The following is a 57,671-nucleotide window of genomic DNA, read 5'->3' on the forward strand; positions in this document are numbered from 1 at the left end:
AGTATTTGATGCCAGCCCTACTGCCCAGGATACAGCCCGGGTACGGGAAACGATAACAGAATTAAAAGCCCAGCTGGCGGAATCGACTACCGATTCCCTGTTTGCTGCGGTGAATTCGGACACCAAATATCCATTTGCCTACCGCAAACGGGGTGAAATGGGTTCCGCGTTGGACTCGCTCATTTTCAGCGCATCACCCGGATCAACGGTCGGTCCGATCGTTTCGAATGGAACTTTCGAGATTGCAAAAGTAGTGGACGCGAAGGTGTGGCCGGATTCTGTAAAAGCCAGCCATATCCTGCTTAATCCAGCTGCTGAGGGCGGACTTGAGCGCGCACAGGCAAAAGCGGATTCCATCCGGAGCCTGGTACTCCAGGGTGAAAACTTTGCCTCGCTGGCTATCCAGTTCAGTGTGGATGAGGGCAGTAAAATCAATGGCGGCGAACTGGGTACTTTTGCACCGGGCATGATGGTACCCGTATTTGAAAACGCCGTATTCAATGGCAAAACAGGCGATGTACTCGTCGTCAATAGCCAGTTCGGCATCCACATCATCAAAATTATAAACCAGATCGGTTCATCACGCGTGGTCAAGGCCGCCATTGTGGATAAACAGGTAACCAGTGGTAGAGAAACCATGGATGCCGCATACAATAAGGCAACGCAGTTTTTTGGTGCGATCAACGGTAATAACTTCAGTGAGGTAGCTTCGGAGCAGCAACTTAATCCCTCAAAAGCAGAAAATATTACGGCAATGGAAACCATGCTGATGGGTACGGATGTGCCCCGGGAGCTTATCCGATGGGCTTTTGAAGCCGATCAGGGGGATGTTACTAACCAGGTGTACGAAGCGACAAATAAATATATTGTCGCCCGTGTGACCGATATTCAGGAAAAGGGCCAGCTTCCTTTGGAAGCCGTGAAAAAAGATATAGAAGCGGTAGTCCGAAACAGGGTAAAAGCTAAGCAGCTAATTGCTCAGGCAACTGAGGCATCACAGGGCGCAGCCAGCCTGGCCCAGATCGCAGGAAAACTGGGAAAAACACCGGTGGCCGCTGAAAATATTGTATTGGCTAATCCGGTAATACCGGGAGTAGCCCGGGAAAATACCGTAGTGGGCACTGTTTTTGGGCTGCAGCCTAAACAGCCTTCCAATCCGATACGGGGCGCACAGGGCGTGTACGTTGTGGAGGTATCGGGTTTTGTAAATCCAGCCGTACCCGAGGATTTGACAGCCTTGAAAAAACAACTGATGCAAGCCACTACCCAACGGGCGGGAGCATTGACGTTCCGCGCACTGCAGGATAAGGCAGATATTGTAGACAATCGGGCGAGGTTCTTTTAACCCGTTATTTTACGTAATTTTGTATCCGGGCAGTGGTTATACTGTCCGGATTTTTTATTTACTATGGAAATACAGGAGCACATTGTCAATAAAGTGGCACAAAGCGGATTGATTACCGTGGACCTTGCTGACTTCGGACCCCGGGGCGAACGGGTAATCTATGACATTAAAGATAATCTATTCCATGGTCTTATCCTCAGGGAAAAAGATTTCAGGGAGTTTGTCAAATCTCACGACTGGCAGCAATATAAAGGAAAATACGTAGGCATCACTTGTTCCGCTGATGCAATCATACCTACCTGGGCTTACATGTTGCTGGCCAACAGCCTGGAACCCTATGCCCAGGATGTCGCCTTTGGTGATGCGGACACACTGGAAACACTGTTATACGAACGGGCACTGGACGGAGTAGACATGGAGCGTTACCGCGACCAGCGCGTAGTAGTTAAAGGCTGCGGGGATATTCCGATTCCGGAGTCTGCATTTATTAAATTCACGGCAAAATTAACCAAAGTGGCCAAAAGCATCATGTATGGCGAACCGTGTTCAACTGTGCCGGTGTTTAAACGCAAAAGCTAAAACGGCATTTTATTTGCATATTGTTCTGTTGATGAAAAAAACAACTGCCTTTATATTCTGCTTCATCGGTGTGACCCTGCTGGCCCACGGCCAGCTTCCCTTCCGTAAAGAATCAGCGTTCCAGGCAGGAGAAGAATTGACCTACCGTTTGCGATATGGCATTATATCGGCTGCTGTGGGCGTGCTCAAGGTAGAAGACTCCAGTATTAAATTCAGCAGTCCCCATTCGTTTCATCTTTCCGCGAGGGGGCGTACCTCTTCGGCATTCAGTGTGTTCTATACGGTTGATAATCGTTATGACTCATACATTGACTCACGGACGTATTTACCCCATTATTATACGGAAAATATACGCGAAGGAAATTACAGGCGGACGGATATTGTACGGTTTGACCATCGGCGCCGCACGGTTGTCGGCAACAAGGGAACCTTCCAAAGCAATTCCGACCAGACCTTTGATTTACTTTCTGCCTATTACTTTGCGCGGAACCTGGATTTATCCAAGGTTAAGGTGGGTGATTCCTTTAAGCTCACCTATTTCCTGAACGACGAGATCGCCACGCTGGGCATCGAATATATCGGAATTGAAACCATAAAAACGGCCCTGGGCACACTGGAATGTCTTAAATTCAGTCCGGAGATCAAACCCGGCCGTATATTTAAAAAGGACAGTAGGTTATACCTGTGGGTAACCAACGACGGCAACCGGATTCCGGTAAAAGCCCAGGTCGAGATCCTGGTCGGATCGGTAACGCTGGAGCTGACCGATGCCAGCGGACTGAAGTATCCGCTTGGCGAAAAACAATAAAAAAACAATCAACCATGATGATCGAGGTAGGAGCGGTATTGGTAAGTGAAGACCTAATTAAAGAAGAATTTGTCTGCAACCTGCATAAATGCCGTGGTGCGTGCTGTATTGAAGGTGATGCGGGTGCCCCGCTGCATCAGACTGAACTGGCCGTTCTTAAGGAAATATACCCGCATGTAAAGCCTTATATGACGGAAAAAGGCATAGCCGCTGTGGAAGAATACGGCACACATGTTACCGACATGGATGGCGACCTTACAACGCCATGCGTGGGTGGGAATAAGGAATGTGCTTACGTTACCTGGGAAAACGGCATCACCAAGTGTGCTATTGAAAAGGCATATGAAAGTGGTGCGATCACCTGGAAAAAACCCATTTCCTGCCACTTATACCCGATACGAACCACCGTTTACCCCGAGTTTGAAGTATTGCACTACGACCGCTGGCACATCTGCCATTCGGCTTGTTCGCTGGGTAGGGAGCTGCATGTACCGGTATATGCGTTCCTGAAAGAGCCCCTTACCCGTAAATACGGTGCCGAATGGTACAGTGAGCTGGAAGCGGCCGCTGCCGAAAACGATTCAAACAAGTAAAAATATCTTAGTATCTTACGGCCGTTTTTACACCATCAGACAATATTCGTGTTTGCCGGACTTTTACATGATCAAACTAAGCGAAATACAGAAACCGATTGCTAAGGAACTTGAAATTTTCGAGGATAAATTCAAGGAATCGATGCGGAGCTCTGTTCCGCTGCTTGATCGCATCACCCATTACATCGTAAAACGAAAGGGCAAACAAATGCGGCCGATGTTTGTCTTTTTCTCGGCAGGGTTATGCGGCGGCATTAGCGAAGCGACCTATCGGGGAGCAGCACTGGTTGAATTGTTGCATACCGCCACCCTGGTGCATGACGATGTGGTAGACAACGCAAATGTACGACGGGGATTCTTTTCTGTTAATGCCCTTTGGAAAAATAAAATTGCAGTATTGGTCGGAGATTTTCTGCTGGCCAAGGGATTATCGCTTTCCATCCGCAACGATGATTTCGGCCTGTTGAAGATTGTCACCGAAGCAGTGGAACAGATGAGTGAAGGTGAACTGCTCCAGATTGAAAAGGCGCGTCGACTTGATATTGAGGAATCCATTTATTTTGAGGTCATCAGGCAAAAAACAGCCTCGCTCATCGCTTCCTGCTGTGCGTGTGGGGCGGCCTCGGCCGGTGCAGACCGCCACATTGTGGAGCAGATGCGTAATTTCGGTGAAAAAGTAGGCATTGCCTTTCAAATTAAGGACGATCTGTTTGACTTCGGTGTCGACGATGTGGGTAAGCCCCTCGGTAACGACATCAAGGAAAAGAAAATTACACTGCCGCTCATTTACGCATTGCAACAGACCGGCCGATCACAAAAAAGGCACATCATTAATCTGGTGAAGAACCATAATGAAAACGACCAAAAAGTAAAAGAAGTGATCGAGTTCGTTAAAACCAGCGGTGGTATGGAATATGCGACCACCAAAATGCAGGCCTACCAGCAGGAAGCATTTGATATCCTTGCCGACTTTCCGGAAAGCGCCTATCGGAATGGGTTGGAACAACTTGTAAAATATACTACAGAACGTAATAAATAGCATGAGCCACGAACTTATATTTTTTGGAGGATTTATCATTTTTATTGTCCTGATGCTGGCCATCGATCTCGGCCTGTTCAGCAAAAGCAATCAGGCAGTAAGTCTTAAACAGGCAGCGATCATGAGCGCGGTGTGGGTCAGCTTTGCCCTTGGCTTTTATGTATTGCTACGCATCTGGGGTGACGAATTGCACAATATTGAAAATTTTGCACAGCTTGCAGAAATCACGAAAAAACACCTGCACAACATCAGGCTGATCCCGGATGATTTTGCAGCAAGCCTAACCGCTTATAAAAACAACTTAGCACTGGAATACATCACAGGCTATGTGGTAGAATATGCGCTTTCCGTTGACAATATCTTCGTTATGGTACTGGTGTTTGGCTCCTTCGGTGTACGGCCGGAGTACTATCACAAGGTATTGGTATGGGGCATCATCGGCGCTATTTTACTCCGTTTTATATTTATCTTTCTCGGGGCGGCACTGATCAGCCAGTTTGGCTGGATACTGTATCTTTTTGGTTTCTTCCTGGTATATACCGGCGTCGTAATGTTCATCAACCGCAACACAGATGATGAGATAGACCCGAAGAATCACAAAGTAGTTAAGTTTGCTTCTAAATATTTCTCAGTATACCCCGATTTTGTCAATGGGCATTTCTTTCATCGGGAAAATGGAAAAAAATACATTACACCGCTTTTTCTGGTCCTGTTAGTCATTGAATTTACAGACCTTATTTTCGCGGTTGATTCCATTCCAGCCATATTTGCCGTTACCAAAGATCCGTACATTGTTTTCTTTTCCAATATTTTTGCCATTCTTGGTCTGCGGTCTATGTTTTTCTTGCTGGTCAACATTATCCACAAATTCCATTACCTGAAAACGGGATTATCCTTTTTACTGGTCTTTATCGGCGCCAAAATGTTGCTGCACCATTGGCTCAGTGAATGGGGATTTACGACCGCACATTCGCTCATCGTGATTGTAGGTATCCTAGCCATCAGTGTAATTGCCTCTTTGATGTTCCCGAAAAAGGCGGAAACCCCGGCATAGCATGCTGACATGGCGCTTCATCCCGACTTATTTCGGGTTGTAAGTGACCCCCGTATTTTGGAACAGGAAAGCCCATTTGTCCGCTTGCTCCGCAATAATCATTGCAGTGGGCTTACCTGCGCCATGCCCCGCTTTCGTTTCAATACGGATGAGCACCGGCGCCTCTCCCCTATGGTATTGCTGTAAACGTGCGGCAAATTTAAACGAATGCGCGGGTACTACCCGGTCATCGTGGTCGGCCGTCATTACCAACGTAGCCGGGTACACCGTACCGGATTTCAGCGCATGGTAGGGAGAATAAGTATAAAGGTAAGCAAACATCGCTTCATCATCGTCCGCGGTACCGTAATCATAAGCCCAGCCCGCCCCCGCGGTAAATTTGTGATAACGAAGCATATCCAACACCCCTACTGCCGGAAGCGCCACACGGAACAATTCCGGCCGTTGTGTCATTGCCGCCCCTACCAGCAGGCCACCATTGGAGCCACCGGCAATTCCCAGTTTCCCGGGGGTGGTATATTGTTCGCGAATCAAGTACTCCGCTGCGGCAATGAAATCATCAAACACATTTTGTTTTTGGCGTTTTGTTCCCGATAGGTGCCATTGCTCGCCGTATTCACCACCGCCCCGCAGGTTGGCCACAGCATATACCCCGCCCTGCTCAAGCAGAATAATCGTTGATATGCTGAACGAGGGAGTAAGGCTGATGTTAAATCCACCGTAACCGTACAGCAATGCCGGATTGTTTCCATCCAGCTTGAGGCCTTTCTTATGCGTAATAATCATCGGTATTTCCGTACCGTCTTTCGAGCGATAAAACACCTGTCTGGACTCATACAGCGAAGGGTCAAAATCCACACGCGAAGCGTTGTACAGCTCCGATTTCCCGGTTCCGATATCGTATTTGAAAATCGTTGGCGGATAGATATAGGAAGTAAAAGAATAATAGAGCATCTTATCGCCGGGTTTTGCGCTGAACCCACTGGCTGAACCCACATCCGGCAGCTCGATTACCCGTTCTAATTCTCCCTTTCGGTTATACTGATGCACCAATGAAGTAGCATCTTTAAGGTAATTGGCAAAAATTTTGCCTCCGCCGGTACTGGGACTCAATACGTTCGCTGTTTCCGGAATGAAATCCCGCCAGTTTTCGACAGCCGGGTTACGTGCATCCACAGCAACGATCCGCCCATTCGGAGCGTCCAGATTGGTGTAAATAAATAGTGTATCACCAGCATGGTCGATAATGCCGTGATTTTTTTCAAAATTATCGACGACTTGAACAATAGCATTATCCGGTTTCGACAGGTCCCGGATATACAGCTCATTTCCTGTAGTGGTATTAGCCGCGGAGATGACCAAAAACCGTTCATCATCCGTCAGGTAAGCGTCTATATAACGCCGCGGCGTGTGCGAACCGCCAAAGATCAGCACATCTTCGTCCTGGGGGGTATCCAGCCGGTGAAAATACAGTTTATGCTGGTCGGTAATACCCGCCAGCGTACTGCCCTCCCGGGGTTTGTCATAACTGCTGTAGTAAAAGCCGGTATTGCCGTGCCAGGCCAATCCGCTAAATTTCACATCAACCAATGTATCCCCTACAATGGATTTATCCTCGGCACGGATGACGATTACCTTGCGCCAGTCTGAGCCTCCTTCTGAAATCTGATAAGCCACCAGACTCCCGTCTTTGCTGAATGCGATTCCGGCAAGAGACGTCGTTCCGTCTTCGGAAAATTTATTCGGATCGAGGAAAACTTCTGCCTCACCGTCCTCTCCATGCCGGCGATACAGCACATGCTGGTTCTGCAAGCCGTCGTTCTTATAAAAATAGGTATAGCTACCCTCCTTAAACGGTGCAGTGTACTTTTCATAATTCCATAGTTCCTCCAACCGGTCGTATATAGCCTTTCTGAACGGAATCTGTTCGAGGTACCCATTAGTTACTTCATTCTGGGCGTCTACCCAGGCTTTTGTGTCGCGCGCCGTATCATTTTCCAGCCATCGGTAAGGATCAGGCACCTTATTTCCGAAATACGTATCGACCACACCCCCTTCAGGCGTTTCCGGGTAAGGCAATAAGGCAATATCCGAAGCCGGTGCGATGCCATTTTGATGATGACATGCGGTTGTTGCCAGTGCGGCAAGTACGATAACCCCAATTGGCTTGCTCATTTAAATACGGATTAGTATCAGACAAAACTAACAAGATCGGTATAAAAACCAATCTTTTCTGTATTTTTGGCCGCTATGGCCACACGCAAAAATATCTATTTTGCTTCCGATTTTCACCTTGGTGTACCGCTCAACGATACCGCCTACACCCGGGAAAAGCGGCTGGTCCGGTGGCTGGACAGCATTAAATCCGATGCCGCCGAACTCTACCTGATAGGCGACATATTTGATTTCTGGTTCGAATATGCCACGGTCGTTCCCAAGGGCTTTATCCGCTTTTTGGGTAAACTGGCCGAACTGACCGATGCGGGCATCAAAATCACCCTATTCAAGGGCAATCACGATATGTGGATGTTCGGCTATCTTAAAGATCAGCTGGGTGCAACCATCATTGAAAACGAACTGGTTATCACCCGTGGCGAAAAGACGTTCTACCTGCATCACGGCGACGGGCTCGGTCCGGGTGACCGCAAATACAAAGTGCTCAAAAAAATATTCAGAAGCCGCTTTTGCCAATGGCTTTTTGCCCGGCTGCATCCCAACCTCGGAATTGGGATTGCCCAACGCTGGTCGGCACACAGCCGCATCGCATCGGGAGGCAAGGAAACCTTCCAGGGTGAAGACCGTGAATGGCTGGTATTGTATGCCAAAGAATTAATTAAAAAACAACACTACGATTATTTCATCTTCGGGCATCGCCACCTGCCATTGGATATTACCCTACCCAATGGCAGCAGGTACCTCAACCTCGGCGAATGGATGAATTACTATACATACGCGGTATTCGATGGTGAAAAGCTGGAATTAAAGACGTGGGATGAGTAGTCCTGATATTAGGTTGGCTAATATGCATATTGATGCCCTCTTCACCAATGTATTGGATATTCCCGCTGAATCGCTGCAAAAAATCCGGGGCATTGCCACCCTGGTTAAGTTCCCGAAGGGGCACCTGCTGTTCCGGGCAGGGAAACTGGAGCGCGATCTCTATTTCGTTGTCAAAGGTATTGCCCGTGTATATTACCACCATCATGCCAACGAGGTTACATTATGTTTTGGGGCTGAAGGTGAAGCATTAATTTCACTGAAGAGTTACATTACCGACCAACCCGGATATGAAAATATCGAACTGCTGGAACCCTGTGAACTTGTTCACTTAAGGACCGCCGATTTACAGCACTTATATGCCACCGATATCCACCTCGCCAACTGGGGCAGAAAATTGGCCGAACAAGAACTGATCAAAACCGAAGAGCGGCTCATGTCGAGGCAATTCAAAACGGCAACAGCGCGTTATAGTGAACTGATGACTCATCACCCCCACCTCCTGCTCCGGGTTCAGTTGGGACATATCGCTTCTTACCTGGGCGTTAACCAGGTTACCCTCAGCCGCATCCGGGCAGATATCCGTTAGTTTTTTTCCATTTGTAAAAATTAGTCCGGCCGCATTGCGGATATTTGCAGGGCAATGATGCAATACAATATATTGATAACAAGTAACTATGAATTGGATTATTCTCATTATCGCCGGATTATTTGAAGTTGGATTTACCACAAGCCTGGGAAAAGCAAAAAGTACAACCGGTACGGAATCGCTCTGGTGGTATGGCAGTTTTGCCGTGTGTCTCACCGCCAGTATGGCGCTCTTGATCAAGGCCACCCAGTCGCTGCCCATGGGTACCGCCTATGCGGTGTGGACCGGTATTGGCGCTGTTGGAACCGTACTGATGGGCATCATTTTCTTCAAGGAACCTGCTACATTATGGCGGCTGGTCTTTATCACCACGCTCATCGGCTCAATCATCGGGTTGAAAGCCGTTTCAGCGCACTAGGGTCAATGTCACTATTTCCACGTCCGGAAAAACCATAAAAAAACGTATTTTTGTGCCTGTTTGGCTTAACGCCGAAACGAATTACGAAAAATAATATGTTAGAAAAGCTAAAAGCGATAAAAGACCGGTGGGATGAGGTGGAACGCGAATTAAGCAACCCCGAAACCATCAATGACATGAAGCGGTTTGCCAAACTCAACAAGGAATACAAAGAGCTTGGAAAGATCGTCGATCAATACCATATCTATAAAAATATGGTAAGTAATATTGACACCAACAAGGACATTCTGGCCAATGAGAAAGATCAGGAGTTGCGTGAAATGGCGAAGGAAGATCTGGACCTGCTGCTGGAGCAGAAAGCGGAAAAGGAAGAAGAAATCCGTCTGATGCTGATTCCCAAGGATCCTGAAGATGCAAAAAATGCCATCATTGAAATCCGGGGCGGTACAGGGGGCGATGAAGCGGCGTTGTTTGCCGGTGACCTGTATCGGATGTATACCCGCTTTTTTGAGCAAAAAGGTTGGCGTAACGAAGTGCTGGATGTTACTGAGGGTACAGCCGGCGGCTATAAGGAAGTGATCCTGAAAGTCATTGGCGAAGATGTATATGGACAGCTCAAATACGAATCGGGTGTCCACCGGGTGCAGCGTGTACCCGATACCGAGACCCAGGGCCGTGTACATACGTCGGCAGCTTCAGTTGCCGTATTACCCGAAGCAGAGGAGGTAGATGTGGAAATCAACCCCGCGGATATCGAAATGCAGACGTCACGTTCGGGCGGTGCCGGCGGACAAAACGTAAATAAAGTAGAAACCAAGGTGCAGCTTACACATAAACCGACGGGTATTGTGGTCGTATGCCAGGTGGAACGCTCCCAGCTAGCCAACCGGGAGCTGGCGATGGAGATGCTGCGATCGAAACTTTACGAGCTCGAGGTACAGAAAAAACACGGTGATATTGCTGCCAAACGGAAAACAATGGTGTCAACCGGCGACCGGTCGGCCAAGGTACGCACCTATAATTACCCACAGGGACGCGTCACGGAACACCGCATCGGGCTGACCCTTTATAACCTCCCCGCCATTATGGATGGTGATATCCAGGAGATTATCGACGCCCTCCAATTTGCGGAGAATGCAGAGAAAATGAAGGAAGGTGCTACCGGTTAAATATTTTCAAAAAAATGTTTGCAAATAGATAAAACAAGCTATATTTGCAGACCCGAAAGGGAAGCAGGTTCGGTAGTTCAGCTGGTTAGAATACATGCCTGTCACGCATGGGGTCGCGGGTTCGAGTCCCGTCCGGACCGCCAGTTTAAAAACCCTCTCTAAGATAATTAGAGAGGGTTTTTCTTTTGCAGGAAACGAACTCCCACCTCGTTCTCGGAGGCTCGGGAAAATCATACGCACCCGCGATTTTGCCAAATGGATAAAGCGGTAACCCCTTAACCCGTAGCACGGTCTATATTGGTAAAAGTGATAATAAAAAAAACCGGTGCCCCACCTGTTCTCAAAAGAGTTTTTACATTTGTTTCAGACGGTCCGGTTGTAGGACTGTCCGCAGGAACTCCCGCGAAATTTGCGGTCAGGCACCTAGGATAGATACGAAGGCTAGGTATACGCGTAAACAATGACATTGAAAACACATCCATGAAAGAGAATATTTTATTGATGCTTATTATGATAGCTACCAAATGCTTCGGGCAGGGAGAGATCACGATATCCCATGCTATCCAAACGGAAGATTTTATAGAGATTGCCCTGTCAATGGATAAACAGACCAGTAAGTTCGAGCTGATCAACATAGATACCATGACAGTTACGGATAACAGGGGAAACGTGCTGGAAGTAAACCGTACTTATCCGTTGAATTATAACTACAATAATGGCAGAGGTAAAACATTACGGTATAATCTCCCCAAAAGGAAGGTCCGGGATCTGCATATCAGGGGCATCATGAAATATTTTACTCCCGCTGAAGAAAGCAGCTCATACTTCAACCTGGGGAAAAACGGGGATATTGCCCGCAATGTTAATCTCGTAGACAAGGCAATATTGGCGGAGAACCCCGACCTCTATTTCAGCATTGTTGATTCGACGGTGATAAATAACGTCTTCCCGGACTTTACATACAGAACAAGAGACAGCGAACCTTACCGTAAAATTGACTTCAGCTCCTTTGATATCATATACGCATACCGGTACACGGATGAACAGAAGATCGTTTATTTCATCAATGATGATCCGATGCCCGGATATACTAACATGACACTTAGAGATAAGAAAACGGGTATCATATATGCATTAACTAAAATAAAAAGGGGCATTTCTCAAGCCGAGAGAGATGATATTTCAGTGGAAATCATGATCGAAAATGAGGTGTCCGTCAAGAGGATCCCTTTTGAAATCGGAGAAGTAAAAGTAGAACAGTTATGACGGCTAAAAGGAGTATGCTGGTATCAGCGACTTTCCCAGTTTTGAAAACTGAAAGATTAACGCTCAGACGATTATCAATTGATGACCGACAAGCTATTTTTGCTTTGCGCGCAGACCCAAAAATTAACGAGTTCCTTGACAGACCAATCTGTAAGACAGACGAAGATGCAATAGATTTCATCAACAAGGTTAATGACAATGTTGCAAAAGGCAACACGCGTTATTGGGCGGTTACGTTGACAGAGACAAAGACACTTGTAGGCACAATTTGCCTGTTTGACTTTTCAAGCGAAAGTAGTAGTTGTGAAATCGGATATGAATTAATGCCTGAATTTCAAGGACAGGGAATAATGAGAGAGGCGGCTCAAGCAGTAATTGATTATGTGTTTCAGACTTTAAAGTTTAAAAAAATACTTGCTTTTACACATTACGGGAACCAGAATTCAACCAATCTTCTGTTAAAATTAAATTTTGTAAAATCAATAGAAACGGACAAAGAAAATGCTAATTTAAATATTTTCACGTTACATAATAATAGCGCATCTACAGAAGGATGATGCTTAAACCACCGTTTTTTAAGATGTGGTTATTGATGCAACGTACAATTCTGAACCTCCTATTTTCAACAATGTCATACGGCCTGTATTTCTTTTGCGACAGTTATTGCGTTTCCCTGGCAGCTATTTACTGATCAACGTGATGCTGGAAGGCTGGCCTTTATTCCCAAGCACGTCCACACTACAGATCTCAAGGTTGTTGCTGCCCGGTACCAGCTTCCACTCGTATGTATGCTCGGACACCTGCATTTGCTTTCCATTTACGGTTACTTCAAAGTAACTGAATCCGGGCGTGTCGGTAAGCATGTTGATGATAAGCTTATCCTTTGCGATCACTGACGCGCTGAAATTCACCTGGAACAACGGACCGTACATGTCAGCAGCACGCCTAACAAAAATCCGATGCTCCGGCGTCGGGGGAGTCTGCTCGTCCGTCCAGGCATAATAGCCGTCCCATCCCCAATGTGTCCTGCCGTGTGTAATAGGTATCGGCAACGGTTGGCTGAGCCAGTTGCTGCGCGGCAACCAGCGTACTTCAGCCGCATTAAAAAACCCATAACCACCCGAATAACCTGCATTAAGCGAGTTAGGGGCTACCTTCCACCACACATAATCATCATCGATCTTTCCCGAAAACGCATGCCCACCCACCTCAATAGCGATGGGCAGTTGTTCCGGATGGATATTGGCTGTCCGCAAATTCCGATCGTCAACAGACCACTGGTCCCGGTTAACTGATTCGCCTTCCGGGTAATAGGTCGACAAAAAAATGCGATGCAGTTCAAGGACATTCAAGGGAATGCCCGTCTTACGATCGTAAAATGACGTATCAAAATTAGGGTCAATCATTACCCACTTATTAAATTCATTCGACCACACTTCCACCACCTCATGGCCTCCCCATATTGAAAAATTGGTGTTAACAATGCGCGCCGGAATTCCAAAACTTTGACAGGCCTGGGCAAATACCACAGCATAATGCAGGCAATTGCCCCCACGCTTACCTCCAGTGCCGGCCAGTATTTCCGTGGCGTCCCACGTGATCAGATCGGGTGATTCCGGATCAGGAAGGAACCAGTCCCATTGACCTGCAACCCACCCTCTTAAACGTATAATTTTTTTCCATTCTGTTTTTGCTCCTTCGACGACGCTATCCAGGGTAAACGTCTTACGGAATTTCTGTAACTTGTTATTTGCCGGATCTTCGTGCCGGAATGCAAAAGCGCTTGGGGTAAAAGCCCCGTTGTGTGAACGGACCACCGTCAGGTTATCTGTTACTAATCCCACCGTCCATCTGCTGTCCACAGTGAGTCCGTTTAATTTCGGTGTTTCCGCTCCCGAGTTCCCCTCAAAGCTAAACTCCAGTTGAATAAAACGTTTTTTGTGTTCGGCCGGCAATTTCTCCGTTGCCAGTTCTTCCCAATCCGTCCAGCCACCGAGCGCCGGCTGGTGCGTATCCCCACTGCGGATCCGCGTAAGCCAGCGACTGCCTTTTGTTTCGGCTGTGTCTATCCGGATAATGGCATCATGGATAGTCGCCGGGGAAAAAACCACTTCCCCCAGCAGTTTATCCGCCAGATTGATGACCGGCGTATACAGCTGGGCCCTGTCCTGATAAGACTGTAATTTAAGCCTGATGGGATATTCCCCCGTCTTGCCTGCGGCTGTCACGTGGTTATTCCAGGTATTGCCGCTGTCTACACTCCGGGCACTTCGGAAGGGAAAGCTGACGTTGGCTGCTGGTCCATATTTGAACTTTTCATAAAGTGCAACCGGTACGCGGTATCGATCCCCGGTTTCCTGCACAGCAACTTCAATCCGGTTTTCGCCCTTTTTCAAATAGGCTACCGGCACCGGTACGGAAGTCCAGAAATGGTGGAATTCGTAAACAATCGGCTCATTGCCGTTTACAGTAAATACCAGTTTTCCCCCGGAAAGCGGTGTATTGCCAACCGGATATAGCAGCATACTGATGATCGCATTTCGCACTGGGGAATCGGGCAGGATCAGGTGTTTACGTAACGTTATTCCATCACCGATCGTATCCCAGGCTTCGCCCCTTATTGATCCGATCCCTGCCGCATCGTCTTCGATCAGCACTTCCCCCGTTAACTCGATCGCATCGTCAGTAAGCATCAGCTGCCGCGACTGGGATTGGAAAAACAATTCAGAAGCGTTCCACGACTGCTTTGCATGGCCAACGCTATCAGCAAGGTAATTTTGCCGGGAAAAGACAACATCCTGACGGTGGACAGCAGACACAGGCCTTTGAAAAAGCAGCATAAACAATACAGGGAAGAATAAACGTGGCAGGCGATTCAAATCCATAAGGATAACAAATAAAGCAGGCGGTTCATCCGCGGATGAACCGCTGAATGAACCGCCTCCAATTATTAGTTTATTTTTAATGTTACGGTACCCGCGGGCAGCTTAGCCGTTAATCGGTTGGCTGCACTGTCGTACTGCCAATCCTTAAACGTTTTTCCGTCCAGCTGCACAGCTGCCGGTTTACCGGATAACAGGACCTGTATACTGCAACCCGATTCCGATTTAATTTCGAGCTCAGAGGCGGCATCGTGCTTGGCCAGCGTACCAATAACCGGTTGATCAGCAGTCAACCCAATACCGTTCCCGGTGATCGACGAACCTTCAAAATAAACCATGCGCAGTGCACCGACCTTGTCATAAGACACCGTGAATTTTCCTGCATCAGTGGTAAAATCTCCTGCAGTTTCCGTGTTCCCGGTCTTAAAGAAACCAATATCGGACCCTGCGGCATGTGCTATTTTCACGGCAGCCCAGCCCGGAATAGTCAACGGCGTAGTTACCGGGCTTTCGCCAAAAGTGCCGTTCTCCGGCTTACCTTCCGGAAGCATGACGGCCAGGAAATTAACTTCCTGCAATGCGGGTTTACTGGCAAGCGCGAGGAACGATTCATAAAATACTTTTCCAACACCTTTATCGTAGCTTTTAGCGGATACAATCTCCGGCGAAACCACATCCATGGTCAGCCTTGATTTCGGCCGGACGACCGTCATATGTCCTGCTTCGTAGTTAACCGTTGCCTGTTCACCGTCGTTGGGCGGCGTGTGGAACATCCAGCTGTATACATGTCCTTCGGGTGATTTGCTCTTCACTTCGTCAAAAAGAAATAAGGGTCCGGTTTTCGTGTATAGCAGTGTACGGTTATATTTTTCCAGTTTACCCTTATATACCGAACTGAGGTCGCTTGTTATACCATCGGCGTATTTGCCATTGAAGAACCGTTGAGCACGCGGCCAGTCCCGTAGCGCCTTGATCCCATTGTCATAATGTGCCGGCTCCTGGCTTTCTGGGTCATGATCCACGAGCATCACGTTATGCGCGATCGCCTGAACGTGATAACTCAGGTATTCGAGGTTAGCGTAATACCCAAGTGGCCCGTATGCCGGGTCTGTTAACAGCGGCTCGCCATTTTTCATGATCTGGAAACTGCCCTGGTCATAGTGATAATGATTGGAGTTCGGGCCTACCCGTGTAGAGATAATCGTTGAACCGTCGTCCCACCCGGAACGCATGACCATCCCCTGTGCAGAGAAAAATTTAGAACTTGGCAGCGTCTCGCGGGCGATGGGCGTAATATCATCGCGATACCAAAGGTAACTCAGGTACCCTCCTTTACCGGCTTCCCAAAATGGTTTGACGTAACTATAGATGTACGGGTTTTTGGTCCGGTTAACGAGCCACCAGGCATGATCCTGCGCCCCCAGATCAACGCGGGAACCATTTGTTCCGCCCCCATCTCCGTAATCCTGCATCAGCCCGTCGGAAAAACTTGCCTGCATCGGATATTTATAGAAGTTTTCAAAATTAGTCGTGGTCGTCAAATCCACCCCGAAATTACGCTCAAGTGCAGGCAGCAGTTCAGCCAGGTCGCGGCTTGCCATATGCATATACCCTGTTTTGGGCTCCCCGTAACTACCGTCCTGGTAATACGTCCGGTCCATAAACGTTCTTGTCTTCGTGATAATACCGGAGAGGATGGGTTCCAGGTAGGGGTTAGCCGGGTCATCGCCATATATAGCCGTGGCAGCAAGCCCAAAACCGGCAACCAGCACGGCAATGTGATTGGTTTGATTGGAAGGCATGCGGTTCATTTCAACCATGTCCCTGTAGAACAGATTCAAGCCTTTATCCATAATTGCCTTCCTTACCAGCGCCCGTTCCGATTCGTCAAGCAAATCATAAAGCATATCGTATCCATAGGCGACCGGTTTAATGGTATAGCCAACCGGATAATAGGTCCAGAACTTTCTGACCAGCATCCAATCCGCATTCCATTTAGAAAAAGAACAAAGTTTCAGCAGCGCTTTCTTCGCCTGCTCCCCTGCCGCTTTATCGCCCGTAAATGCATAATAGAAGCTCCCCTCCTCAATAACCCTTGCTAACCTGCTGTTTGGTCCGTTCCAGGTGGCATAGGCATCAAATCCAACCGAATTCTTGGCATGGGGTCCACCCACCAGGTTCTCTTCCGTATAGTCTTTCCCTTCCTGTATGGCATCCACATCAACATTCATGAAATCTTTATGGGCCAGCGCCTGATCGAGAATTTTCTTAGCAACAGGAGATTGTTGGCTTGCCAGTTTCTGGGCCAGCTCTTCGGCAGAAAAATAGAGGCGCGGATGTTGGTTAACCCGGTTTCCGGGCATAAGAAAGTGCATGACATCAGTCAATTCCCCGCCCTGGGCATCGGTCCCCCGTAATCGGATTGCCCATTGTCCCGGCGCATCGTTGTTACGCAGTTTATAGATCGCGTTATTCGTCCACTGATCACCCGTTTTAGTAAACCGGATATGGTCTTTTATTACCTGTCCGCGACTGTCGAGCAGGGTACCTGTTACTTCTTTCAGGCTGGCATTTCCTTCGGGGGATACGCTAAGTCCGATGTTTTCCCCATAAAAAAAATGTTTGTCGAGTATGGTCTCATCAAACATTTCAAGGTTTGTCGAGGCCGGATTTTCCGCAACGAACCGCCGATCACGCATGCCGTTGATCTTGAAATCATCCATTAGGATGGTATACGTAAAAAGGTAGTTTACCACAGGATAAGTGCCTTTTAACGTAATCACCTGGATGTGTTCACCTGCTTTGAGCGACGCGTTGTCCAGTTTAAAGTCTGCAATGGGAATATCAAGCTCGAGCCAGGTATTGGCCTTGGGATTGGCAATGTTATAGCGGTACCGCTTGCCGTCAAATGTACCGATCGAGAGCTCCAGGGATCCCGCATCACGGTCGCTCTGAAAATAAACCGCCGCCCGTACCCGGGTATCGGATGTGGTATACATGTTTAACCGGCGCGTAAAGCCCTGGTATAGTTCATTCGTATCGTGTGCCTTAAAAGGCCTTGCGAGTGCGTATTTGCTATCATTGTGTGTAGGCGACTTTGCTGCCGCATACAGCGCGTCAAAGGCAATATCCTGCGCATAGGGATACGTTTCCCACCCGAAAAGCTCTCCGGTTTCAAAATCGTTGAACAATTCATAGGGTACCCGGTCGATGCGTTCCTGGCCCAGTACACCCAGCCAGCAAAGGCTGGAAAAAAAGTAAAGTGCTATGTGTTTTTTCATATTTATGAGGCTTATATTTTTCAAAAATCAAGATACTAGCTGTAAACCAAATTAAACCGTGCGTGCTGCTGTCAGATCTTAAGCATACGGCGGGCATTACCCGACCACACCAATTCTTTTTCCGTTTCGTTGAGTTCCTCAAATACGCCCAGTCTGAAAAAGGGCGAACAATAATCCACAAACGGGGTTTCCGTTCCAAAGGCGATCCGTTCCGCACCGAAGCTGCTTACCAGGTAGCGGAGGCTTTCGCTGTTGGGTCCTTTTACAGGAACACCGCTGCCCCTGGAAGTATCAAACAAGACATCAGCCTGCTGTAAAACAGCCAGCGCATCGGCGGTAGTAGCCTCCTGATCGTCGGTAATCCGTGCATCCAGCACCATAAACTGGGCATCCGGAACCTGGCTGATCACCTCAGCAATATCATTATAACTCAACGCCTTGTCGACATCCAGCCACGACCGCTCCCGCAGGTCAGTCATTCGCAATGCGATCGATACGGGCATTCCGCGGTCGCGCGCCGCCGCTATCATGGCAATGCACCGGCTGTCCGTCAGTTTATAATCGTGGTAAATGGGGTAAATCCGGATACCTTTCATGCCATATTCCTCGTGGCATATTTTCAGGGAATCCTGCCACCAAGGCAACACCGGATTCATTGTCGCAAAAGGGATAAAGCGATCCTTAAAAATGGCATCCGACTGAAGTTCATTGTGAAGCTCTTCATTGCCGATCTGGGAATCAACATAAAAGATACCATTGAGATTCGAAACAATGGTCTTATCCACACCAAACCGGTTCATCCGGGCAAGCAGACCGGCAATCGTATTTCCCCTGAGGTTCCGGAAAGGCCAGTGGCCCGTATAGCCGCTTATATCAATTAACATGGTTACCAGCCTTTCTTAATAAGTTATTGAAGTTTTCGAAAAACACTTTTTTACGGTCGGATTCGGTTAGGTTCGCCCACATGATCTTCCCCACCCCGGTTTCGTAATTCATATCCGTGGCAAAGAGCAGCCGGTCTACCCCCAGGTACTGTACAGCCATGTCGATCATGCCTTCATCACTGACGCTGCCACTGGTATCCAAAAAGACAGAAGGCGCATGCTGTAGTACCCTGCACATGTATTCCCAGTTCCCACCTCCGCCGATATGGCCGCAGATAATCATCGCCTCCGGATACCGGTTACCGATTTCCACAAAATCATCCGGCAGGGAGGAGTTCGGCGGATTGGTTGGCAGGTAACCCGGACGCCAGTTTCCCAGTGTGGTTACCCCATGCAGCATCATCGGAATCCGATGCTTGATGCACCGCTCCACAATCGGGTAGTACAGTGGGTCGCTGATCCGGACGCTGTCATACAGCTCGCCGAGCATCACCATACCCTGGTCTACGCAACGGTCAATTTCCTCAAGCGCTTCTTTTTTGAAACGGGGATCAATATAGCACTGGCCCATAATCCGCTGAGGGTAGGCCTTCATGCCTTTGATAATGGCGTCATTATTGGCCCGGATTGCTTCCGGCGTTTTACCGCCGGGAATGGAACATGCCGCCCGGGTAATCCCAAGCAGCTCGCAGCTTTCATTAATCTGGTCTGCATTGCTCCCTTCCCAGATGTGGTTATGGGCATCCAGTTTGGGATACTTGTTGGCCTCCTGTAATAGTTTTTTCCAGCCTTCCGGCTGAAAGGTGCCGGCAGCATTGCCCGCCGACGCGCCGGACGGTTCACTGCAGCTAACTCCTGAAAGGGAAGCCCCAAGCAAAGCCAGGCCACCCGTACCCAGAAAATTTCTTCGGTTTAACTTCATGCTGATTCCTTTGATTTTAGATTTACTGTCTTGATCACCAGTCCACGCTATTGATATGACCGGATATGGGGTAAAAGTCCCCCTCTAAACTGAAATTTAACTGAAAACGCCGCCCGATAAGCGTCTCCTTGTCGTGAATCGCCTCCCATGTTGACATATTTCCCCATTTCGATACGCGGCGATACCGCTTATATTTGTATAGGCATGGTGCCCATTAACTCTTAAATGCAATGGAAAAAATCCAGACAAACAAGGCCAGCAATGTGGCGGAATATATCGCTTCCGTTCCCGATAGTGGCCACCGGGCCACACTCGAGCAGGTCAGGGCCATTATTAAAAATGCAGCCCCGGGGGTTGAGGAATCCATCAGCTACCAGATTCCGGCATACCGTTACCACGGTGTGCTGATTTATTTTGGCGCATGGAAAAACCACTGGGCGCTCTATCCGGTCAGTCAGGCCATGAAAGAAACGTTCAACGATCAGTTAGCTGCGTACAAGCTCACCAAAGGAGGAATCCAATTCCCTTGGGACGAACCGTTTCCACGGGAACTCATTACCCGGCTGGTCGCGGAGCGGATAGCCGAAAACCTGGCCACTGAAAAACAAAAAGCGACGAAAAGCAACAAAAAATAACGGCGTGCGTGCAGTATGCCCCTAAAGAAAACGCCGGTATATGGAAATCATATACCGGCGTTTTCTTTAGGGATGCAGCGCCTAATTCACTGCCGGCAAAAGCGAATAATTTTTACCGTATTCCAGCATCTGGTCAACGAACGAAGTAACGTATTCCAGCCGTACATCCACGATTTCCCCGTTTTCTTCCACGGCTACGAGCCGCGGCTGAACAAAGCCCTTATAGGGTCGCAGATTCAGCTTGGCGTAACGGCCAAGTACTTCCTCGTGCAGTTCCCGGTTAACCTTTACACCATACGTTTCCACCAGGTTTTTCCCCGCCTCATAATCACCTTCCGATTTGATCCGTTGGATCTCCCGCAGCAACTCGCCAAACAGCACGCGCAGTTTATCATAGTCGTTCACCTGCACATACGTTTTCCCGTCCTTCTTTTCAAACGAAACCACGTTGTCGGCTTTACCCTTCTCATACACCCAGTACGCATTCAGTGCCCGGTTACGCATGTGTGCCTCTTCGATATCATCACCGAGTTTCAGGCGCGACAGCTGTGTCATCAGGCCATTCATCATGTAGCTGTCGTACTCGGCCTTGCCCACTTCAAGGGTCGGCATCACACCGATTTCAACAAGCTTGGGATCCAGGATGTAGTACAGCGCAACCAGGTCGGCACGCGCTTCCTCCAGGCAGGAGGCATAGCTCTTCAGTGTCTTATCCGGCGTACCCACGCCGGGGTTGATCTGGCCTGAAGCATGTCCGATACATTCGTGCATGTCGGTATGCAGGTCGCTGGACAGCGTCCCGTATTGCTTCATGCGTTCCAGTTTTGCCTGGTCGCCCACAAATTCCTCGAGAAATCCGCTGTTCGCACTGCTTTCGTTATACGCATGCACAATATTACTTAAGGACACGGATTTGGAACCATATTCTTTTCGCAGCCAGTCCGAATTGGGCAAGTTAATGCCAATGGGCGTACTTGGTGCCGCATCGCCTGCCTCGGCAATTACCGTAATTGCTTTCGCGCTGATGCCCTTCACTTCCTTTTTCTTGTGTTCGGGCTGCAACGGAGAATGATCTTCAAACCACTGGGCTTCATTGGCAATCGCCTGAATGCGTTTGGTACTTTCGAAATCCTTCAGCGATAATACCGCTTCGTAGCTGCCCTTAACACCAATGGCATCGTTATACACTTCAATGAAGCCATTGGCAAAGTCGATGGTGCCTGTCGTATCCTGTACCCACGCCTTATTATATTCATCCCACGTTTTTAAGTCGCCGGTGCGGTAATACTCCGCCAGCAGCGTGAGTGCCGCTTTCTGCTGGTCGTTTTCCGCCAGCGGAATGGCCTTCTGCAGCCAGAAAATAACCTGGTCTATGGCCGTCCCATACATACCCCCCGACCGCCATACCCGTTCAGTAAGGCGACCGCCTTCCTTGACGACTTTGCTGTTCAGGCCCCATTCGGGATCATGGCCGGTATCCGGAAATCCAGCGTAAAACGCTTCCACCTCCTGTTGGGTTACCCCTTCGTAAAAATTATTGGACGATTGTGCCACATGGTCTATACCAGCCGTGAGGTTTACCATTTTGGGGTCTACGTTGGGGTCAAATATGACCGGCTGGAGCCGGTTCACAAATGCGTCTACCGTTTCGCCCTCCTGCAAAGGAAGGGCTGCGGGGTCGCAGGCTTTTACCAGTGTCGCAAAATAATCAAACGAGCATTCCGGCACGAATTTGTCATTCGAATAGTGGTGGTGGTTGCCGTTACTGAACCAGACACGACCGCTGTAAGTCCTGAATTTTTCCCATTCGTCGCCCTTTTTTTCCGTGTCCGGATTATTCCAGATGGCTTCAAGCGTTTTCCGGATGGTCAGGTTGTGTTTTCCCCGCTGGTCATAAATGATATCGCGGCCCGACAGGCCGGCCTGATACAGGTAGTAGGCCAGCTTTTTCTGTTCCAGGCGCAGGGCATCCCAACCCGGCACATCATACCGCAATATTTCTAAATCGGCAAATTGATCGATCTTGATTTCCGATTCAGCAGACGTGTCCACTGCTGATTTGTCCGGTGATTGGCAGGCTAGCAGGCCGGCCACACATGAAGCTCCTGTGAATAACATCCCTAATTTTCCCATATTCATTGTTATAATGTAATGATGATGTGATCAAAATTAGTTTTTTTTACTTATCAAACCATCCTTTTGGCCAATTTTCCCAGCGTACGCAGTCCTGCTTCCACCTGATCGTTCCATAATATACCATAGCTTAACCGTAGGCAATTATGGTATTGATGCTGCAATGTAAACATTCTGCCCGGTGCAATACTGATGTTATAGCGTAATGCCGATTCATACAACTGCACGGCATGTACCTGCCTGGGCAGCTCTACCCACAGTAAAAAGCCTCCCTCCGGCCGGCTTACCTTTGTTCCTTCGGGAAAGTAGGTGCTGATTGCGCGCAGGTACTGCAGCAGGTTCGCATAGAGCGTACTTCTCAATTTCCGTAAATGATTCTCATACCGGCCAGTTTCCAGAAAGTTGGCAATGGCTTCCTGGGGCAGGGTGGCCGAGGAAACCGAATGGTAAAGTTTGGTGCGCATCACCTGATCCCTGAACCTGCCGGGCGCCACCCAACCCACCCGATAACCGGGTGCCAGTGTTTTTGACACCGATCCGCACCACAGCACAATACCGCTCTCATCATACGTTTTGCATGATTTCGGGCGGTGATGACCGAAATAAATGTCGGCATAAAGATCGTCTTCAATTAAGGGGATACCGTATTTTTCCATCAGCAGCACCACTTCTCTTTTGTGCTCATCCGGCATGCAGCTGCCCAGTGGGTTGCTGAAATTGCTCGTCAACAGGCAGAGCTTAATCTTGTCCGTTTCCAATGTCTTTTTCAGTGCATCGATTTCAATCCCCGTAATCGGATTGGTGGGCAGTTCAAGCACGCGCAATCCCAGGCTTTGCGCAAGCTGCAGTACACCCAGGTATACCGGGCTCTCTGTCACTATGGTATCGCCGTGCACGGTCAGCGCCATCAGCGAATAAGCCAGCGCATTCATGCATCCCGCCGTGGTAACCAGGTCCTGCTCCTCCAGCTTGCCTCCCCACGAAAAAGCTGCCCGTGCAATCTGCCTGCGTAACCGGCTGCTGCCCTGGATATCATCATACAGCGTACCCCCCGCCGGAAGGCTGCGCATGGCGGTCACCAGCGCCTTGTTGATTTTGGCTACCGGCAGCAATGCCGGCGATGGTACGCCCACCGAAAACGACAGGTCATGATGCGATCCCAGGTTAGCATACACTTTGCTGATTAAAGCGGTTGTTTCCTGAACACCGGGCGTACCGACCGGATTACTGGTTTCGGGTGCTGTTGGAAATTTCCGATGGGAATACGAAACATAATAACCCGATTGCGGCCGCGACTCGATCAACCCTTTCCCGACCAGGTCATAATAGGCCTGCAGTACGGTACTCATGCTTACGCCGTATTCACGGCACATCGTACGGATAGAGGGTAACTGATCCCCTACCTTCAATACATTATGTTGGATCTGATGTTCCATATTTTTAGCAATCCGCTGGTATAGCAAGTCTTTTTTCATGGGTGCTGGCGTAAAATCTGTTATGCTCAAAAATAACAAAATTGTGTCTGTATAGGTTAAAAACTTTCATCCATTTTTGTGATGCAGATCAATGGATCAACAAGTTTTATTCACCGATAAATGAACACGTCTTATGGATACAATGACTTCAATTCCCATTACCCGAACACGGCAAAGCCGGATAACCGAACTGGATATTGACCACCTGGTTTTCGGGGCCACGCCAACCGACCACATGTTTATGGCAGCATTCCGCGATGGCGGCTGGCAAAATCCGCAGATCGTGCCATTTGGCGATTTGACCATTAGTCCGCTTGCACTGGGCCTGCATTACGGCCAGACCGTATTTGAAGGGTTAAAAGCCTACCGCACGGCAGCCGGCCACATCCACCTGTTCAGGCCGCACAGGCACCACGCCCGACTTAACAGATCGCTTGGCCGCATGGGCATGCCCGCCGTTCCGGAGGCTCTGTTTATTGATGCGCTGCACCGGCTGGTCGAACTTGACCAGGACTGGGTGCCTGCTAAACCAGGTACCTCGTTGTACCTGCGGCCGCTGGTCATCGCTACCGAGCCGCGTTTAGGGGTAAAAATATCTGAGGAATATCTGTTTATAGTCGTTGGCATGCCAATGGCCGATTATTATACTGGTAAGTTGAAAGTGAAGGTGGAGACCCGGTTTTCCCGCGCTGCCTCGGGCGGAACCGGCGCAGCTAAGTGCGGAGGTAATTACGGGGCCGCATTCTATCCGGCGCAGCAGGCAAAATCCGGTGGTTTTGACCAGGTGCTGTGGACAGACGCCACGCACCATGAATTTATTGAAGAATCCGGTACCATGAACATTTTTTTCGTTATTGACGGTATACTGATCACACCACCGCTGTCCGACAGCATCCTCGATGGGGTCACACGTGACTCCCTGCTTACGCTGGCGCGCGCGGGGGGTATACCCGTTGAAGAGCGAAAAATCAGCTATAAGGCATTAGAAAAGGCCTTTCTATCGGGTAAAGCAATTGAGGCGTTCGGGGTTGGGACGGCAGCGATGGTATCGCCCATCGAGGTAATTGACATCATGGGGAAAACGTATTATCCATCCGTTGGTCCGGACGCACTGATGTACCGGTTGAAAAATGAGTTGCAGGCCATCCACACCGGAACGAAAAAAGATTCGTATTATTGGAATTATATTATTCAGACCGTACTGCAGTAATGAAAACGATACTGATCACTGGCGCTAGCCGCGGCATCGGCGCGGCAACTGCCCTGCTGGCTGCCTACCAGGGATATGCCGTCAGTGTAAATTACAACAGGAACAGATCAGCGGCTGAAGCCGTGGTCGAACAGATTACCGGTAACGGCGGCCGGGCCATTGCCATCCAGGCAGACGTTACCCAGGAGGCGGATATCCTAAGACTATTTATCGAAACAGAACGGCAGCTGGGGTCCTTATATGCACTCGTCAACAATGCCGGCATTCTCGAACAACAGATGCGGTTGGAACACCTGACTGTGGAACGTATGGACCGCATCGTTAAAGCGAACCTCATCGGTCCAATGTGCTGTGCCCGCGAGGCAGTCAAGCGGATGTCCACTAAATATGGTGGCCCGGGCGGTGTTATTGTCAATGTGTCTTCCATCGCCGCCAAGAGCGGCTCCCCTAACGAATACATCGATTATGCTGCCACCAAGGGAGCGCTTGACACGTTTACCGTGGGTCTGTCAAAGGAAGTCGCCGCAGAAGGCATCCGGGTAAACGCCGTACGTCCCGCACTCATTTACACTGATATTCATGCCGACGGCGGCGAGGCCGGCCGAGTAGACCGGATTAAGGACCGTATACCGATGAAACGGGGCGGATATCCCACCGAAGTAGCCGAAGCCATTCTATGGCTTGTTTCCGAAAAATCATCCTACACCACCGGGAGTTTTATTGACGTCAGCGGCGGCGGATAAGCAAATCAAACCATGAATGCATTTTTCAGCGAACTGTTCACCTACAACCATCATTGCAACCAGCAGCTGGCGGCGTACATTGCCGGCCATGCCGACCGCGTGAGCGCCCGGACCATCCAGCTATTCAGCCATATCCTCAATGCGCAGCACGTCTGGAATAGCAGGATCCTGGGCGAACCGAACGACTTCGGTGTCTGGCACACCCATGCGCCGGACGGCTTCGCGCCGCTGAACCTCCGCAATTACCGCGATACCCAATCCATTCTTACCGGAAGCGACCTGGATGCGGTAATCCAGTACGCCACAACCAAGGGCGATGTATTCAGCAATACAATACAGGATATCCTGTTCCACACGATTAACCATTCAACCTACCACCGCGGACAGATCGCAACCGATTTGAGGCAAAGCGGGCTGGAGCCGCTGGCGACCGATTATATTTTATATAAAAGATAACCGGAAAATACGCTAAGTTTGCCATCAAATTCTGAAGCAATGAACGCCGGTAAAGTAAAACAGTCGTTATCTGCAGGTGGATTGCTCATTGCACTGGGCATTATCTATGGCGACATTGGCACCTCGCCGTTATATGTGTTTAAAGCCATTGTCAGCCAGGGTGTGCTGGACACCGCCCTGATTTATGGCGGGCTATCCTGTATCTTCTGGACGTTGACGCTGCAGACCACGCTTAAATACGTCATCATTACCCTTCGGGCCGATAACAAGGGGGAAGGCGGTATCCTCTCCCTGTATTCCCTCGTACGGAAACAGGGGAAATGGGTCGTTTTCCCGGCAATCCTGGGTGGTGCGGCCCTGCTGGCCGACGGCATGATCACACCGGCGATTACCATTTCGTCGGCCGTTGAAGGGTTGGATATTTTTTACCCCGGCCTGCAGACCATGCCCATTGTGCTGGTAATCGTTGGCTGCCTGTTTATGCTCCAGCGTTTCGGTACGGCCGTAATCGGCCGTATTTTCGGTCCGGTTATGCTGTTATGGTTCAGCATGATGGCATTTGTTGGACTCACCCAATTGTGGCACGCTCCCGGGATATTCCGGGCCATCAACCCCTGGTATGCCGTTCAGTTGATCATCGAACATCCCAACGCGCTGTTTATCATTGGTGCCGTATTCCTCTGTACCACCGGTGCCGAAGCATTGTATTCGGACATGGGGCATTGCGGCCGCCGCAACATCCGCATCTCCTGGATCTTTGTAAAGCTGTGTCTACTGCTTAACTATTTCGGACAGGGCGCATGGCTGCTCAGCAGCGAAGCACTGCCATCAGGCAACCCGTTCTATCAGATCATGCCCTCCTGGTTTTTGCCGTTTGGCATCTCCATAGCCACGGCGGCAGCCATTATCGCAAGCCAGGCCATGATTACCGGCGCCTTTACCCTGGTTTCCGAGGCGGTGCGGCTCAATGTCTGGCCGAAAGTCCGTATTGTACACCCCAACATGCTTAAGGGGCAGTTATATGTGCCTTCGGCCAACTGGATCCTGCTGATCGGCTGTATCCTTGTTATCCTTATTTTCGGCGAGTCAGCCAAAATGGAAGCAGCCTACGGGCTGGCCATCAACCTGAGCTTTATTGTCACGACGGTGCTCATGACCGTATTTTTATTGCATAAGCGGATACCCGCATACCTGTCTTATGCCTTTCTGTTATTTTACCTGGCCATTGAGATCAGCTTTCTCTTTGGCAATGTATCCAAGTTTTCGCACGGGGGCTGGCTCACGGTGTTGATCACCGCCCTGCTTTTCAGCGTCATGCTTTGCTGGTGGTGGGCCCGGAAAATTAAAAACCGGCACACCCGCTTTGTCGAAATTAAAGACTACTACAATGTGCTCGCTGAGCTCGGATCAGATAAATCCGTACCGCTGTACGCCTCACAGCTGGTTTACCTGACCAGCGCCAACTTTGAATCGGAAATCGAAGAAAAGATCATCTATTCCATTCTTCGCAAAAAACCGAAACGGGCCGACATCTACTGGCTGGTCCATGTCGACGTGACCGATGCACCCTATACCGGCGAGTACAAAGTAACCCACCTGGTTCCCGGAAAATTGATCCGCGTTGATTTCCGGCTTGGGTTCCGCGACGAGCAGCGGATCAGCTTATTGTTCAGGAGGGTGGTACAGGACCTAATTGCCAACCACGAAGTGGATATCCGGAGCAACTTCGATACGCTGCGGAAACGGAACATGGATGGCGACTTCCGCTTTGTTGTCCTGGAAAAGGTGATATCCAACAGCGCGTCGTTCAGCTTTGCCGAGCGTATCGTATTGGATATTTACAGCGTGCTAAGGAAATTCAGTCTGTCGGACGAAAAAGGATTTGGCCTGGATTCCAGCTTTGTAACGGTCGAACGGGTCCCGCTGATTGCACCTACTGTTTCGCGTTCCATCAAACTGAAACGGGTAAAATAAACGACAATATCCCCGCAATCCCACTGCCCCGGTCCGGTAAAAGTATGCTAAAAATTTTGACATGTGCTTTTTTGTTTATACTTTTACTAAAAATATTAGTATAAACATAAGCCATTATGGAATTCCACGGACTAAACCTGAACGAGTATCTCCTGATTATTGAGCCGGAACCCGGGGTCAGGCAGCAAATTCAATCATTGAAACGGCTTTTTAAGCAGCGGCACCGTTTTGAAAATGCCATCATCACCAAAGCACACCTCACATTGATGCGGTGTTTGCAATATGAAAGCTACGAACGGCTGATCGTACGGAAACTGGAAGCCATATCGGCAACGGTTGCCCCTTTTGGCGTCGAATTGCAGGGGTTTGGCAATTTCGGTCACGCATTATACATCGACGTAAAAAACAGGTCGCCCATTCTGGACATTGTATCCAACAGGAAGGCAGAGCTTCGGCCGTATGTATACAGCAAGAACCGGGGCACCCCGTTTTTTGTTACAAAGCCGCACATTACCATCGCCCGGCGCCTTACCCCGACCCAATGTGACATGGCCTGGGCCATCTGGAGCCGCATTCCCTATAACGGCGGCTTCCGGGCAAAAGAAATGCTGCTGCTTAAACGGCGCGTAGGTACAAACGCGTACCGAAGCGTACGACGGTTTACGTTTGGCGGTCCGGTACCACGCCTGACACAGGGAAAATTATTTAATTAAGCGGCGGGGTAATCGCAGGTGTTATCCGATACGCACAGCCAGCTCCTTACCGTACATCATCTTCCGCAGGTTGTTAAGCGCATAACGCATCCGGCCCAATGCCGTATTAATGCTTACCTCCGTGACGTCGGCAATTTCCTTAAAGCTCATTTCGCCATAATGCCGCATAATAAGCACTTCCTTCTGGTCGTCGGGGAGCAGCTGGATCATTTTGCGCAGGTCCTTATAGGTCTGTTCGCGGATCATCCGGCTTTCCATGCTTTCATCAGCAAAATGGAGAATATCAAAAATATCAAACCCATCGGCATTCACTATGGTGGGTGCGCGCCGTTCCTTCCGGTAGTGGTCAATAACCAGGTTGTGTGCGATGCGCACCACCCAGGGCAAAAATTTTCCCTCGTCATTATACCGGCCCTCCCGGAGGGTGTTGATCACTTTGATAAACGTATCCTGGAAAATATCCTCAGCCAGGTATTCGTCCTTTACCAGTAAATAAATGGATGTGTAGATCTTGGATTTATATCGGTCTATCAAGCCCTCTAATCCCGCTTCGTTACCAGACACATAAAGCCGGATAAGCTCCCGGTCTGTCTTTTGTTCAAGCTTCATATACGCTACTTTTCGCCTTTTTACTATTTTCAACAAATAAGTAATTCTTCTCTTGTAGTCGTATTTTCTATATGCGCTCTCCTATGGTTTTGGGGTTAAAAGTTCACCTGTGCACTCCAATGCTTTTCAAAGCAAAGGAAAATTTTCAGAAAATCAAAGGCTTTATTGATTTTTAACTTTTGAAAACCCCCTGGATTTCGCGGTGAACTGCAAAAAGCCAGGGGGCTATTGGGGCACGTGGCTATTTATACAGCGGGTACCGCGCCATCATGTCTTTTACTTTATTGTGGATCTTCTGCAATGCGGCATCGTCGTCATGCTTCAGTAGGGCCACGTCGATAAACTCGGCAATTTCCAGCATTTCCGATTCCTTGACGCCCCGCGTGGTGATAGCGGCCGTACCCAGGCGGATTCCAGAAGTAACAAATGGTGACCGGTCGTCAAAGGGCACCATGTTCTTGTTGGTGGTAATCCCTGCTTTGCCAAGCGCAGCTTCCGCAGCTTTGCCGCTGATGCCCTTGTTCCGCAGATCTATCAGCATCAGGTGATTGTCGGTGCCGCCGGAAATCAGGTCGTATCCCTTATCGATGAATACCTGTGCCAGCACTGCCGCATTTTTCTTCACCTGTACAATATATTCCATGTATTCATCGCTCAGAGCTTCTCCAAAAGCAATTGCCTTAGCTGCGATGATGTGTTCCAGCGGTCCACCCTGTGTGCCCGGGAAAACAGCCAGGTCAAGCAGGGATGTGATGCTGCGGGTTTCCCCTTTGGGTGTTTTGATTCCCCATGGATTTTCAAAATCCTTACCCACCATCAGCAGGCCCCCACGCGGGCCGCGCAGGGTCTTATGGGTGGTAGTTGATACGATATGGCAATGTGGCAGCGGATCCGTAAGCAATCCCCGGGCAATCAGGCCGGCGGGATGTGAGATATCAGCCACCAGCAAAGCGCCGATCTCATCGGCCACACGGCGGATAAATGCATAGTCCCAATCGCGTGAATATGCCGAAGCACCACATATGATTACCTTCGGTTTTTCCCGCAGCGCGGTTTCCTCCAGCTGCTTATAGTCGATCAGTCCGGTTTCTTTATCTACACCGTAAAAAAACGGCTGGTATAATTTACCAGAGAAATTGACCGGCGAACCATGGGTCAGGTGCCCGCCGTGCGAAAGGTCAAAACCCAGGATCTTATCTCCCGGATTCAGGATCGCCAGAAACATCGCGGCATTGGCCTGTGCGCCCGAATGCGGCTGTACGTTCACCCATTCCGCATTGAAAAGCTGCTTCGCCCGTTCAATGGCAAGATTTTCTACCTCGTCAACCACCTCACAACCGCCGTAATAGCGCTTGCCGGGTTGCCCTTCGGCATATTTATTGGTCAGCACCGAACCGGCGGCCTCCATTACCTGTTTACTCACGAAATTCTCCGATGCAATGAGTTCAATGCCCTCCTCCTGGCGTTTGAGCTCCTGATCAATCAGATTGAAGATGGTTGTGTCCCTTTTCATTATGGTGTTAAAGAAAAAATAAATAACTTAAAAGTTGCGCAAAGATATGATTTTGAACTCAATATTAATAGTTCATCCGCACCATTATTCCGGCAATTCGTTTTTTATTATCCCAAGGGCGGTTCGGTATGGATCGTCCTCAAGCTGTGAAAGATGCGAGAGTATCGTTGTGCTGAGTTCCTTGGCAGAAGACGTGTCCGGCAAACCCGCCACAGCGTTGCGGATCAGGGCTACTGTCTGGTCTTTGAGCTGCCGGGTGACGCCCCATGCGCGGTCGCTCACATACAGTTGCTGGGTGATGTTATGTTCGTACTCCGAACGGATTTCCCGCAGCAGCAGCTGGTGGAAATCCGCTGCGCTGAGCTGCGGTTCATGCAGCCGTACAACGAGGTTGACCGGATTGATCCGCTCGACGAAAAGTACAATGCGTTCATAGGCCTGCAACCGGAGCGGCAGCAATTCCTTTTTGGTCTCGCGCTTCAGTTCCAGCATCTTCAACCGGAAAACATGCTGGTTGTAGCGTGGCCAGTATATCCAGTAAGCCGCACCGAGCACCAAACTGCCGGCCAGCGTATATTTTATAAGGTCGATAAAAAATGCGGCGATGTCCATTATCCGTTCAGTTTCTTTTGTTTGCAGAACGTAAAAATCCACAAACTCACACAAAAGTGGGCATTTTTATGTAATTTTGTATGAATATAATTTAAACAGGCCAGTGATATGAGTACAGCAACATTGACATCGCCGGCACCCTTGACCATAACGGAGGGCGCCATTAACGAACTCAAAAAGCTGAAAGAGCAACAGGAAATTTCAGATGACTTTGGTCTGCGCGTCGGCGTGGAAGGCGGTGGATGTGCAGGGATGAACTACATCCTCGGGTTTGATCAAAAGAAAGACGGTGACTCCGAATACGACATTTCGGGAGTCCGGATATTCATGAACAAGGCACATGGGTTATACCTGGCCGGAATGGAAATCGACTTCAAAAACGGCCTTGATGCCCGCGGATTTATATTCAACAATCCCAATGCCAGCAGCACCTGCGGATGCGGGTCATCATTTTCAGCGTAACCGGCTGCGGGCACACCTATTGCAACCCCCGGCAAGCGGACAGTAAAGGGTGCCGTTCCATCCTGGCATAGCGGCAAACCCGGACTCCGTTTCACCTTTCTTCGGCATTTATTCGATACTTATTCGGATTTACTTCGTTCCTGCTCCGGGATTTCCTCGACATGGCTTCGGAAGTCCTTCGCAGGTGTTCGGAATGCAATGCATTGCACGCCGAATAGCCCCGAAGCGCACTCGAAGAAGTCTCGAAGCCGTGTCGAACAGCACTCGAACAAGCCTCGAAGCAGGGTCGAACAGCACCCGAACAAGTCCCGAAGCGCACTCGAACACCTGTCGAATAACATCGGGGGAAAATAATGAGGGAAAGGTCGTTACCCGGCCTGCCACATCCACCGGACAGCTTCCAGTTTTCATGCAAATTCGTTATCTTTGCATCCTCATTTTATTAGCGTAATTGTTTTTAATGCGATAAATCCATCCGGTCAGCCGGCGCTGACACGTGGTTTTGTAGACAACGATAGCGATGTACAAGGAATATAAGCAACTGAATCTGCCCGAAATCGGCAGGGAAATACTGGAACGCTGGCAAACGGAGGATATTTTCGGGAAAAGTATCCGCAACCGGCCGGCCGACAAGCCTTATACGTTTTACGAAGGTCCCCCCTCTGCCAATGGCATGCCGGGGATACATCACGTGATGGCCCGTGCAATCAAAGATATTTTCTGTCGCTACAAAACACTCAAGGGCTACCAGGTAAAGCGTAAAGGCGGCTGGGATACCCACGGGCTGCCCATTGAGCTTGCCGTGGAAAAAACACTGGGCATTACCAAGGAAGATATCGGTAAAAAAATATCCGTGGCCGATTACAATGCGGCATGCCGTAAGGAGGTGATGAAATATACGGACGTGTGGAACGACCTCACGGAAAAAATGGGGTATTGGGTAGATCTCGAACATCCTTACATCACCTACAAAACCGAATACATCGAAACCCTGTGGTGGATACTCAAGGAACTACATAAAAAAGGACTGCTATATAAGGGCTATACCATCCAGCCCTATTCACCGGCGGCGGGTACCGGTTTGAGTTCGCACGAACTCAACCAGCCGGGAACCTACAAGCAGCTTAAGGACACGACCATCGTGGCGGAATTCCGCATTAAAAAGGATCAGGTTCACCCAGCCATGGGCACCCTGTTTGAAGACGAAAATGAGGATACCGCGTTTCTGGCCTGGACGACCACGCCCTGGACATTGCCGGCGAACAGTGCGCTGGTGGTGGGCAATACCATCCGCTACGTAAAGATCCGCACGTTCAATCCCTATACGTTTGAACCGGTCAGCGTGGTACTGGCCAAGGACCTGGTGGGTAAATTCTTCAAACCGGAAGGCCAGCATGCTGCCTTCCAGGATTACCAGCATGGCGATAAGTTAATCCCCTGGGAAATCCGTGCGGAATTTTCGGGCAGTGAGCTGCTGAACCTCCGTTATCACCAGCTGATGCCCTATGTTACCAATGCCGACCTGGAAGCCAATGCCTTCCGGGTGATTGCAGGCGATTTTGTGACGACAGAAGACGGAACGGGTATTGTGCATTCATCGGCCACATTCGGGGCGGATGACTTCCGTGTAAGCAGGGAAAACGGGATACCGGGTGTATTTGTAAAAGATGAAAATGGCAAAGACGTGCCCATCGTCGATAAGCGCGGCAGGTTTGTCAGGGAGATCGGCGAATTCGGCGGCAGGTTTGTCAAGGAAGAATATTACGACGATGCGACGCGGGCCGGTGCCGATTTCAAATCCACCGACGTGTTGATCGCTATCAAACTCAAGGAGGAAAACAAAGCCTTTGAGGTTAAGAAATACGAGCACAGCTATCCGCACTGCTGGCGCACAGACAAGCCGGTACTTTATTATCCGCTGGACAGCTGGTTTATCCGCACCACCGCCGTTAAGGATGAGCTGGTAGCCTTAAACAAAACCATCAACTGGAAGCCCGAAGCCACCGGCACGGGCCGTTTCGGCAACTGGCTGGAGAACCTGGTCGACTGGAACCTCTCCCGCTCACGGTACTGGGGCACACCGCTCCCGATCTGGCGGAGCGAGGACGAAAACGAGGAAATCTGTATCGGCTCGATCGACGAGCTGAAAGCACATATCGAGCGCAGCCTCGCTTCCACGGTGCTGGCCGAAACCGAAAAAGAAAAACTGCGGGATTACCTCAGCAGGTTCGGCACAGACCAGCTGGATCTGCATCGCCCGTACGTAGACGACCTGGTACTTGTATCAGACGGCGGCCAGAAACTGTTCCGTGAACCGGACCTGATCGACGTATGGTTCGACAGTGGCGCCATGCCGTTTGCGCAATGGGGGCTCGACAAGGAAAAGCTGGCTGCCGGCAGCGATACACCGTTTAACGCTGGGTTTGAAGACGCGTATCCGGCAGATTTCATTGCCGAGGGCGTAGACCAGACCCGGGGATGGTTTTTCACCCTGCACGCCATATCCACCATGCTCCGCGGATCCGTGGCCTTCCGGAATGTGGTATCCAACGGGCTGGTACTGGACAAGAATGGCAACAAAATGTCCAAACGGCTGGGAAATGCGGTGGACCCCTTTACTACCATTGAAAAACACAGCGCCGACGCTACCAGGTGGTACATGATCTCCAATGCGTCGCCCTGGGATAACCTGAAATTTAACGAAGAAGGCCTGGATGAAGTCCGCCGTAAGTTTTTCGGCACCCTGTACAACACCTATGCCTTTTTTGCCCTGTACGCCAACATCGATAAATTCACCTATAAAGAAGCAGACGTGCCGGCGGCGGCACGCCCCGAAATCGACCGGTGGATTCTCTCGTTGCTGAATAGCCTGACCCGGGAGGTTGACGGATACTATGCGGATTTTGAACCGACACGGGCGGCACGTGCCATCCAGGCATTTGTTGATGAACACCTGAGTAACTGGTATGTACGGCTGTGCCGCAGGCGCTTCTGGAAAGGCGAATACAGTGAAGATAAGATTTCTGCTTACCAGACGCTGTATACCTGCCTGGATACCGTTGCCAAGCTGATGTCACCGATCGCACCGTTCTTCAGCGACCGCCTGTACCTGGACCTGGACGCGGTTACCGGAAAAAACACGGCAGCATCCGTTCACCTGACCGATTTCCCGGCGTATCATGCCGAGCTGGTCGACAAGGGACTGGAAGCGCAGATGAGCCTTGCACAGGACATCTCTTCACTGGTGCTTTCGCTACGCAAGAAAACGGGCATCAATGTAAGGCAGCCACTCAACAAGATCCTCCTGCCGGTGCTGGACGATCAGTTCCGGGAGCATGTAACACACGTTAAGGAACTGATTTTATCGGAAACCAACATCAAGGCCATCGAATTCATTACCGATACATCCGGTATCATCAAAAAGAAAATAAAACCGAATTTCAAGACGCTTGGACCCAAAGTGGGCAAAGACATGAAAACGGTAGCCAGCGCCATTCAATCACTCAGCGCTGCGGAAATCGCCGTACTTGAACAGGAAGGAGCCATCGCGCTGCCCAACACCCCTTACACCGTACAGGCTTCCGACGTGGAAATCATCGCAGAGGACGTAGCCGGCTGGCAGGTGGCCAACTTAGGCAAACTCACGGTAGCGCTGGATATCAACATGACTCCCGAATTAAAAAGCGAGGGAATCTCCCGTGAACTCGTCAACCGGATACAGAACCTGCGCAAGGAACGCGGGCTGGAAGTAACCGACCGGATAGCGGTGCGGGCAAGCAATATCCCCGAAATCACCGAGGCAGCAACGGCGAATTTATCTTATATTCGTACCGAGATCTTGGCAGACTCTTTGCTATTCGAGGATGACCTCCCTTCAGGAGATACCGTAGCAATCGGGGAGCAGGAATTAAATGTATTAATTGAAAAAGTGTAAATTATGGCAAATAGTAGCGAAAAAACACGGTACAGTGATGTGGAGCTCCAGGAATTCAAGGAAATCATTCTGGAAAAACTCCGCATAGCCAAAGAAGAATTGGCAGCATTGACCAACTCGCTGAACAGCAGTAATGCCAATGGGACTGACGATACGGCAGGTACGTTTAAGACCTTAGAAGATGGTTCGGCTACCCTGGAAAAAGAGCAGACCAACCAGCTGGCAGCCCGCCAGAAGAAATTCATCGACAACCTGGAGGCTGCATTGGTTCGTATCGAAAATAAGACCTATGGCATCTGCCGCGAAACGGGTAAATTAATTCAGAAAGAACGGCTCCGTGCGGTACCGCATACCACGTTAAGCATGGAAGCGAAGATGAAACAGTATTAATAGCCATTAGCTGTTGGCCTATCAGTCGCGGAATCAACCTGCGGCATTGATCGCTAACGGCTAAGTGCGAACCGCTAAACCATGAAAGGCTATACCAAACCGCTTATACTCGTTCTGTCTGTCCTGCTGATCGACCAGCTTGTTAAGTTCTGGATCAAGCTCAATATGACACTCGGACAGGAGTATAAAATACTGGGCGACTGGTTTATCATCCATTTTACGGAAAATAACGGCATGGCCTTTGGCCTGGAGTTCGGCGGCGAAACCGGCAAACTCGCACTGTCCCTGTTCCGCATCGCGGCGGTGATCGGCATTGCATACGGCCTGCATTACATGGTCAAAAACAAATACCACAGGGGGTTTATCCTCAATGTGGCATTGATTTTTGCCGGAGCGCTCGGAAACATCATTGACTCGACCGTCTATGGCATGCTGTTCAGTGAGAGCACCTGGTTTGAGAAAGCCCGGCTGTTTCCGATCGAAGGCGGTTATTCGGGTTTATTCCACGGTAAAGTGGTGGATATGCTGTATTTCCCGTTGGTGAAGGGCAATTTCCCTGACTGGTTCCCGATATGGGGCGGGTCTGATTTCCTCTTTTTCAGACCTGTGTTCAACATTGCCGATTCGGCGATTACCGTTGGTGTAATCCTTATCTTAATTTATCAGAAACGTTATTTCAAGGAAGAGGTTGTGGAGCCGGCGAGCTACAACAGCGAGGTGGTAGAAGATTAAGACCGATGAAAAAGGCTTATCCCACGAAACGGCCCAACGGTTTTTTTTTCCTGTTATGGATGCTGTGCAGTGGTTCTCTTACCGCAGCTGCCCAGCATGCCGACAAGCAGCTGATCCGCACCCACATTGAACAACTGGCCTCGGACAACATGCAGGGCCGTGGCACCGGCAGCAGGGAACTGCGGAAAGCCGCCCGCTACATTGTCGGCCAATTCAAGGAATACGGGCTGGCACCCGGCGGTCCCCACCGGCAATACGACCAGCCTTTTACGGCCAAGGTAAGCCGGGTAGTGGTTAAAGACCCTATCCGCCGGGCGAGTAACCTCCTTGGCTTCATTGATAACAGGGCGCCTTATACCATTGTCATTGGTGCGCATTACGACCACCTGGGCCTAGGGATGCAGGGAGGGTCAAAAGATCCGGAGCCGTCGGGTAAAATCCATAACGGGGCCGATGACAACGCATCAGGTGTGGCAGGATTGCTTGAACTTGCCCGTTATTTCAGCCAGAATAACAAAACAGAACCCTATAACTTTTTATTTATCGCGTTTTCCGCAGAAGAGCTTGGTTTATTGGGTTCCCGCTATTTTGTCGAACATCCGACCGTACCCCTGCAGCGGCTTCATTTCATGTTTAACATGGATATGATCGGCCGGTATCAGCCAGACCGTGGACTCGGTATCGGTGGGTATGGCACGAGTCCGTTTTGGCCCGAAATTGTTGAAGGGATACAGACCCCTATCCGGTATTTTACCGACAACGCCGGAAAAGGAGGCTCCGATCACCATTCATTTTACATGGCATCCGTCCCGGTATTGTTTTTCCATACCGGTGGGCATCCCGATTACCACGCCCCGGGCGATGATCCGGAAAAGATTGATTACCGGGCGATGGCCCAAATTGTGGACCTGGGAATACAGCTTATTGAGCGGGCCATGGAAAAAAACAAACTGCCGTTTACCACGGCGGATTAACGCTATTATATTAAATACCGCATATGACATCAACACGTTCAACATTTAGCCTACTGGTTACCGGCAGCAACGGTCTGCTGGGCCAGAAGATCACCGATCTGGCGCTGCAAGACGGACAGATTGACTTAATCGCTACTTCCCGTGGTGAAAACCGGCACCCGGTCAGTACAGGTTACCGCTATATCGACCTGGACATACTGGATAAACAACGGCTACGGGAAGTCATTACACAGGAACGGCCCGATGTGATCGTTAATACGGCGGCCATGACCCATGTGGATGTCTGCGAACAGGACCCGGCCGGATGCCGCAGGCTGAATGTCGATACGGTAGAGGAGCTGGTGGCATTATGCGAGGAACTGGGTATTCATTTCATCCACCTGTCAACCGACTTTATTTTTGACGGCCAGCATGGCCCATACGCGGAAGACGATGAGCCCAACCCGCTGAGTTTATACGGCCAGAGCAAGCTGGATGCGGAACACCTGATCCGGCAATCGTCGTGCAAGTGGACCATCCTCCGTACGATACTGGTATACGGCGTAGTGGCCGACATGAGCCGCAGCAACATTGTGCTGTGGGCCAAGGGCGCACTGGAAAAAGGCCAACCGTTGAATGTGGTAAACGACCAATGGCGCATGCCCACCCTGGCTGAAGACCTGGCGCAGGCCTGCCTGCTGGCGGCTGCCAAGGGTGTCGAAGGTGTTTTTCATATTTCAGGGGAAGATTTCTTTGCCATCGACGAACTGGTGGCAGCTGTTGCCGATTACTGGCAGCTGGATAAATCGCTCATCAAACAGATCAGCTCCACTACGCTGAGCCAGGCGGCACCACGGCCTGCACGTACCGGATTTCACCTGGATAAAGCGCGAAAAATACTGGGTTATGCGCCGCACAGCTTTCAGGAAGGGTTGGCGGTGGTCGACCGCCAGCTACGGGCAAAAGATGCGAAAGACAAAAATTAATCCCATCTTTGCAGCATGAGCCAGCAGAAGTTTGCCCGTGAATCATTCACGATCATGAATGAGTTGGTATTGCCCAACGACACGAATCCACTCAATAATTTAATGGGTGGGCGCCTGTTGCATTGGATGGATATTGCCGCCGCCATATCGGCCCAGAAACATTGCAACCGCATTGTGGTAACCGCTTCTGTGGACAACGTTTCATTTAAGCACCCCATCAAGCTGGGCGATGTCATTAGCATCGAGGCGCAGGTGACCCGGGCATTCAACACGTCGGTCGAGGTTCGGCTTACCGTGTGGGCGCAGAACATTCCTTCGGCCACACGGGTAAAATCGAATGAAGCTTTTTACACGTTCGTGGCCATCGACGAACAGGGTAAGACCATGGCTGTTCCCCGGCTCATACCCGAAACTGCGGAAGAGCAAAAACTGTACGATGAAGCATTATACCGGCGGGAACTGCGGTTGGTGCTGGCCGGAAAACTCAAACCGAAGGACGCAAAGGAACTCCAAAACCTCTTTAAAGAGGTGGTTAAAGATTAACGTTATCCGTTGCCCAGCGCAATGATGCGATCGAAATGTGCCCGCGTAAGCGGCATGACAGATAACCTACCCTGCCTCACCAATGCAACATCCTGCAATTGTTCATCTGCTTTGATGACTTCCAGTGTGACCGGTTTTTTTAAGGTCTCCACCGGAGATAAATCCACCACCACCCACCGCTCATCTGCCGTCGTGGGATCCTGATAGGCCTCCTTTACCACTTTAGCAATGCCAACCACTTCCTTGCCCTCGTTACTGTGGTAAAATAAAACCAGATCGCCTTCCTTCATCGCCTGGAGGTTATTGCGGGCCTGGTAATTACGTACACCGTCCCAGTAGGTACGCTTATCTTTAAGAAATTGCTGCCAGCTGTATTTAAACGGTTCCGATTTTACTAAAAAATAATTCATGACCGGATCTATTTCAGGTTAGTTTTGCTTCTGCACCACTTCCATCTTTTCAGCGAAATGCTCGCAGTAGTCGCGCAGGTCACCGATTACGGCTTTCGCCATGGCGTCGTCGCCTGAAGCACGGATGAAGCTGTCGCCCATGGTCTGCAATGTCTCATAAAAGAACCGCTTCATTTCATCCAGTGGCATATCCTTGGTCCACAGGTCAATGCGGAGCGAATTTTTATACTGGTGATCCCAAAGCGACAGGAACAGGGCCTTCGCCGGCAGGGCTTCTTTATTTTCCCCATCGGTAGATTCCCAGGTAATCTGGTCGGGTACGTTATTTTCGTCCAGCTCAATTGTCAGTTTTATCTCTGCCTTTTTCATCTATATAACTTGTTCTTTAACGGCGATGAAGCTTGCTTTGCAGGTTTCATCTATATAACTTGTTCTTTAACGGCGATGAAGCTTGCTTTGCAGGTTTCATCTATATAACTTGTTCTTTAACAATAATCACCCAACCCTGATGAACCAGATGACCAATACCACCATCACAATAAAAATGGCTTCGGCGATCCAGATTCGCTTCAACCGGCGCAGCATCAGGCGGAAAAACTGGTCTGCTACGACGAGCACCAGCAAAAGTAACAAAAACCAGCCAATGCCGGCTATTCCCTTGTCATTCATCAGCAGCTGCCATAGGATTCCGGTCATCAGTAACGCGGCAGCAATATTTAACGGGGTAATTCGCATGGACTTCATCGCTTCGGCTTGCGTGTCCGGGATTTATGCTTTTGAAACGCTCCTGCATGACCGCCGGTTGACTTCTGATTTGTGGTTTTCTTTTCATGGAAGGCTCCCTTGAATTCGGGGTTTTCCTTCCTTTTCTGGTTGTCAATTTCCCGTGCAATGGCCTGTCTTTCCTCGAACCCGGTCTGTTCGATAAACACACCTTCCGGTATATCCGACACCGGGATCTGCTGCCGGATAAGCTTTTCGATCTTATGGATATAATAGGCCTCGGCAGGGTTACAGAACGTAATGGCGTCGCCGGTCTGGAATGCGCGGCCCGTACGGCCGATGCGATGCACGTAATCCTCGATAACAATGGGCACATCAAAATTGATCACGTGGCTCACATTGCTGACATCCAGTCCCCTTGCGGCTACATCCGTGGCCACCAGGATCCGGATTTCACCGGCCTTAAATGCGTTAATCGAATTGATCCGTGTATTTTGTCCTTTATTGGCATGGATGACCCTTACGTTGTCTGCCCCGTACCTGCGCTCAAGAAAATGAAACACCTGGTCGGCTACCGCCTTGGTTTTGCAAAAAACAATAAGCCGATGCAGCGCTTCATCGTCTTTAAGCAGGTGCTGAAGCAGGTTGATCTTGGTTTTGAGGTTGGGCACATAATAGAGCGCCTGTGTTACCGTCTGTGCCGGTGTGGCCTGCTCCGTTACCTCCACGATGGTTGGGAAAGCCAGAAAATCGCCCGCAATCTTGTGCACGAGCTCGCCCATGGTTGCCGAAAACAGCAGGTTCTGCCGTTTCCGGGGCACCACTTCCAGGATGCGGTGCAGCTTGCCGATAAAACCCATATCCATCATCTTATCCGCCTCGTCAATCACCAGTACGTTCAGCGATTTGGTAACGATATGCCCGGCGAGGTAGAGATCAAGGAAACGGCCCGGTGTAGCCACGAGGATATCCACCCCCTTATCAAGTTCGGCAATCTGTGTTTTCGGGCCGAGCCCTCCGTATAAGACGACCGTCCGCAGGTCGGTATATCGGGCAAACAGGCGAATGTTTTCCTCGATCTGCATGGCCAGTTCACGGGTGGGCGACAGGATCAGCGCCCGCGGATCGTTGCCCTGTGCATATTTCAGCTTCATCAGTAGCGGCAGCACAAATGCAGCGGTCTTCCCTGTGCCGGTCTGGGCGATGCCCATTACGTCCTGCCCGGCCAGCACCGGCGGAATGGCTTTCTGCTGGATGGCCGTAGGCGCAGTATAGCCCGCTTCTTCAATCGCGCTCAGGAGCTGCTTATTGAACTTAAAATCCGCAAAGGTATTCCGTTCCATCCGGCAAAGATAGGAAAAGCGCATCAATACAGGATGAAGGGGATGCACGCGAAAACCGCATTCAGGTTAAGGGCACATCGCGTTTCACCAACAATACCCGGTTGTCTTCCAGCAACAGATAACCGTATTCATAGCAAAACCGGTACTGGCTGCCTTGCCTGGTGGTATAAATCTCCGTGATATGCTTAAAATCGAACCCCAGGGCCCGCATGGCACCCGTGCCGACTTTTGCCTTGCCCTCCGGATTCAGTACCTTAAGGATATTACGGTTCTTTTTAAGGGTGTGATTAATTTTTCGAAAGTATGCCGTTTCCCGGCTGCGCATGCGGTTATTGTAATTACTCCGGCATGCATCATCGCAAAATTTCTTGTCGGCCCGGCCAATAATAGGCTGTTGGCAATCCAGGCAGCATTTTTCCATCGCATGAGGTTTATCGGTCGACTTCTTCAGGTTAGGTTACCGCATTAAAGATAGCGGTTCTCGGGCGGAAATAAAAATCGGGGCAGGGGCATCCTATTTTTTAATTCGCAGGGCGATTTGTAGTTTTGTTTCCATTCACCTGCATTGATGCGCGTATTAATCATCCACAATCATTACCAGCACCCGGGGGGTGAAGACGTCGTTTTCGGACAGGAAAAAGACCTGCTGGGCGACGCGGCAGCCGTTTCAACGCTTACCTTCCGGAACCAAAGGGGCTGGCGTGGATTGTGGCAGACCCTTTGGTCGCCCTGGAATATCTGGGCCGGCCAGCGCGTGAAACGGGCAATCAGGCAGCACGCGCCAACCATCATCCATATCCATAACCTGCATTACGCGATCGGTCCGATTGCCATCCGTATTGCCAAGCGAAGGGGAATACCGGTGGTCATGACGCTGCACAACTACCGCTTGCTTTGTCCATCGGCCACACTGTTCCATAACGGGAAGGTATTTACGGAAAGCTTGCACACGGCTTTTCCATGGAAGGCCGTACGGTTGGGCGTACACAGCCATTCCCGGATAAAGACGGGCTGGCTGGCACTGACCGTATGGCTCCATAAACAACTGGGAACATGGAACCAGGTCGACCGTTACCTGGTACTGACCGATTTTGCAAAACAGCGCTTCGTGAATTCCTCCTTTGGGGTACCGGCAACTAAATTTACCGTTAAACCCAACTTCGCAACCGGATTTCCGCTTTCTGACCAACCCCGTGGCACTCATTTTCTGTTCGTGGGCCGGCTTGCCGAAGAAAAAGGCATTGACGTGTTACTGCAGGCATTCGCCCATACCGGCCATACACTGCGGATTGCAGGCGATGGGCCATTGAAGGACAAGGTACTGGCTTACGGTAACCAATACCTTCATATCCATTACCTCGGCGCGCTCGATGCACAGCGCATCCGTGCGGAACTGGCGGTGTGTTCAGCGTTGATTTTCCCGTCCATCTGGTACGAAGGTATGCCGATGACACTCCTTGAGGCATTTGCCTCGGGTACGCCGGTAATAGCCAGCGATCTCGGGGCGATGGCCGCCATGATCAAACACGGGGAAAACGGATGGTTATTCGCCCCTGGGGATGCCCGGGGGTTACAGCGCCGGATAGCTGAATGGCTGGAACTGGACGGAACTGATCGCGCCGCGATTGGCAGGGAGGCCTATGTGTGTTTTGAACAGCATTACACAGCAGCCGTAAACCGGGTATTGCTGCTGGATATTTACCAAACACTCGCCGGTACGCCCGAATGATTGCAGTGCCATTGTAACAAAACACACTGGTTTGTATCCAAATAATTGTAAACTTGCATTGAATCAAACAAGCTTTTTCAGCAACCGCATGATCGTTATGATAAAAAAAACCATATTGGCTTTCATCTGTGCCTCCATAGGTGTGCTAAGCAGCGCAACAGCCCAGAACAACATCGATTTCAAGACGTTCCGGCTTAACAATGGCCTTGAGGTATTGCTCCACCAGGACACGACCACACCGATTGTGGCTGTATCCGTGATGTACCATGTGGGGTCCAAAAACGAAGATCCATCACGCACCGGCTTTGCCCATTTTTTTGAGCACCTGCTCTTCGAGGGCACGGAGCACATCGGCCGCGGCGAATACATGAAGAAAATCGAATCGATCGGCGGCACGCTCAATGCCTATACCACAAACGATATTACCTACTATTATGAAGTAGTGCCCTCAAATTACCTGGAAACCGCACTGTACATGGAAAGCGAGCGTATGCTGCATGCAAAAATCGACTCCATTGGCATCGAAACCCAGCGAAGTGTGGTAAAGGAGGAGATGCGGCAGCGCTACGACAACCAGCCCTATGGCACCATCCTGATGGAAACATTCAAACGCACCCACCAGAAACACCCGTATCACTGGACGGTGATTGGTTCCATCGAACACCTGAATGCGGCAACGCTGGATGAGTTTATGCAGTTCTACAAGACGTATTACGTGCCGAACAACGCCGTACTTTCCATTGCCGGCGATATCGACTATGCCGAGGCGGAGGCGTGGATCAGGAAATATTTCGAGGAGATACCGAAAGGAACGGGCAGGATCGTCCGTCCTTCAGTCATCGAACCCAAGCGAAATGCGGAGATCCGCGATACGGTATACGACAATATCCAGCTGCCTGCCGTGATCCAGGCGTATAACCTTCCGCCGAAAAAACACGCCGACGGTCCGGCATTGGACATGCTCTCCACCTACCTGACCGGAGGTAACAGTTCACTGCTTACCAAAGAGATTGTAGACAAGCAACAGAAGGCCCTTACGGTTGGCGCTTATCCGCTGGATCTCGAAGACGGCGGTGTGTTTCTGCTGTATAGCATTGCTAATATGGGCGTATCGGCAGACACCCTGGAGCAGGCGATAGACGAACAGATTAATAAGGTGATTGCACACGGCATTACCGAAGAAGATTTCCAGAAACTCCGCGCACAGATTGAAAACGCCATTGTCAGTCAGCACGCGTCGGTTGCGGGGATTGCGGAGAGCCTGGCCGAAGCATGGACCTTTTTTGGTGATGCCAATGAAATCAACAATGAAATGGAAAAATACGACCGGGTGACGCGGGAAGACATCCAGCGGGTGGCGCAGCAATACCTTGCCCGGGACGGACGTGTGGTGCTGCATTACCTGCCTAAAGCGGCTGCCCAGAACCAATAAAGTTGACCATGACCAATTAAATAGAAAAAAATGAAAAAGATCAGCAGTTACATATTCTTCATGTTAGTTGGTATCGGAACGATCGCTGCCCAGGTAGACCGCAGCAGCTACCCCGAACCGGGTCCGGCTCCGGAAATCAACATCGGCGATCCGGTTACGTTTACCCTACCCAATGGACTGAACGTTTTTGTGGTGGAGAACCACAAGCTGCCCCGTGTTACCTATTCACTGGTACTCGACCGTGACCCCATTCTGGAAGGGGATAAAGCCGGTATTACCACTTTGGTGGGTGAAATGATGATGGGCGGCACGGCTTCGCGCAGCAAGGACGAGCTTGATGAGGCAATTGACCGCATTGGATCGCAGGTCAGCGTGTCGGCAACATCAGCCAGCGCATCGTCGCTCAAAAAGTATAATGATCAATTGCTCGAACTTTTTACCGATGTCCTGTTTAATCCCGCTTTTCCGCAAAGTGAGCTGGATAAGCTAAAAAAGCAATTCATCTCTAGTCTAACTGCCGCCAAAGACGATCCGAACAGCATCGCAGGCGTGGTACGGAACGCTGTGATGTACGGCAAGGACCACCCCTACGGCGAAACCGAAACAGCGGAAACGGTTGCCCGCATCCAGGTGGAGGACATCAAAAGCTATTACAACACCTACTTTAAACCCAACATTGCCTATTTAGCCATTGTTGGGGATATTACCGTGGATGAAGCGAAAGCACTGGCAAATCGCCATTTTGCGGGCTGGCAGCAGGGGACGGTACCCCATCACGAATGGCCGTTACCCAAAACAGCAGCGGAGAATAACGTAGTCCTGGTAAACCGCCCTGCAAGTGCCCAGTCGGTCATCCATGTCGGATACCCTTTTGTTCTCAAACCAAATGATCCGGATGTCATCGCCACGAACGTGGTAAGCCGGGTCCTTGGCGGCGGGTCATCGGGCCGGCTGTTTCTTAACCTCCGCGAAGACAAAGGGTATACTTACGGTGCATATGGCGGCATTACCCCCGGCAAGTTGATTGCCACACTGGATGCGAGTGCCAGTGTACGGAATGCCGTGACAGACAGTGCCGTCCACGAATTTGTATATGAACTGCAGCGCCTCGGACAACGCACCATCACACAGGCCGAACTGGATCTTGCCAAGGCTGCACTGGCCGGCAGCTTTGCCAGGTCATTGGAACAACCTGCTACCATTGCCCGTTTTGCCATCAATACCGAGCTGCAGGAATTACCAAAAGACTATTATAAGAATTACCTGAAAAACCTCGATGCGCTGACATTGGAACAGACCAATGCGGCGGCAGCGAAGTATGTCCACGGCTCCGGATTACAGATTACCGTGGTCGGAAAGACCGACGATTTCGCCGATAAGCTGAAAGAATGGGGGACGGTACGCTTTTATACGGTAACGGGCGATCCGGTGAACGGAGACGCAGGGAACGGAACTCCTAAAACCGAATAAATTCTTCGATCTGCTCGTCGGTAAACCGAAGTGTATCTTCTTTAAAAAGCCGGTTTTCGCTGTTAAACTCGCTAAAAATATGCGGGATATGGATGCGTAGCGGCAACACGTTCAGGCGAACATAATGGCAGACACCGGTAAAGTGGTCGACCCCCCGGATATTGCCGTATTTACCACTGGAAAGGCCCACCAATGCGGCTTTCTTGTTGAAGAAGCTGTCCGGAAACTTACAGGCGTCCATGAACGTTTTCAGGATACCCGGGAAACTCCCGTTGTATTCGGGGATGATAAAGATAAATTTTTCGGTAGCGGTAACCCGGTCCTGGAAAGGACGGAACGTTTCGTTGCATTTTCCGTACATCTCCGCCGAAATAAAATTGGCCTGCAGGTCGGCTAACGACAGCATATGGGAGGCCACATGCTTTTCGGTGAGCCGGTGCTGATAATAACTGGCCAGTTTAAACGTATTACTATTTGGGCGGTTTGTTCCCGAAACAATTGTGATCATTTGAATCTATTTAAGGACACGCAACATGCGCTTATTCGTGCATATTGCATTTTAAGGCATCGTGAATAATTCGTATCTTAGCCCCTTATTCGCGTTGAACGATCCAAAAGTACAAATTAGCGATTACTTTAGGAATATGGCCCCAACGAATCATTATTTTTGTCATCATCCATGGGTAAAATTATTGCAATAGCCAACCAGAAAGGAGGTGTCGGTAAGACGACCTCATCCATCAACTTAGCTGCCAGTCTAGCGGTATTGGAATATAAAACCTTATTGGTAGATGCCGATCCACAGGCCAATTCAACTTCCGGTATCGGGTATGATCCGCGTACCATCAAAGCCAGCATTTACGAGTGCCTGATCAATGATCTTGATCCGCAGCAGGCCATACAGCGCACGGACACACCGAACCTGGATTTATTGCCTGCCCACATTGATCTCGTAGGTGCCGAAATCGAGATGATTAACCTGCATGAGCGCGAATACAAAATGAAGCACGTGCTGGATCAGCTAAAGAATCAATACGACTTTATCGTGATCGACTGTTCACCGTCGCTGGGGCTTATCACCATTAATGCGCTCTCAGCGGCCAATTCAGTTATTATTCCCGTGCAGTGTGAATACTTTGCCCTTGAAGGACTCGGCAAATTGCTGAACACCATCAAAATCGTACAAAACAGGCTCAACAGGGACCTGGAGATCGAGGGTATCCTGCTGACAATGTACGACGTCCGCCTCCGGCTGTCCAACCAGGTTGTCGAAGAAGTGAGGTCGCATTTCAATGAACTGGTTTTCGACACCATTATCCAACGCAATACCCGGTTAAGTGAAGCGCCCAGCTTTGGTGTGTCGGTGATCATGCACGACGCAAACTGCAAAGGAGCGATCAATTATTTAAACCTGGCCCGTGAAATACTTGAAAAAAATGGTCTTGTAAAAGAGGAGAAAGAACAGGTAAGCGTATAAGATGGCAGCACAACAAAGAAAAACAGGTTTAGGTAAAGGACTTAGTGCCTTACTCGATGACACGGAAATAACACAACGGACACCGGAAGACCAGTCGATCGGCGAGGTACCTGCACAGCCCACTGCGGGCTCCATTGGTTTCGTCAGCATTTCCAGGATTGCGATCAATCCGTTCCAGCCACGCACAGATTTTGACGAAGAGGCACTTAGTGAACTGGCGGCTTCCATTAAACTACAGGGGCTAATCCAGCCAATCACTGTGCGCGAAGCGGACAACGGCACGTATCAGCTAATCAGTGGTGAACGCAGGCTAAGGGCATCCAAACTTGCGGGGCTGACCGAAATACCGGCATACATCCGTACAGCCAACGACCAGCAGCTACTGGAAATGGCGCTGATCGAGAATATCCAACGTGAAAACCTGAACGCGATTGAAGTCGCATTAAGTTTTCAGCGGATGCTTGAGGAATGTCACCTCAAGCAAGAGGAGCTCGGTGAACGGGTAAGCAAAAACCGGTCTACCGTGGCAAATTACCTGCGCCTGCTGAAATTACCTCCGGTAATACAGGCGGCTATCCGCGACGGGCAACTCAGCATGGGCCATGCGCGGGCGCTGATTAATGTGCCTGAAATCGACAAACAGCTTTATATCTTCCGGGAGATTGTAAAAAAGGAGCTGTCTGTCCGGAAGACGGAGGAACTCGTACGTGAGCTGCAGCAGCTTCGGACACCTGCCAAAAACAAAAAAGCAACGGCACTGTCCTTCCAATTTCAGAAAGTAGAAGATGACCTGGCCTCCAGGTTTGCTACCAAAGTACGGTTGCGTACTGGTAAGAAGGGGGACGGCTCCATCGAAATCCCTTTTCACTCGGAGGATGATTTAAACCGGATTCTCGAATTATTAGATTGGTGATGAACCGCTTGCACCTGCTATTCACCATGCTTTGTACCCTGTTGTTAACGGGTACGCTGCGGGCACAGGTGCCGGACACCCTGCAACGCGATACGACGTCGATGGCGGTAGCCCGTGATACCGTAAGTGATGCGGATACGGCGGATACCGAAACAAGGCGGGAAAGAAGGCTTCGTGAACGGCGCGAACGGGAGGCAGCGGCACAGCAGGAACCTGTGGTATTTAAAGATTCGGCAAGACTGGCCATCGAGGAACTCAGCCGCAAGGCATGGAAACGGTCGCTTATCCTCCCCGGATGGGGCCAATATACCAATGGCGGTTTATGGTGGATAAAAGTACCGGTAATATACGGCGGATTTGCCACAACCGTGGTGGTGTTTGATTTCAATAACCGGTACTACCGAGAGATCCTCCACGAGGTCCAGTACCGGCTGGCCAACAACCATGCCGAGCCCCCTAACACCAAGTATCCCAATGTAGCCAAGGACAGCCAGGGTACACAGCGTATGATTGCGGCCAAGGATTATTACCGTCGGAACCGCGACCTCATGGTGCTGTTGACCGTTGCCTGGTGGGGCATCAACGGCATTGAGGCTTATGTCAACTCCATGCTCAAATACCGCTGGGATATCGGCGAAGACCTGGGGTTCCGTGTCGCCCCTACCCTGTTGCAGCAGCCGGCAGCGGCCTTTGCCCATCAGCCGTATGCTTTTGGTGTAAAATTGACCATCGACCTGGGCAAATAATCTGTTACTGGCCTTGATTCCCGGATACCGGTAAATTATTTTAGTTTTCAGAAAAAATTTCCTGCACTTTTGTGTTAAGTTTGCGAATTACGGAATACACATAAACGTTAAGCGATTACCTAATTTCATACCATGAATATTACCTTATTCGGATACGGAAAAATGGGCCGGATTATCGAAAAGTTTGCCTTGCAGCGGGGCCACCGGATCCATCGCATTGTGGACGAGCATAACCGGTCCGAAACCCTTGCGTCGACCCTTGAAGGGACTGACGTAGCCATTGATTTCAGTCAGCCGGAGGCGGTAATCGGCAATATCGACCTTTGCTTTGAGGCAAAAGTTCCCCTGGTCGTTGGCACCACCGGTTGGTATGACCGGCTGGAGGAAATAAAAAATAAGTGTGAGCGCAGTAACAACGCCCTGCTCTACGGGTCTAATTTCAGCATAGGGGTTAATGTCTTTTTCCACATCAACAAACTGCTGGCAAAGGCCATGAGCCCTTACAAACAGTACGACGTACAGGTGGAAGAGATACACCATATCCATAAACTGGATTCGCCCAGCGGCACGGCCATCACCCTGGCGGAGGGCATCATCGGGCAGCGTGACGACAAGTCAGAGTGGATAAACAACCTGATCGGTGAAGGCGCGGAACGCATTCCCACAGCACAACAGCTCCTGATTGAGAGCCACCGCATTGAGGAAGTGCCGGGCACCCACACCGTGTTGTACAGCTCGGAGGTCGACCAGATTGAATTTAAACACACCGCGCACAGCCGGGCAGGTTTCGCATTGGGTGCGGTGATTGCCGCCGAATGGCTTCAGGGGAAAAGCGGATTTTACCAAGTGACGGAAATGTTTAACTTTGACGGGCACATATAGGCATTGGCCGCGTTTTATCAAACTATATAGACGTATTTATTCAAAACCAACTACATGGGATATATCGTTTTTGCAATCATCCTTGTCCTCACCCATTACGGCTTGTGGAAGCTTTTTGTAAAAGCAGGTTTTAAAGGGTGGGAATCACTTATTCCGATATACCGGGAATACCTTATTGCCAAAATATCCGGTCGCCCGGGCTGGTGGATTGCGTTATTGCTTATCCCGATTGTTAATATTTTTGTTTTCTTCGGCCTGTATATCGATCTGGCGAAAGATTTCGGCAAACAGCGGTTCTGGGAACACGCAGCAACCATTCTGCTGCCTTTCGTGGTATTTCCGCTGTGGGGCAATGATGCGAAGACGACCTATCTGGGGATGTCGGCAACGCCGGCATTTAAGGAAAAGTACCCTTATAAAAAATCATTGGCCCGCGAATGGGCCGACGCCATCGTCTTTGCCGTAGTGGCAGCAACGTTGATCCGCGGGTTCCTGATCGAAGCGTACATGATTCCGACAGGCTCAATGGAAAAAAGCCTCCTGGTGGGCGATTTTCTGTTCGTCAGCAAACTGAATTACGGTCCCCGGGTTCCGATGACGCCGATTGCCTTCCCCTTTGCACACCACACCATGCCGCTGACCGGCGGCAAGGCTTACTGGGACGGCCTGCAATTGGGTTATACCCGTCTGCCCGGTTTTGAGGAAATTGAACGCAATGACGTGGTGGTGTTCAACTATCCGATGGAGGCCGATGCGCCGTTTAACCGTCCGGTAGATAAACGCGAAAACTACATTAAACGTGCGGTGGGAATTCCCGGGGATACCATTTCGCTGCGTGAGGCCAAACTTTATGTAAATGGCGAACCGGGTTTTGAACCGCCCCATGGCCAGATGGACTATTACGTTTATACTGACGGAACCGGGCTGAATCCCCAGCGGCTGCACGACATGCGCATCGAATACTACACCTATGCCCGGGAACCTTACCTGCTTTTCCTTACCGAAGAAGCTTATAATGAAGTAAAAAGCTGGGCAAACGTGACCAAGATCATTCCCAACATCAGGCACCGCGATACTGCGGAACCGGGTGTGTTCCCAAACAATGCGCTATATTCCTGGAATATTGACAATTTTGGTCCGGTCGTTGTCCCGAAAAAAGGCTGGACAATCCCTTTGGATACCCTGACCTTACCTTTTTATGAGCGTGCGATTACCGTATATGAGGGAAACACACTGGAAAAACGGACGGATGGCTATTACCTCAACGGCACAAAAACCGACAGCTATACGTTCAAAATGAACTACTACTGGATGATGGGCGACAACCGGCATAATTCGGAAGACGCACGTACCTGGGGATTTGTCCCCGAAGACCATATTGTGGGGAAAGCACTGTTTGTATGGCTCAGCTGGGATAAAGACGGCACGTTTTTAAGTAAAATCCGCTGGAATCGCCTGTTTATGGGAATTAAATAGTGATCTGTGATGGGTAGTCTGTGGTGGGTGACACCGATCACCGACAACGGACCACCGATCACACGCCGCTGGCTGCCGCAAGGTACCGGCCAACGGTTTCCTCCAGTCCGAGGTACAGCGCATCCGAGATCAGCGCGTGCCCAATGCTGACTTCCAGTAAATCCGGAATTTCCTGGACAAAATAGTGCAGGTTATGCAGATCCAGGTCATGTCCTGCATTTAAACCGATCCCCAGCTGGCGTGCCACCGCTGCCGCGGTACGGTACGGTGTAATAGCAGCTTCCCGGTTATCCGCATAGCCTTTTGCATAAGCCTCGGTATACAATTCCACCCGGTCCGTTCCGGTCTGACTGGCTGCCTCTACCATGACCGGGTCCGGATCAACGAAAATAGATACCCGGATCCCTGCCCCTTTAAACAGGGCGCACATATCCTGAAGATAGCTTTTATGCGTGATGGTATCCCATCCGTGATTCGAGGTAATCTGTCCCGGATTATCGGGCACCAAAGTCACCTGCGCCGGTTGTGTATCCAACACCAAACGGACAAATTTTTCTTCCCTGCAGTTTCCTTCAATGTTCAGCTCCGTCCGGATATTTGTCCGTAAATCAAACACATCCTGATAGCGGATATGCCGCTCGTCGGGCCGGGGATGTACGGTGATCCCCTGTGCACCAAAACGCTCGCATGCGAGTGCCGCCTGCAGTACATCCGGGTTATTGCCACCCCTTGAATTTCGCAGTGTTGCGATCTTATTGATATTCACGGAAAGTTTTGCCATGGGAGTATTTTTTACAAACTACGCGAAAATTGCCCTTATAAACAAGTTTATGAAACGGCGATCGCGGTAACCCGGGCCACTCGGCTGCGGTGAAGAACGGCCTTACTAGCGGAAATGTAGAAAACCAGCTCCGTTTTCGAAACCTGTTATATTTCGGGTAAAAAATTGTTAAATTGCATCACTTATGGGAGGTTTTGACATCAGCTTTTTCAATATCCGCTTGCTCGACGTGATCGACATCTTTCTGGTGGCTATCATCCTGTATTACATATATAGCCTCATCCGGGGTACCATCGCGGTTAACATCCTGATCGGATTGGGACTTATTTATGTCATTTACATCATCGTCAAGCAATCCAACATGCACCTGCTGACCGAAATTTTCGGTGGGTTTATCAGTGTTGGATCGATTGCGCTGATTGTCGTTTTCCAGCAGGAAATCCGACGGTTCCTGATCCATATTGGCAAGAACATATCCGTAAGACGGAAGAACCTGCTGTGGTCCATTTTTGTGAGTAAAAAAGCGGCCGAGCACGATAACCGCGCCCGTCTGAAACCCATCATTGATGCCTGCCGCAGCATGTCAAAATCATACACCGGTGCCCTGTTGGTTTTTTCCAAATATTTTGACGAGGAATATTACCAGAGCAGCGGTGAGTACCTTGATGCGGAGCTCTCCAAACGGCTACTGGAAAGCATCTTCCAGAAACATAGCCCGCTACATGACGGCGCTGTGGTTATTGTTGATTTCCGGATCAAGACTGCCAGTTGCGTATTACCGCTATCGGATAGTGAGGATCTCCCGCTGCATTTTGGACTGCGGCATCGGGCAGCCATCGGGGTAACTGAAGTGAGCGACGCCGTAGCCGTTATTGTCTCCGAGGAAACCGGTGAGATCTCCTTCGCCAAAGACGGCAATGTAAATATGAATATTGGACACGAAGAACTGGAAGAACTGCTCAATGCTTCCATATAGCAGCACCGGACTGCACCGTTCTCCCTGTAGGCGGCCTGTAATCTCCGTCCGTCACATGACCTAATTTTTACAATTCAGTCATACAAACAGCCTGCCTTTTTCCGTTACTAATACGTGAGTCAATTGGATGCGTACCTGATGCATAACGGTTGATTTCGTTATTTGATACATTGTTTCTCAAAAGCCCTGTTTTCCTGCACCGGAATCGGTGCAGGAAAAACAGGCACAACTACCGGTTGCAATAAAACTTACCTGATCCCTTAACCGGGGAATTAAGCGAGCTGAATCAAAAACTGTTTAATATGGCCTTGGCGCGGTTAACCGCTTCGGCTGCGGTCACGGTATCCAGTGTATCCAGTTCAAAGAAAGCGATTGCATCTTCCAATGAGGAAAGGGCGTCTTTGTTTTTCTCCTGCTGCAACTTGCTGCGGATCAGGCGGACTTTCTCAACATCCTGGATTCCTTCGCGCAGGCGTTCGAAACGGATGGAGCTCCGGGCACCGGGGTAAACAAGCCAGGCGTCTCCGGCTGCCCAGGTACCGTACCGACTGTCTTCCAACGGATTTTCGTTCCAGCAGTTGTATGCCCACCGCAGGTATCCGTCATATCCTTTATGGAGTGCATGCCAGGGTAGCCAGGTAGCTTCCGCGTAAGGAGACTGGGTAAAGGTATTCGGGCGGGGTTCCGCACAGCAGGTATAGAACGTGGTGGTATACCCCTGCTCCCGGCGATGGCGTATCGTGGCTTCGTCCATCTGCTCTCCGGACGCGATGCAATAATCCAGCAACACATCGGCAAGTTCGGGATGAAATGCGCCGGCAAGCGAAACGCGGAAATCCGGGTCGGCCTCCTTAATAACCGCTATGGCCTCCAGCATGTCTTCCATCGGCCGTTCATCCATCGCGATGGTTGTCAGTTCCCACCATCCCCTGGCTTTGAGGTGACGGGCAAAATCCGCAAGCATGGGTTGCCAATGATTGCGGTAGGCGGCTGATTCGGGCGAAGCAACCAACAGGGTATCTTTACCCAACGCTTCGTCATAGTAGTAGAACCGCTGATTCCATGGGATCATGCTATAACAGTTGATGAATTTATCAATTCCGAAATCCATCATGTAGGTTACCCATTTATCGAAATTCGTATAATCATATTGCCAGGTACCGTCCTTTTTCCTAACCCATTTGATCATACTTTGGTACACATCATAGGTCTGACCATTCCAGGGGTCATGTATCATACTCACGGTGATGGCTTTTTGACCAGCATCCGCAAGCAGCTGCATATACGGTCGCATTGCTTCCAAATGCTGCGCTGACCAGGGTTCCAAATCGTAGTACCTGGCAACGGAAAAAGGATTTTGCCAAAGATCCAGGTGAAAGTCCCATTCGGCTGCCGGGGGGAGTACATGCGGCAGCACCTCAACGGTGTAAGGTAAGGCAATTGCTTCCTGCCCTTCGGCCGTAATGTGCAGCGTTCCTTCGTATCGGCCGGGTTCTGCGTCTGCCGGTACATCTACCTGCAGCCATACAGGGCGGGCTGTTTTCGCACCTACAGTTAAATTTGTTACGTGGTCAATTACATCGGCTACAAGGAATGTATCCAGTCCCGATGGTATGCCACAGCCACTTTTAAGGGTATCCAAGTCATCGGTGATGACATACCGCACGAAATTCGCCTGTATCTGTTCGGCGTTGATCCGGCTGTCGCCATCGCCTGATAAATCGGTAACCCGGAGGCGGACATCCTCAAGCTGCGCGGCCGACCAAATCAGCGCCTGCGTATGTATGCGTTCGCCCCGCCATGCTTTCGCCTGCCAGTTTCCAAAGACCTGGTTTTCCTGCGGTGGGGCGGATCGGAGAAAATGCACATCCGGCGACACAAACATGCCGTGCAATCCGTACGGGACATCCAGCCAAACCGAATCGGCTACCGGATATGGATCCACCGGTTCGGTATAGGTAACCCCCCGCTGGCCGCTTGGCTGCCGGCCGCAAGCCCACATCAAACATAGCAAGACAAAAAAGCAATAATTGCGCATAACCCTCCTTTGGTCACAACTGATTTACAGGGGCATAGGTGCTATATACGGTTTAACCACGTGGTTTGCCGACTTTATGGCCGGAACGGGAATAATATAAAATATAGAGGTAACACAACCCCATTAAGATTAAAAATACCAGCTGGAAGTCGAACTTATCCTTAAGTGAAGCGAATAACTGGGGAATGATAGCCCCTCCTGCAAGTCCCATAATCATCAGGGCAGAACCTTTTTCGGTAAACCTACCCAAACCGGAAATGGCAAGCGGCCATATTGCCGGCCACATTAAGGCGTTAGCGAGCCCTAAGAGTGCAACAAAAGCCACAGAAACATAGCCTGTGGTTAAGTAAGCCCCAATGGTAAAAATGATACCCAGTATAGCTGATATCTTCAACGCCTGACCTTGGGTGATAATTTTGGGAATGGTAAACAATCCGATGATATAGCCCACCAGCATCGCACCAAGGGTAAACGAAGTGTATATGGTCGTCTTCGCTGCAGGGATATTAAATCCCTGTGCATACGCACCTATCGCGTCACCAGCAATAACTTCCGCCCCGACATAAAGAAAAATACAAAGCGCACCCAGCAGCAGATGGGGAAATTGAAAGATACTCGTTTTTTGTTTGCTCAGTGCGCTATCGCCAACCGGTTCTGAATTTGCTGCCGATGCATCGATATCCGGCAACGCAGATTTGGCTACCCATATCGAAAGCAGTACCAGAACAACAGCCATGACCATATATGGCACATAGATTTTTGCTGCAAATTCGTTTAGCAAAGCCTCCCGGGCCCCATGTGATGCAGCTTCCTGGACCAGTCGTTCCAGATCGCCCACCCCACTGAACACCAGGGCACTGATGATGATCGGGCTCAGAATACCGGCTGATTTATTACATATGCCCATAATACTGATCCGCCGTGCAGCAGACTCTATCGGTCCCAGGATACTGATATATGGGTTAGAGGCAGTTTGCAGCAACGATAATCCGGAACCAATGATAAATAACCCCGCGAGCGATACGTTGTAATTCCGCTGTGTGGCGTAAGTTCCAAAGACAAAGGTACCGACAGCCATTACAAATAGCCCCAGCGCCATCCCTTTTTTCATGCCGGTCCGTTCCAGTATCCAGGAAGATGGCAGCGCGAGGAAAAAGTATGCCATATAAAACGCGGTGGTAACCATAAACGCTTTGGCATAAGTATCCAGGTTAAACGCCAGCTTGACGAAGGTAATAAGCGGGCCATTGAGCCAGGTAACAAAACCGAAAATAAAGAACAGGATTCCGATAATGATCATTGGTCCCTTAGTGGAACTGGCTGTAGAAGGTAGTGTATTCATCTAGATTTCAGTTATTGGTTTTACTGCACTGCCT

53 protein-coding genes and 1 tRNA gene (1 of these 54 cut by a window edge) are annotated in these 57,671 nt (G+C 50.0%); 35 read left to right on the forward strand and 19 right to left on the reverse strand.

Going from position 1 to position 57,671, the window contains the following annotated elements; translation table 11 throughout:
• The 6 genes from NEV57_RS04920 to NEV57_RS04945 form a co-directional block, all read left to right on the forward strand.
• On the forward strand, positions 1-1,345 hold the 3' portion of the coding sequence (locus NEV57_RS04920) for a peptidylprolyl isomerase (protein ID WP_257657189.1). It extends 758 nt beyond the left edge of the window; 1,345 of the gene's 2,103 nt are visible here — the last part of the coding sequence; its start codon lies beyond the left edge, outside the window; it ends in the stop codon at positions 1,343-1,345.
• A 63-nt stretch (positions 1,346-1,408) separates the two neighbouring features.
• Positions 1,409-1,924, forward strand: a complete 516-nt coding sequence (locus NEV57_RS04925; protein ID WP_257657190.1) for a DUF2480 family protein — start codon at positions 1,409-1,411, stop codon at positions 1,922-1,924.
• A gap of 31 nt (positions 1,925-1,955) precedes the next feature.
• Positions 1,956-2,732 carry a DUF3108 domain-containing protein gene (locus NEV57_RS04930; RefSeq protein ID WP_257657191.1) on the forward strand — a complete coding sequence of 259 codons (777 nt, stop codon included), beginning with the start codon at positions 1,956-1,958 and terminating at the stop codon, positions 2,730-2,732.
• A 17-nt stretch (positions 2,733-2,749) separates the two neighbouring features.
• Positions 2,750-3,325, forward strand: a complete 576-nt coding sequence (locus NEV57_RS04935; RefSeq protein ID WP_257657547.1) for a DUF3109 family protein — start codon at positions 2,750-2,752, stop codon at positions 3,323-3,325.
• A gap of 67 nt (positions 3,326-3,392) precedes the next feature.
• Positions 3,393-4,364 (forward strand): polyprenyl synthetase family protein, encoded by a 972-nt coding sequence (locus NEV57_RS04940; RefSeq protein WP_257657192.1) that lies wholly within the window; start codon positions 3,393-3,395, stop codon positions 4,362-4,364.
• 1 nt (position 4,365) lies between these two features.
• Positions 4,366-5,418, forward strand: coding sequence for a TerC family protein (locus tag NEV57_RS04945; protein WP_257657193.1), 1,053 nt, complete (start codon positions 4,366-4,368; stop codon positions 5,416-5,418).
• A gap of 27 nt (positions 5,419-5,445) precedes the next feature.
• Here NEV57_RS04945 and NEV57_RS04950 read toward each other — a convergent pair whose 3' ends face one another.
• Entirely contained in the window at positions 5,446-7,593 is a 2,148-nt protein-coding gene (locus tag NEV57_RS04950) for a prolyl oligopeptidase family serine peptidase (protein WP_257657194.1), read from the reverse strand.
• A gap of 75 nt (positions 7,594-7,668) precedes the next feature.
• On the opposite strand from NEV57_RS04950, the gene NEV57_RS04955 reads away from it, so the two are divergent.
• The 7 genes from NEV57_RS04955 (at position 7,669) to NEV57_RS04985 (ending at position 12,414) form a co-directional block, all read left to right on the forward strand.
• Positions 7,669-8,418 (forward strand): UDP-2,3-diacylglucosamine diphosphatase, encoded by a 750-nt coding sequence (locus NEV57_RS04955; protein WP_257657195.1) that lies wholly within the window; start codon positions 7,669-7,671, stop codon positions 8,416-8,418.
• Positions 8,411-9,004, forward strand: coding sequence for a Crp/Fnr family transcriptional regulator (locus NEV57_RS04960; protein WP_257657196.1), 594 nt, complete (start codon positions 8,411-8,413; stop codon positions 9,002-9,004). Before NEV57_RS04955 ends, NEV57_RS04960 begins: the two co-directional genes overlap by 8 nt.
• A gap of 88 nt (positions 9,005-9,092) precedes the next feature.
• The gene (locus NEV57_RS04965; protein ID WP_257657197.1) at positions 9,093-9,422 is read left to right on the forward strand and encodes a DMT family transporter; all 330 of its coding nucleotides are present in this window, start codon (positions 9,093-9,095) and stop codon (positions 9,420-9,422) included.
• 95 nt (positions 9,423-9,517) lie between these two features.
• The gene (gene prfA, locus NEV57_RS04970; RefSeq protein WP_257657198.1) at positions 9,518-10,591 is read left to right on the forward strand and encodes a peptide chain release factor 1; all 1,074 of its coding nucleotides are present in this window, start codon (positions 9,518-9,520) and stop codon (positions 10,589-10,591) included.
• 66 nt (positions 10,592-10,657) lie between these two features.
• Positions 10,658-10,734: transfer RNA gene (locus NEV57_RS04975), tRNA-Asp, on the forward strand.
• Positions 10,735-11,071: 337 nt separating this feature from the next.
• The gene (locus NEV57_RS04980; protein WP_257657199.1) at positions 11,072-11,857 is read left to right on the forward strand and encodes a hypothetical protein; all 786 of its coding nucleotides are present in this window, start codon (positions 11,072-11,074) and stop codon (positions 11,855-11,857) included.
• Entirely contained in the window at positions 11,854-12,414 is a 561-nt protein-coding gene (locus tag NEV57_RS04985) for a GNAT family N-acetyltransferase (RefSeq protein WP_257657200.1), read from the forward strand. Before NEV57_RS04980 ends, NEV57_RS04985 begins: the two co-directional genes overlap by 4 nt.
• A 123-nt stretch (positions 12,415-12,537) precedes the next feature.
• Here the strand turns inward: NEV57_RS04985 and NEV57_RS04990 are convergent, their stop codons facing one another.
• The 4 genes from NEV57_RS04990 to NEV57_RS05005 form a co-directional block, all read right to left on the reverse strand.
• Positions 12,538-14,742, reverse strand: coding sequence for a transglutaminase-like domain-containing protein (locus tag NEV57_RS04990; protein WP_257657201.1), 2,205 nt, complete (start codon positions 14,740-14,742; stop codon positions 12,538-12,540).
• Positions 14,743-14,807: 65 nt separating this feature from the next.
• The gene (locus tag NEV57_RS04995) at positions 14,808-18,020 is read right to left on the reverse strand and encodes a DUF4962 domain-containing protein (protein WP_257657202.1); all 3,213 of its coding nucleotides are present in this window, start codon (positions 18,018-18,020) and stop codon (positions 14,808-14,810) included.
• Positions 18,021-18,091: 71 nt separating this feature from the next.
• A complete protein-coding gene (locus NEV57_RS05000) occupies positions 18,092-18,904 on the reverse strand; it encodes an amidohydrolase family protein (protein ID WP_257657203.1) in 813 nt (270 codons plus the stop codon).
• Positions 18,894-19,826, reverse strand: coding sequence for an amidohydrolase family protein (locus tag NEV57_RS05005; protein WP_257657204.1), 933 nt, complete (start codon positions 19,824-19,826; stop codon positions 18,894-18,896). Before NEV57_RS05005 ends, NEV57_RS05000 begins: the two co-directional genes overlap by 11 nt.
• A gap of 230 nt (positions 19,827-20,056) precedes the next feature.
• Here NEV57_RS05005 and NEV57_RS05010 point away from each other — a divergent pair, with 230 nt between their 5' ends.
• The gene (locus tag NEV57_RS05010; protein WP_257657205.1) at positions 20,057-20,461 is read left to right on the forward strand and encodes an iron chaperone; all 405 of its coding nucleotides are present in this window, start codon (positions 20,057-20,059) and stop codon (positions 20,459-20,461) included.
• A gap of 81 nt (positions 20,462-20,542) precedes the next feature.
• On the opposite strand, the gene NEV57_RS05015 is transcribed toward NEV57_RS05010, so the two are convergent.
• Both NEV57_RS05015 and NEV57_RS05020 read right to left on the reverse strand, forming a co-directional pair.
• Entirely contained in the window at positions 20,543-22,594 is a 2,052-nt protein-coding gene (locus NEV57_RS05015) for a dipeptidyl-peptidase 3 family protein (protein ID WP_257657206.1), read from the reverse strand.
• A 53-nt stretch (positions 22,595-22,647) separates the two neighbouring features.
• Positions 22,648-24,069, reverse strand: coding sequence for an aminotransferase-like domain-containing protein (locus NEV57_RS05020; RefSeq protein ID WP_257657207.1), 1,422 nt, complete (start codon positions 24,067-24,069; stop codon positions 22,648-22,650).
• 133 nt (positions 24,070-24,202) lie between these two features.
• Between NEV57_RS05020 and NEV57_RS05025 the strand changes: the two genes are divergently transcribed.
• From NEV57_RS05025 to NEV57_RS05045, 5 genes are all read left to right on the forward strand, one after another.
• On the forward strand, positions 24,203-25,279 hold the full coding sequence (locus NEV57_RS05025) for a branched-chain amino acid aminotransferase (protein WP_257657208.1): 1,077 nt from the start codon (positions 24,203-24,205) through the stop codon (positions 25,277-25,279).
• Positions 25,279-26,022 (forward strand): SDR family oxidoreductase, encoded by a 744-nt coding sequence (locus NEV57_RS05030; RefSeq protein WP_257657209.1) that lies wholly within the window; start codon positions 25,279-25,281, stop codon positions 26,020-26,022. Before NEV57_RS05025 ends, NEV57_RS05030 begins: the two co-directional genes overlap by 1 nt.
• 12 nt (positions 26,023-26,034) lie before the next feature.
• Positions 26,035-26,478, forward strand: a complete 444-nt coding sequence (locus NEV57_RS05035) for a DinB family protein (RefSeq protein ID WP_257657210.1) — start codon at positions 26,035-26,037, stop codon at positions 26,476-26,478.
• A 39-nt stretch (positions 26,479-26,517) separates the two neighbouring features.
• The gene (locus NEV57_RS05040) at positions 26,518-28,452 is read left to right on the forward strand and encodes a KUP/HAK/KT family potassium transporter (RefSeq protein WP_257657211.1); all 1,935 of its coding nucleotides are present in this window, start codon (positions 26,518-26,520) and stop codon (positions 28,450-28,452) included.
• A 116-nt stretch (positions 28,453-28,568) separates the two neighbouring features.
• Entirely contained in the window at positions 28,569-29,165 is a 597-nt protein-coding gene (locus NEV57_RS05045) for a 2'-5' RNA ligase family protein (RefSeq protein ID WP_257657212.1), read from the forward strand.
• Between the two features lie 21 nt (positions 29,166-29,186).
• On the opposite strand, the gene NEV57_RS05050 is transcribed toward NEV57_RS05045, so the two are convergent.
• The 3 genes from NEV57_RS05050 to NEV57_RS05060 all read right to left on the reverse strand — a co-directional run bounded on the left by NEV57_RS05050 (position 29,187) and on the right by NEV57_RS05060 (position 31,899).
• Positions 29,187-29,774, reverse strand: coding sequence for an RNA polymerase sigma factor (locus NEV57_RS05050; RefSeq protein ID WP_257657213.1), 588 nt, complete (start codon positions 29,772-29,774; stop codon positions 29,187-29,189).
• Between the two features lie 241 nt (positions 29,775-30,015).
• Complete coding sequence (gene glyA / locus NEV57_RS05055; protein ID WP_257657214.1) at positions 30,016-31,287, reverse strand: serine hydroxymethyltransferase; 1,272 nt, start codon at positions 31,285-31,287, stop codon at positions 30,016-30,018.
• A gap of 84 nt (positions 31,288-31,371) precedes the next feature.
• Positions 31,372-31,899 carry a DUF7935 family protein gene (locus NEV57_RS05060; protein WP_257657215.1) on the reverse strand — a complete coding sequence of 176 codons (528 nt, stop codon included), beginning with the start codon at positions 31,897-31,899 and terminating at the stop codon, positions 31,372-31,374.
• 108 nt (positions 31,900-32,007) lie between these two features.
• On the opposite strand from NEV57_RS05060, the gene NEV57_RS05065 reads away from it, so the two are divergent.
• The 7 genes from NEV57_RS05065 to NEV57_RS05095 all read left to right on the forward strand — a co-directional run bounded on the left by NEV57_RS05065 (position 32,008) and on the right by NEV57_RS05095 (position 39,899).
• Complete coding sequence (locus NEV57_RS05065) at positions 32,008-32,361, forward strand: HesB/IscA family protein (protein ID WP_257657216.1); 354 nt, start codon at positions 32,008-32,010, stop codon at positions 32,359-32,361.
• A gap of 520 nt (positions 32,362-32,881) precedes the next feature.
• Complete coding sequence (gene ileS, locus NEV57_RS05070) at positions 32,882-36,295, forward strand: isoleucine--tRNA ligase (protein ID WP_257657217.1); 3,414 nt, start codon at positions 32,882-32,884, stop codon at positions 36,293-36,295.
• A 3-nt stretch (positions 36,296-36,298) separates the two neighbouring features.
• The gene (locus tag NEV57_RS05075) at positions 36,299-36,685 is read left to right on the forward strand and encodes a TraR/DksA family transcriptional regulator (protein ID WP_257657218.1); all 387 of its coding nucleotides are present in this window, start codon (positions 36,299-36,301) and stop codon (positions 36,683-36,685) included.
• Between the two features lie 81 nt (positions 36,686-36,766).
• Complete coding sequence (locus NEV57_RS05080) at positions 36,767-37,417, forward strand: lipoprotein signal peptidase (protein ID WP_257657219.1); 651 nt, start codon at positions 36,767-36,769, stop codon at positions 37,415-37,417.
• 5 nt (positions 37,418-37,422) lie between these two features.
• Positions 37,423-38,391, forward strand: coding sequence for a M20/M25/M40 family metallo-hydrolase (locus NEV57_RS05085; RefSeq protein ID WP_257657220.1), 969 nt, complete (start codon positions 37,423-37,425; stop codon positions 38,389-38,391).
• 23 nt (positions 38,392-38,414) lie between these two features.
• Entirely contained in the window at positions 38,415-39,356 is a 942-nt protein-coding gene (locus NEV57_RS05090; protein WP_257657221.1) for an SDR family oxidoreductase, read from the forward strand.
• Positions 39,357-39,371: 15 nt separating this feature from the next.
• Positions 39,372-39,899 (forward strand): acyl-CoA thioesterase, encoded by a 528-nt coding sequence (locus tag NEV57_RS05095; RefSeq protein WP_257657222.1) that lies wholly within the window; start codon positions 39,372-39,374, stop codon positions 39,897-39,899.
• Between the two features lie 2 nt (positions 39,900-39,901).
• Here the strand turns inward: NEV57_RS05095 and NEV57_RS05100 are convergent, their stop codons facing one another.
• The 5 genes from NEV57_RS05100 to NEV57_RS05120 all read right to left on the reverse strand — a co-directional run bounded on the left by NEV57_RS05100 (position 39,902) and on the right by NEV57_RS05120 (position 42,796).
• Positions 39,902-40,309: an EVE domain-containing protein gene (locus tag NEV57_RS05100; RefSeq protein ID WP_257657223.1), complete on the reverse strand. Its 408-nt coding sequence runs from the start codon at positions 40,307-40,309 to the stop codon at positions 39,902-39,904.
• An 18-nt stretch (positions 40,310-40,327) separates the two neighbouring features.
• The gene (gene gldC / locus NEV57_RS05105; protein ID WP_257657224.1) at positions 40,328-40,678 is read right to left on the reverse strand and encodes a gliding motility protein GldC; all 351 of its coding nucleotides are present in this window, start codon (positions 40,676-40,678) and stop codon (positions 40,328-40,330) included.
• 126 nt (positions 40,679-40,804) lie between these two features.
• Entirely contained in the window at positions 40,805-41,053 is a 249-nt protein-coding gene (locus NEV57_RS05110; RefSeq protein WP_257657225.1) for a hypothetical protein, read from the reverse strand.
• Positions 41,050-42,375 (reverse strand): DEAD/DEAH box helicase, encoded by a 1,326-nt coding sequence (locus tag NEV57_RS05115; protein ID WP_257657226.1) that lies wholly within the window; start codon positions 42,373-42,375, stop codon positions 41,050-41,052. Before NEV57_RS05115 ends, NEV57_RS05110 begins: the two co-directional genes overlap by 4 nt.
• Before the next feature lie 61 nt (positions 42,376-42,436).
• Complete coding sequence (locus tag NEV57_RS05120; protein WP_257657227.1) at positions 42,437-42,796, reverse strand: hypothetical protein; 360 nt, start codon at positions 42,794-42,796, stop codon at positions 42,437-42,439.
• Between the two features lie 147 nt (positions 42,797-42,943).
• On the opposite strand from NEV57_RS05120, the gene NEV57_RS05125 reads away from it, so the two are divergent.
• The 3 genes from NEV57_RS05125 (at position 42,944) to NEV57_RS05135 (ending at position 47,006) form a co-directional block, all read left to right on the forward strand.
• Complete coding sequence (locus NEV57_RS05125) at positions 42,944-44,104, forward strand: glycosyltransferase family 4 protein (protein ID WP_257657228.1); 1,161 nt, start codon at positions 42,944-42,946, stop codon at positions 44,102-44,104.
• A 97-nt stretch (positions 44,105-44,201) separates the two neighbouring features.
• A complete protein-coding gene (locus NEV57_RS05130) occupies positions 44,202-45,536 on the forward strand; it encodes a M16 family metallopeptidase (protein WP_257657229.1) in 1,335 nt (444 codons plus the stop codon).
• 30 nt (positions 45,537-45,566) lie between these two features.
• On the forward strand, positions 45,567-47,006 hold the full coding sequence (locus NEV57_RS05135; RefSeq protein WP_257657230.1) for a M16 family metallopeptidase: 1,440 nt from the start codon (positions 45,567-45,569) through the stop codon (positions 47,004-47,006).
• Here the strand turns inward: NEV57_RS05135 and NEV57_RS05140 are convergent.
• A complete protein-coding gene (locus NEV57_RS05140) occupies positions 46,993-47,514 on the reverse strand; it encodes an NADPH-dependent FMN reductase (RefSeq protein WP_257657231.1) in 522 nt (173 codons plus the stop codon). The genes NEV57_RS05135 and NEV57_RS05140 overlap by 14 nt on opposite strands.
• Before the next feature lie 171 nt (positions 47,515-47,685).
• Here NEV57_RS05140 and NEV57_RS05145 point away from each other — a divergent pair, with 171 nt between their 5' ends.
• From NEV57_RS05145 to lepB, 5 genes are all read left to right on the forward strand, one after another.
• A complete protein-coding gene (locus NEV57_RS05145; RefSeq protein WP_257657232.1) occupies positions 47,686-48,483 on the forward strand; it encodes a ParA family protein in 798 nt (265 codons plus the stop codon).
• A 1-nt stretch (position 48,484) separates the two neighbouring features.
• Positions 48,485-49,396, forward strand: a complete 912-nt coding sequence (locus tag NEV57_RS05150) for a ParB/RepB/Spo0J family partition protein (RefSeq protein WP_257657233.1) — start codon at positions 48,485-48,487, stop codon at positions 49,394-49,396.
• Positions 49,396-50,142, forward strand: coding sequence for a DUF5683 domain-containing protein (locus NEV57_RS05155; RefSeq protein WP_257657234.1), 747 nt, complete (start codon positions 49,396-49,398; stop codon positions 50,140-50,142). The genes NEV57_RS05150 and NEV57_RS05155 overlap by 1 nt, the downstream gene beginning before the upstream one ends.
• Before the next feature lie 132 nt (positions 50,143-50,274).
• The gene (dapB, locus tag NEV57_RS05160; RefSeq protein ID WP_257657235.1) at positions 50,275-51,024 is read left to right on the forward strand and encodes a 4-hydroxy-tetrahydrodipicolinate reductase; all 750 of its coding nucleotides are present in this window, start codon (positions 50,275-50,277) and stop codon (positions 51,022-51,024) included.
• Positions 51,025-51,078: 54 nt separating this feature from the next.
• On the forward strand, positions 51,079-52,500 hold the full coding sequence (gene lepB / locus NEV57_RS05165; protein ID WP_257657236.1) for a signal peptidase I: 1,422 nt from the start codon (positions 51,079-51,081) through the stop codon (positions 52,498-52,500).
• A gap of 58 nt (positions 52,501-52,558) precedes the next feature.
• Here the strand turns inward: lepB and NEV57_RS05170 are convergent, their stop codons facing one another.
• The gene (locus NEV57_RS05170) at positions 52,559-53,281 is read right to left on the reverse strand and encodes a pyridoxine 5'-phosphate synthase (protein WP_257657237.1); all 723 of its coding nucleotides are present in this window, start codon (positions 53,279-53,281) and stop codon (positions 52,559-52,561) included.
• Between the two features lie 184 nt (positions 53,282-53,465).
• On the opposite strand from NEV57_RS05170, the gene cdaA reads away from it, so the two are divergent.
• Positions 53,466-54,257, forward strand: coding sequence for a diadenylate cyclase CdaA (cdaA, locus tag NEV57_RS05175; RefSeq protein ID WP_257657238.1), 792 nt, complete (start codon positions 53,466-53,468; stop codon positions 54,255-54,257).
• A gap of 286 nt (positions 54,258-54,543) precedes the next feature.
• Here the strand turns inward: cdaA and NEV57_RS05180 are convergent, their stop codons facing one another.
• Together NEV57_RS05180 and NEV57_RS05185 are read right to left on the reverse strand one after the other, a co-directional pair.
• Positions 54,544-56,259, reverse strand: a complete 1,716-nt coding sequence (locus NEV57_RS05180) for a DUF4091 domain-containing protein (protein ID WP_257657548.1) — start codon at positions 56,257-56,259, stop codon at positions 54,544-54,546.
• An 88-nt stretch (positions 56,260-56,347) separates the two neighbouring features.
• Complete coding sequence (locus NEV57_RS05185; RefSeq protein WP_257657239.1) at positions 56,348-57,637, reverse strand: sugar MFS transporter; 1,290 nt, start codon at positions 57,635-57,637, stop codon at positions 56,348-56,350.
• Positions 57,638-57,671: the final 34 nt, after the last annotated feature.

Source organism: Parapedobacter lycopersici (assembly GCF_024643285.1).
Taxonomy (GTDB): domain Bacteria; phylum Bacteroidota; class Bacteroidia; order Sphingobacteriales; family Sphingobacteriaceae; genus Parapedobacter; species Parapedobacter lycopersici.

Bases quoted from the DNA above. Each gene is read 5' to 3' on its own strand.
- NEV57_RS05145 (WP_257657232.1), top strand. From the start codon at position 47,686: ATGGGTAAAATTATTGCAATAGCCAACCAGAAAGGAGGTGTCGGTAAG.
- NEV57_RS05050 (WP_257657213.1), bottom strand. From the start codon at position 29,774: ATGAAGCTTGAACAAAAGACAGACCGGGAGCTTATCCGGCTTTATGTG.
- NEV57_RS05140 (WP_257657231.1), bottom strand. From the start codon at position 47,514: ATGATCACAATTGTTTCGGGAACAAACCGCCCAAATAGTAATACGTTT.
- NEV57_RS05095 (WP_257657222.1), top strand. From the start codon at position 39,372: ATGAGCCAGCAGAAGTTTGCCCGTGAATCATTCACGATCATGAATGAG.
- NEV57_RS04925 (WP_257657190.1), top strand. From the start codon at position 1,409: ATGGAAATACAGGAGCACATTGTCAATAAAGTGGCACAAAGCGGATTG.
- NEV57_RS04940 (WP_257657192.1), top strand. From the start codon at position 3,393: ATGATCAAACTAAGCGAAATACAGAAACCGATTGCTAAGGAACTTGAA.
- NEV57_RS05150 (WP_257657233.1), top strand. From the start codon at position 48,485: ATGGCAGCACAACAAAGAAAAACAGGTTTAGGTAAAGGACTTAGTGCC.
- NEV57_RS05185 (WP_257657239.1), bottom strand. From the start codon at position 57,637: ATGAATACACTACCTTCTACAGCCAGTTCCACTAAGGGACCAATGATC.
- NEV57_RS05035 (WP_257657210.1), top strand. From the start codon at position 26,035: ATGAATGCATTTTTCAGCGAACTGTTCACCTACAACCATCATTGCAAC.
- NEV57_RS05025 (WP_257657208.1), top strand. From the start codon at position 24,203: ATGGATACAATGACTTCAATTCCCATTACCCGAACACGGCAAAGCCGG.
- NEV57_RS05155 (WP_257657234.1), top strand. From the start codon at position 49,396: ATGAACCGCTTGCACCTGCTATTCACCATGCTTTGTACCCTGTTGTTA.
- prfA (WP_257657198.1), top strand. From the start codon at position 9,518: ATGTTAGAAAAGCTAAAAGCGATAAAAGACCGGTGGGATGAGGTGGAA.
- gldC (WP_257657224.1), bottom strand. From the start codon at position 40,678: ATGAAAAAGGCAGAGATAAAACTGACAATTGAGCTGGACGAAAATAAC.
- dapB (WP_257657235.1), top strand. From the start codon at position 50,275: ATGAATATTACCTTATTCGGATACGGAAAAATGGGCCGGATTATCGAA.
- NEV57_RS05130 (WP_257657229.1), top strand. From the start codon at position 44,202: ATGATAAAAAAAACCATATTGGCTTTCATCTGTGCCTCCATAGGTGTG.
- NEV57_RS05180 (WP_257657548.1), bottom strand. From the start codon at position 56,259: ATGTGGGCTTGCGGCCGGCAGCCAAGCGGCCAGCGGGGGGTTACCTAT.
- NEV57_RS04980 (WP_257657199.1), top strand. From the start codon at position 11,072: ATGAAAGAGAATATTTTATTGATGCTTATTATGATAGCTACCAAATGC.
- NEV57_RS05125 (WP_257657228.1), top strand. From the start codon at position 42,944: ATGCGCGTATTAATCATCCACAATCATTACCAGCACCCGGGGGGTGAA.
- ileS (WP_257657217.1), top strand. From the start codon at position 32,882: ATGTACAAGGAATATAAGCAACTGAATCTGCCCGAAATCGGCAGGGAA.
- NEV57_RS05005 (WP_257657204.1), bottom strand. From the start codon at position 19,826: ATGAAGTTAAACCGAAGAAATTTTCTGGGTACGGGTGGCCTGGCTTTG.
- NEV57_RS05085 (WP_257657220.1), top strand. From the start codon at position 37,423: ATGAAAAAGGCTTATCCCACGAAACGGCCCAACGGTTTTTTTTTCCTG.
- cdaA (WP_257657238.1), top strand. From the start codon at position 53,466: ATGGGAGGTTTTGACATCAGCTTTTTCAATATCCGCTTGCTCGACGTG.
- NEV57_RS05080 (WP_257657219.1), top strand. From the start codon at position 36,767: ATGAAAGGCTATACCAAACCGCTTATACTCGTTCTGTCTGTCCTGCTG.
- NEV57_RS05135 (WP_257657230.1), top strand. From the start codon at position 45,567: ATGAAAAAGATCAGCAGTTACATATTCTTCATGTTAGTTGGTATCGGA.
- NEV57_RS04945 (WP_257657193.1), top strand. From the start codon at position 4,366: ATGAGCCACGAACTTATATTTTTTGGAGGATTTATCATTTTTATTGTC.
- NEV57_RS05100 (WP_257657223.1), bottom strand. From the start codon at position 40,309: ATGAATTATTTTTTAGTAAAATCGGAACCGTTTAAATACAGCTGGCAG.
- NEV57_RS04965 (WP_257657197.1), top strand. From the start codon at position 9,093: ATGAATTGGATTATTCTCATTATCGCCGGATTATTTGAAGTTGGATTT.
- NEV57_RS04960 (WP_257657196.1), top strand. From the start codon at position 8,411: ATGAGTAGTCCTGATATTAGGTTGGCTAATATGCATATTGATGCCCTC.
- NEV57_RS05030 (WP_257657209.1), top strand. From the start codon at position 25,279: ATGAAAACGATACTGATCACTGGCGCTAGCCGCGGCATCGGCGCGGCA.
- NEV57_RS05040 (WP_257657211.1), top strand. From the start codon at position 26,518: ATGAACGCCGGTAAAGTAAAACAGTCGTTATCTGCAGGTGGATTGCTC.
- NEV57_RS04985 (WP_257657200.1), top strand. From the start codon at position 11,854: ATGACGGCTAAAAGGAGTATGCTGGTATCAGCGACTTTCCCAGTTTTG.
- NEV57_RS05020 (WP_257657207.1), bottom strand. From the start codon at position 24,069: ATGAAAAAAGACTTGCTATACCAGCGGATTGCTAAAAATATGGAACAT.
- NEV57_RS05000 (WP_257657203.1), bottom strand. From the start codon at position 18,904: ATGTTAATTGATATAAGCGGCTATACGGGCCACTGGCCTTTCCGGAAC.
- NEV57_RS04930 (WP_257657191.1), top strand. From the start codon at position 1,956: ATGAAAAAAACAACTGCCTTTATATTCTGCTTCATCGGTGTGACCCTG.
- NEV57_RS05110 (WP_257657225.1), bottom strand. From the start codon at position 41,053: ATGAAGTCCATGCGAATTACCCCGTTAAATATTGCTGCCGCGTTACTG.
- NEV57_RS05065 (WP_257657216.1), top strand. From the start codon at position 32,008: ATGAGTACAGCAACATTGACATCGCCGGCACCCTTGACCATAACGGAG.
- NEV57_RS05075 (WP_257657218.1), top strand. From the start codon at position 36,299: ATGGCAAATAGTAGCGAAAAAACACGGTACAGTGATGTGGAGCTCCAG.
- NEV57_RS05010 (WP_257657205.1), top strand. From the start codon at position 20,057: ATGGAAAAAATCCAGACAAACAAGGCCAGCAATGTGGCGGAATATATC.
- NEV57_RS05045 (WP_257657212.1), top strand. From the start codon at position 28,569: ATGGAATTCCACGGACTAAACCTGAACGAGTATCTCCTGATTATTGAG.
- NEV57_RS04990 (WP_257657201.1), bottom strand. From the start codon at position 14,742: ATGGATTTGAATCGCCTGCCACGTTTATTCTTCCCTGTATTGTTTATG.
- NEV57_RS05120 (WP_257657227.1), bottom strand. From the start codon at position 42,796: ATGGAAAAATGCTGCCTGGATTGCCAACAGCCTATTATTGGCCGGGCC.
- NEV57_RS05015 (WP_257657206.1), bottom strand. From the start codon at position 22,594: ATGGGAAAATTAGGGATGTTATTCACAGGAGCTTCATGTGTGGCCGGC.
- NEV57_RS04995 (WP_257657202.1), bottom strand. From the start codon at position 18,020: ATGAAAAAACACATAGCACTTTACTTTTTTTCCAGCCTTTGCTGGCTG.
- NEV57_RS05170 (WP_257657237.1), bottom strand. From the start codon at position 53,281: ATGGCAAAACTTTCCGTGAATATCAATAAGATCGCAACACTGCGAAAT.
- NEV57_RS04935 (WP_257657547.1), top strand. From the start codon at position 2,750: ATGATCGAGGTAGGAGCGGTATTGGTAAGTGAAGACCTAATTAAAGAA.
- lepB (WP_257657236.1), top strand. From the start codon at position 51,079: ATGGGATATATCGTTTTTGCAATCATCCTTGTCCTCACCCATTACGGC.
- NEV57_RS05115 (WP_257657226.1), bottom strand. From the start codon at position 42,375: ATGGAACGGAATACCTTTGCGGATTTTAAGTTCAATAAGCAGCTCCTG.
- NEV57_RS05090 (WP_257657221.1), top strand. From the start codon at position 38,415: ATGACATCAACACGTTCAACATTTAGCCTACTGGTTACCGGCAGCAAC.
- glyA (WP_257657214.1), bottom strand. From the start codon at position 31,287: ATGAAAAGGGACACAACCATCTTCAATCTGATTGATCAGGAGCTCAAA.
- NEV57_RS04955 (WP_257657195.1), top strand. From the start codon at position 7,669: ATGGCCACACGCAAAAATATCTATTTTGCTTCCGATTTTCACCTTGGT.
- NEV57_RS04950 (WP_257657194.1), bottom strand. From the start codon at position 7,593: ATGAGCAAGCCAATTGGGGTTATCGTACTTGCCGCACTGGCAACAACC.
- NEV57_RS05060 (WP_257657215.1), bottom strand. From the start codon at position 31,899: ATGGACATCGCCGCATTTTTTATCGACCTTATAAAATATACGCTGGCC.